This window comes from Streptomyces klenkii (assembly GCF_003626645.1).
Lineage (GTDB): Bacteria > Actinomycetota > Actinomycetes > Streptomycetales > Streptomycetaceae > Streptomyces > Streptomyces klenkii.
This window is the reverse complement of sequence record NZ_RBAM01000010.1, coordinates 170713-227904: the sequence shown is the minus strand read 5'-3', so window position 1 is coordinate 227904 and position 57192 is coordinate 170713. Positions and strand designations below refer to the sequence as shown.

Sequence of the window (57192 nt, the reverse complement as noted above, 5' to 3'; positions counted from 1 at the left end):
CCAGGTCTTTGAGGTACGTCCCGGGTAGGACTGCGGTCACTACGGGCAGGCGCGGTGCTGGCACCGGCGTCAGCCGGAACATCGGAACGAAAGGCGGCGCTAAGGATTTGTCGGTCCTGGTGGGAGGCTGACGGCGCGTCGGCCGCGGGACCGGCCACCGCCAGGCCGTATAGAAGAAGCGGCCCCGTCATCTGCGACACGGGGGAAGCGGTGCCGCCGGGAAGGCCCTACCCCCGGCTTGGGCGAAGCGGCTTACCGTGCCGGACTCCGAGGCCCCGGCCCGCTCGAAGACGGTGATCGACCGGCTGATCGCGCGGCGTGAGGTGCACCCGCGGGAGAAGGCACTGTGGTGGATGCTCGCACAAGGCCCGCCCTGGGCGGTGAGCCGGGCCCGGGCTGGGATCTGTATGAGTGGCGGCAGTCCGGCCCGACCCACCTCGGGACGCTCCTTCGTCGTACGGGGGTGTGGTTACAACTCATCTGCGCGCATGCGACGTTCGATGGCACACGCTGTCAGTGCGCCGCCGTCAACTCCACCGAACCATGGGTCAGTTCATGCGATCACTGGCTACGAAAATGCTGGAAGAGCCGAGTCACGTCGGTTACGTCGCAGGCGCAATCCGCTCAGGCGAACGAGCCGCCGACGAACTCCTCCAGACCAAGGCAAAGTTCGCGGAGCGGATAGAGCCGGATCGACTGAAGCCGCCGTGACGCCCGAGGGCCTGGCATGAGCCGGGGCAGCAGACCGCCAGGCCACCGCCTCTGCCGCCCCGGTGCGGTGGCCAGGCCCTGCCGAAACGGCGTAGGTGTAGCAGGCGTTCTCCGTGGACTTGGAGCGCCGGCCTTCGAGAGCGAAGCCGACCCGTTCCAGCAGGTGGGCCGAAAGCGTGTTGCGGGCGTCGCTTTCGGCACCGGTCCGGTGCAGCCCGCGGCCGAGGCGAGGGCGGGAGTCGTTTCGACGTGACCGTGTGACCGTGGCTGGGCTCAGTGGCCGGGCAGCGGGATACCGGCCAGCTTGCTCGGTGCCTTCGCGGCGGTCGCTCTGCGGAACTTTTCAGTCAGGGAGGTGGTGCGGAGAAGGTCGCCGGGGGTGACGAAGTCGGGCTGGGCCTCCATGGCGCTGATCTGGTCCAGGGCCTGCTCCGGCGGTAGACCGCCGTCGGGCACCTGGGGGTGGCGGGCCCGGTGCAAGGCGTTGCCGAAGGTGACCATCGAGGTCAGCAGTTCCTCGTCGCTGGGATCGGTGAGGACCGGCGGCGCCGGCGGGCGCAGTACCGTCGGCAGGGTGCTGGTCTTGCCGACGGCTGTGGCGTAGGCGGCGACCAGCGGCGCGAGTGCGCTCTCCGCGCTGCCGGGATCGAAGGTCCCGGCAAGCCCCGGAGCCAGGGCGGGCAGGGCCGGGTGGGTGCGGGCCCACCGCAGGAGCGTCGGTCCGTCCACCTGTCCGTCGCCGCCGATGGACAGGGCGTACGGCGGCTGCGGGTGCGCTTCGAGGTGGCAGCGGTAGACGAACTCTGAGCAGATCATGGGCTGCCGGCCGCGCTCGGCCATGGTATTGACCGCTGCCGCCGCCTGGTCCAGGACTGTGCGCACCATTCGCCGTCCGCCCGGTGGCATAGGAGCGCGGCGGGTCACGCACAAGACCGCGAGCAGCAGGATCTGCTGGTGGGCGTAGGAGGTCCCGCGTGCCAGATAGCCGCGTGCCACGTCCAGGACCGGAGCCATATCGGCCGGTGCCTGGGTCAGAGTGTGGCCGACGGCCAGGTCATGCTCGTCCAGGGCCTGCTCGAACGAGACGGTGCGCAGGCCCTCACCGACGGCCTCGGCGACGGTGTCACGGTCCAGAGCGAGAGAGGCGTGGCTGACCTCGCTGCCGTCCAGGAGACAGATCGCACGCGAGATCCACCCCGCACCGCGGGTCAGAAGGACGTCGCCAGGCTTGAGCGAGTCAGGAAGGGGCATGGGAGTCCTCTGTGCGACGGGGAGATGTTGACGCCATGTGCTGCCCAGGAGAACGGAGAAGTAAGCGGCTTCTGCCCGCCTTTCCGTCGAACGGGTGAAGCCAAGCGGCGCCACCTCGGGCGGCGTGCCGGCTGAAGCGGTCCCGAGTGCCGGCCGCCCCGGACGACTTGCCCGAAGCGCTGCTCCCGGGCAAGACGGCCGGTCTCGTGTTGTCAGCCCTGCGCCAGTGCCCCCGGCTCGGGCCCATCATCCTTCAGCAGAGCTTCGACAAGGGCCTGCGGTGAGGGTGGGCCGATAGCCGACGGCATTCGTTAGGACGTGGCGATCGTGCCCGGAGCCTTCCCGGAACAGGGAAATGCAGCACCGCCTCCGTGGAGCTTTCCGGAACCGCTTGCATCAGGTCTGCGAGGGCCACGCGGAGATCGGGACGGACGGCTGCCGTCCGGGCCCCGTCGTCGCCGCGCCGCATGACGCCGGCCCGTTCGGCCTGGTCGAGTGAGGCGTGCAGCAGGCGGCGGTAGACCGGGAGCGCTCCGGCGGCGATCAGGCTGTCGGGGGTGAACGAGGCGGCCGCGGGGGCTACGGTGCAGGCGGCGCGAAGGGTGAAGTGCGCGGCGAGCCGGTCGGCGAGCCGGATGGCCTCCGCGTACCGGGCGGCGTCCCAGGCGGGTCCGGTCACGGAGTGGCGGGCCGCGCGGGCCAGTTCGCGAGGCGCGGGGATGGCGGGCGCGGGCGCGGTGGGCGCCGGGTGGCGGGGTGCTGCGCGCAGAGTGGTAATCCGTTCATCCCAGGAAAGAGTGGCATGAGCACTGGGTGGGCCGGATCCGGGGAAGCCTCCTGTGTTGGAGCGGCGCGCAGTGGGGACCGAGAAGATTGAGGGCCACCGGACCGGCTCCTGGGGTAAGCAGGGCAGGCAGGGCAAGCGAGATGCAATTCGGACCGGATCGGATCGGGGAGAGGATGCGGTGAGAGGCGGAGCACTCGGCGACGGCCCCCTGTGGGAGTTGCCGGCCGGAGGAGGGTGGCCCGGTCCGGAGGCGGCCGTGCTGCTGCTCCCCGGAGTGGGCGGTGACGTCGGCGACTTCTCGCTCTGGCCGCGTCATCTCGCCCCGACGCTAAGGCCCTTGACGGCCCGGTACCCCGGCCGCGGGACCGGCCCGGGGGAGGAGCCGGCAGCCGGACCAGGTACTGCCCCCGCCGACCTTGCCGGCTTCGCTGCCGACCTCGCCGACGCCGTGCTCCTCCACACGACGGAGCCCTTGCTGATCCTCGGGCACAGCATGGGCGCACTCGTCGGGTACGAGGTCGCCTGGCACCTTCAGCAACGCCGACGCCCGGCCTTCGCCCTGCATGCGTTTGCCGCCTTCTCGCCTCCCGAATACGCGAGTTTCGATCTGCCGGGCAAGCTCTCCGAGCAGGGACGGCGCTTTGCCGCCGAGCTCGGGGACCGCCGCCGGGACACCGGCCCGGCAGCCGTATTCGTCTCCGATCTGCACCGGGCGGTGGAGACCGCACAGATCGCCTTCGCCGGTACGTCGATCCCCATCCACCAGGACCCGCGACTGCGCGAGTGCAACTATGGCGAGCTCAACGGCTGCCCGGTCACCGTCCTTGCGGCGGAGCGTGCACGCCACATCGACGTCCCTTTCCCCGGCGGGCAGAGCTACCGCGAGGTCATCGAAGCCACCAACGACTTCCTGCACGACCTGGGGACCGAATGGCAAGGCCGACGCGTCCTGGTGATCGCCCACTCGGCCAACAAATGGGCGCTCGACTACCTGCTGACCGGAGCCTCGATCGAAGACCTGGTCGATGCCCCCTTCAACTGGCAGGAAGGCTGGCACTACACGCTGCCCACCGGCCGGCCCGGTCGCGCGCCCGACCCTACCGTCGGCCAACCCGGTGTACCTTCGCGGTCGTAGCGCAGACATCTCGCGAACCAGGCTGAAGAGCCGGGCCCGGCGGGCGGTCGTTTACGAGCTCGATCAGGCCTACGGCTCACGCCCCTCCATGCGCCCCACCGCACGCCTCCGTGCGCCCCCACTGCCCCTGGCAGAACTGCCGGCCCCCTTGGCATCCCCACCCTCCTCCACTGAAATGCGGATGCCAACGCTCCACGCCGTACAGCGAGAAGGAGTGAGTCGCCGCGTGATTCACCTGACCGAGACCCTGGCCGTCCACACCATCGAGGGCTTCCTCACGCCCGACGAAACCTCCCAGCTGACGAAGCTGCTGGACGATCACCTCGTAGCGACAGGATGGGTCCCCGAGCGGCCCAGGGCGGGCATGGTGCCGCCCGAGGCCGCACAGGAAATCCTGATGGCCGGCATCGAACGGGCCATGCCCGCCATTCGGCGAGTCTTCCCATCCGTCGCCGGGGTCACCCCGTGGGACTATCACGACCTCGGTCCCGGTGACCGGATCGACCCGCACCTGCACGGTGTCCATGAACCGGACAAGCGGCCGCAGCGCGTCGCACGGGTGGCCTTCCACCTCCAGGAAGCGGAACGCGGCGGGCAGTTCTACGTCGACACCTGCTCCTCCGACGCCGTATGGACCGATCGCACCGCGGGCCCGGGCAGCGCCTTCCTGCCCGGCATGCGCTTCGCCCGCGACATCGCCGACGACGCCGGGCCGGAAGCCGCCTGGCTGAACGACGTCCCGCGCACCCGCTGGACCAGCGCGCCACCCGCCGGAACCGCCGTCGTCTACGGAGCCCAGCTCGTCCACGGCGTCGAAACGGTCGTCGAGGGACGGCTGCGCAAGCTCATCACCAACCTCCTGGACGCCCCTCCCCGCTGAGCATGAACGAGCCCGCCGCCGCCTGGTCAGGCCTTGCCGACCAGGCGGCCAAGGTCGAACGGACCCGCTCCGCACCTAGCCGAGTGCCGACGGGTGCTCGGCCGGACGGCGTCCCCAGGCCGAAATCAGCGGCGCGAGTGTCAGGTCGAGTTCGCCCGCGTGGATGGCGGCCAGGTGCGCGTCGATCTCGGCGTCGTCGGTCAGGCCGGCCGCGAGCAGCTCGCCGCGCACGTGCCGGATGGTCGCCGCCTCCAGCCGGTCGCAGGCCGGCCCACCAACCGGGAAAGCGCCCGCCGCGGCGACATCCACCAAGCCGGCCTCACGCAAGGCCCGCGGCAGTGTCCGGCCGTAGCGCAGGTCCGCGCCGCGGCGCGCCAGCAGCTCCCGGACCGCGTCACGCAGCCGGTTGGCCCGCCGCTGCGCTGGGCCGCTGTCGTCCAGGCATGCCAGTGGCTGCAGAGCGGTATCGGCGTCCTCGATCAGCAGCCAGCCGCCGGGCCGTAGCGCTGCCGCCATCGTGGCCAACGCCCGGGCCCGGTCGGGTACATGGACCAGCACGAGCCGGGCGTGCACCAGATCGAACGTCCCCGGCTCCGGGGGCGGGTCAGCGGCGACGTCGTGCCGTCGCACCTCGTACCCGTCGCCTGCCTTCAGCCACGACGGGTCGATGTCCGTGGCCAGCACGTGCCCGGTCGGACCGACGGCCGCCGCGAGCGCCTCCGGGATACCGGGGCCACCGGCCCCCACTTCCCAGCAGCGCGAGCCGGCTTTGACCCCCAGCCGATCGAAGTGCCCGCGCGTCACACCGTCGAACAGCTCGGCCAGCCAAACGAACCGCTCGCCCGCCTCGGCGCGCGCGTTGTCCAGCAGGTACCCGCGGGCGGGAGCGGACTCTCCACCGAGCGCGGCAGTCCCGTCTATCGGATCCGGTCGGCTACCGGCGTGCGGCGGGCGGGGCGAGGAGGTCATGACTACATGGTCAACCTTCCCGGGCCACCAGCGCCACGACGACGGGAGAGGCATGCCTCACACAGCCGGCGAACCCCGTACGTCCTACAGCAGGGTTCTGCCCCTTGACGCGCCGGAAGGGGGGCCATGTATTCGGCCCCCACAGCCGGCGCACCACGCACGAGACAGCACGCTGAACGGACTGTCGGCTACGGCCGGTTCGACCTCGTATCCTTCATGCTTTTCGGCCGGGGGGCTGAGGATGTTCACGAAGAGCCGTTGCGGCGAGGTCAGTGGCTCAGTGCGGCCATGGCTGCGTTGTGGCCGGGGATGCCGCTGACCAGGCCGCCGCGTGCCGCGCCCGAACCACATAGGAGGATGTTGGGGTGGGCGGTCTCCACACCCCACCGGGCCGCCGCCGAGAGTTCGTCACCGTTGTCCGTGTCGTCGTCCCTGTAGGGGAATTCGAGCGCGGAGTGGAAGATGTTGCCGCCCGGAAGACCCAGCTCCCGCTCCAGGTCCAGGGGGCTCTTGGCCTCGATGCACGGGCGGCCGTCGCTGTCGACGGCCAGGCAGTCGGCGAGCGGCTCGGCGAGGTGGGAGTCGAGCTGTTCCAGCGTGGCGCGGAGCAGCCGTTCCCGGGTGGCGTCGTGGTCGGTGGTGAACAGCCGGGCCGGTGTGTGGAGCCCGAAGAGGGTGAGGGTGTGGTACCCCTCGCGGGCCAGTGCGGGGCCGAGGACGGAGGGGTCCGTGAGGGAGTGGCAGTAGATCTCCGCGGGCGGGGCGGACGGGATCCGGCCGGTGGACGCCTGCCGGTAGGCGGTCTCCAGTTCCTCGTAACCTTCGCTGATATGGAAGGTCCCCGCGAAGGCGGTGTGTGGTTCGACGGCGGTGTCGCGTAGCCGGGGCAGGCGTCGCAGCAGCATGTTGACCTTGAGCTGGGAGCCCTCGGCCGGCGGCGGGGGCTGCTCGCCCAGGAGCCGGGCCAGTTCGTGCGGGGAGGCGTTGACCAGGACGTGCCGCGCCGCGAAGGTACCCCGCGTGGAGGCCACCTCGGCCGTCCGGCCGTCCGTGGCGATGTGCGTCGCTTCGCACTCCGTGAGGATGTGCGCGCCGGCGGAGCGGGCCGCGTCGGCGAGGGCGTCGGTCAGTGCCCCCATGCCGCCCACGGGGACGTTCCAGTCGCCGGTGCCGCCGCCGATGACGTGGTAGAGGAAGCAGCGGTTCTGGCGCAGCGTGGTGTCATGGGCGTGGGTGAAGGTGCCTACGAGAGCGTCGGTGAGCATCGTGCCGCGCACGAGGTCGTCGTCGAAAGCGGCCTCGATGGCCTCGCCGAGGGGTCGCTCGAAGAGGGTTTCCCAGGCGTACCGGTCGTCGATACGGGCGCGGAGCTCGGCTCGGGTGGGAAGCGGTTCGGTGAGGGTGGGGAAGACCCGCTCGGCCACGTGGCGGGTCATGCCGTGGAACCGCCGCCAGGAGTCGAATTCCTTGTCCGATCCCGTGAGCCGGGCGAACGACGCGCGGGTGCGGGACTGATCACGCTCCACCAGGAGGCCGGTGGGCCGCCCCGTACGCGCGGTGGGGGAGTAGGAGGAGACTGCGCGCCCGCGGACGGCGAAGCGCAGCCCGAGGTCCCTCACGATCTTCTGGGGCAGCAGGCCGACGAGATAGGCGTAGCGTGAGACCCGGGCGTCGAAGCCGGGGAAGAGGCGCGTGGAGACGGCCGCGCCGCCGGTTCGGCCGAGGCGTTCCAGGACGATCACACTGCGCCCGGCGCGGGCCAGATAGGCGGCGGCGACCAGACCGTTGTGACCACCGCCGACGATCACCGCGTCATACGCCCTGACAGCCGGCCCGGCCGGAGGATGGACCCCGACCCGGAGGGCGGCGTCCGCGATCGTCTCAGGAATGTCCCTTGATGTCGCCATGCCTCTTCGTAGCACGCGCCGATCGGCGCGGCCAGACCCCGGCGAAGCGAGGCCGGGTCATCCGGCGCCCCTGCTTACGGCCGCCGGCGCAACGCCTGCGATGCAGCCGGCCCGCTCATCCATCTCGGACTCAGGTGACCAGGAAACGGACATCATGCGACGAGACATGCGTCGGGTCAGGTCCAACCAGCGGTCTTGAGAATGGTGGAGGCAACGGCAGGGAGCGGTACGTGGGTGGTGTCGATGGCGAAGTCCGCGATGTCGGCCTGATCGAGGATCTGGTGGAGCTGGCCGGCGCGTTCCAGGTGCCAGGGCAGGGACTCGGGGTCGTTGTCGGCTTCATGGCGGCTCCTGAGCCGGCTGTGCACGACAGGCAGGTCCGCCGTCAGGCGGCACACCGTGAGCGGCATGCCGATAGCGGCCTGGTAGCCGTCGAGGTCGGCCGTGTTCTCGGCCACCCCGGCCAGGACGAGCCGGCGTACACCGGCGTCGAGGTAGTTGGCGGTCAGGGCGCGCAGGTTGCGCAGCAGCAGGCCGGCGTTGAACGGGTCGTCCTCAGGGGCGGGCCACGACTGGCAGAGGCGGTCCAGGTCCATGACCGCGTGCGGCACACCGGCGCCAGAGAGAAGATCGCCCAGCAGGTCGGCGGCCGAGGTCTTGCCGACGCCGACGGTGCCGGTGATCAGCAGCGCACGCGGCTCTGCCCTGCTCGCACGGTCGTGGTGGTTCATTGCTGCTCGCTCTGTGTCTTATGTCTTCGGCTGATCTGCGCATTATGGCCGGGGTGACGGATACGAGCACCAGGTTTTCCGTACGCCCATCCCGAGGAAGACTCGGCATCCGGACTCAGCGCAGGGGTGCTGTGGTGACAGTAGGTGACTGTTGGCAAGGCGGCTTCAATGGCGCCGGCCGCACCGAGGCTGTGGCCCAGTACGTCTTGGGGCGCGGTCACGGTGGGCTGGTGGGGGAGTACGCGGCTGATCATTGCGGCTTCCGCGGCATGGCGGTGGCAGGGAGGTGGACCTCCAGCACGACTGCGGTGCCGGCCACGGTCCGGTCCTCGTGCATGTTGATTCGCCGGCCGGTTTTGACGTGCGTCCAGTGAGAGGGGGTGAGGGGAATGAGGCGGACAGTAGCCCGGCCGCCCGGCTCCAGGAAGGGCATGTCCTCGACCCAGAGCCCGGCGATGCTCACCGAAGTTCCTCCGGTGGGTGACAGGTTCCCGATGTCCCACATGGGCCGCAGAACACCGTGACCGGAGAATGGTGTCTTACGTCGCGCCTCCGTGGCTGGACGGAGCGTGAGATCCGCCCGGATCATCCCGTTGCGGATCTCGGAGCACCGCCAGTGGCACCAAGCTGTGCTCCGCTCAAGGCGGAGTTCCTCAGCCGCCTTGGCAAGCTGCTCCCAGAACGTCAACGACAGCGGATGTCCGTCCCCGAGCTCCTCCAGCAGCCCCAGCGCCGTTTCCCACTCGTCGTGGGCGAGGTAGTCCCAGACATCTCGCACCGTGATGTCGTTTTCGGTAGCGATCTCTTCCGGGATCAGGAGGGAAGCCGATTCGAGCAGTTCGGTGACATCCATGTGGTCATTGTCGACCATGTTAGGTGTGGTGGCGCATGGCATGCCCTTGAGATAAATCTTGGGCTAGGCCTGCCGACCAACAGGTGGGTGATGACGTACCGGATCCACTTGTCGGTGGGGTGCAGGGCCGTGTACGGGGCGACGGTGATGGTGCCGGTCAGCGGCCGGCGGGCCTCGGCGAGGTGCTCGTGGATCTCCCCGGTCTCGCACTTGCGGAGTTTTACTGGTGAAGAGGCAGTGTTCCGACCCTTCACCATTCACTCATCAGAGAGCACTGTTTGTCGGCGGGGGTGACCTGCCAGGTGCCTCGGATCAGGTCGAGCGTCGCTGTGTAGTCGACATGCGCGGCCGGTTTTTGGCCGAGGTGCCACGGCTGCGGCATAGCAGACAGGTGGATGGTCACCAAGGTTCCTGACGTGGCCCCAACGGCTCCGATCCAGTGGGGGCTCTCGCGGATCAGCCGGTCCGTCGTTGCGATGTCCGGTTCAGGGATCATCACTGATGAGGTTTCATCGGCGCTGACGAGTGCAGAGCCGGCCAGCAGGGCCAGCAAACGACTCAGGATCAATGCGGGCATGGTGGGATCAGTTGACTCGACCGTCAGGTAGCAGTCGTCATGCCCGGAATACCAGAAGCGCGAGCCCTCGATGTGGGGTAGGACCGGCTCGTCGAAGGCGGCCGTTCCCATGGCCAATGCGATCTCGTCAAGCTGGTCCGGGGCCGGCACCATCGGCACGTCGACCAGGGACAGCTCGTAGGGCGACCAACTGCCATCCAGGAACCGGGGCAGACAGTCGCGGTGCATCACCAGGATCTCCTCACCGAGTCCCAGGGTGTCAGAAGCCCACGCCCCGAGCGAGTGAAGGGCGAAGTCGATCCCCTGTTCAGCAGCGATCAACGACGGCCGCCACTGCTGAAAGTCCTCGTCCAGGAAGCTGTTCGTCGCAAGGTCCACGACGAGGACCGTGTCGTTCGCCGAGCGCGAGAGCACATCGATCAACTCGCTGGCTCGGGCCGCCGAAGCACTGATCTGCCACGACCGGCCGGCTTCACAAACGCTGAAACTCAGCGGGAACGGCAAATGATCCATCCCGACGCTGTTGACGTTGAAGGCCCCATCGCGCCCAACCTCGACCATTTCCGCATCCCCCTATGGGCTCGCAGGCCCGCAGGCCGCTTTGACCTGCACAGATCATCATCTGCCGTCGGCCGGGGCAAGCCGCAGCGCACTGGTAAAGGGCAGTGCTCCGGCCCTGCACTACTCCTCGTCCTGGCAGGCGGCGAGGTAGGCCCGGCACCCGCACTACGGCCGCTTCCTGCGGCTGGATCCTGAACGGCTGGTCGAAATGACGTGGGCCACCGGCCGGGGAGGCACAGCAGGGGGCGGAGACGGTGGTTACCGTCGAACTCACCCCCGTACGCGGCAGGGACGCGACTGAGACTCACCCAGGCGGGGCTCTACGACGACACCGCCCGTGCAGGCGCCGAAGCGGCCTGGGAAGACCTGGTACTACCGCATCAGGACCAGATTCTCACCGATCACCGACCCGTCGGGCACCGCTAGGTCCGCTTGGACGGCTTCGGTGCCTCCCAGGCGGGCCCGACGGAGAGGTAGGTGGTGCGCTGGATGAGGTCCCCGGCCCGGAGCTTCTGCTTTCCCCAGGACAGGCCGTCGTTCCGCGCCGTGTCCACGGACTCCAGCACATGGAACGTCCCGGTGTCGATGATCAGTCGCAGGCGCCAGGTATCGGCGTCCAGGTCGACGGCCGTGCCGGAGCGCCCGGTGCTGTCCTTGACCCGTTCCGTCACCCGCGCCCCGGGAATCCCGGTGAGGATCTCGAACAGTGCGGCCCGCAGCCGCGGTTCGGCGGGTGACTGGGTGAGCAGGTCCTCGATGCCGTTGTAGAGATCCTCTGCGACCCCCTCCCCGGTGGCCTTTCCTACGAGCCGGGCTCGCAGCGCCGCCGGGTCGGTGGGCAGCTTCTTGAGGTCGTCCCACAAGACCGGTTTGCCGCAGATCACGTAGGCCGTCCCTCCCGTGTCCTCCCGGGAGTAGTCCTGGACCAGACCGTTGGCGGGCTGCTCGCGCGTGCCGCTCCGGCTCAGCCAGACGGTCTTGTACGCTCCGTCCGTCCGCTGGGTCTCGTCGCTGCTCCGCATCCACTCCAGGGTCCGCACCTTCCAGTACGGTGCCGTTTCCGTCCGCTCCGCCGCCGGAGAGCTCTGCACGTCCGAGGAGTCCGACCAGGGCTGGAACGCGATGCCCAGCGCAATCGCCACGACCGCCGCCGCCGAGACGAGCACGGGAAGGCGCCGCCGCCACGTCCGTACCGGGGCGACCGCGGTCACCGGATCCCGTTCGAGCTCCAGCTCGACGGTCGGCCCGTCCCCCTCCGCCCGGCCGGCCGCCGCCGACCGCACCGCGGCCAGCGCCGCGGCCACGGCGTCCGCCGAGGGCGGCGTGACCTTCCCCGCGGCCCTCAACCGCCCGGCACCGGGAAAGTCGAGGAGGTCCCCGTCGTTCATGTCCTGCTGCCCGGTCATGCGAGATCTCCTGTCAGGGAAAGCGGGGCGGAGGAGCCGAGCGCCGCGCGCAGCCGGGTGCGCGCCCGGTGCAGCCGGGACCTGGCCGTGCCCGCGGGAACACCGACGACGGCCGCGGCCTCGGTGGGGCTGAGCTGCTCCCACGCGATCAGGAGCAGCAGCTCCCGCTCCACGGCCGGCGGCTCCGCCAGGGTCCGGCGCATCAGCGGCGCGACCGCCGCCGCGTCCAGCCTCCGGTCGACGGCGTGCCACGGGTCGCTGCTCGCCTCGCCGGCGAGCGCGGCGGCGGCCGCGGGCCGTTCCTGCCCGCGCCAGTGCGCGGCCAGCACATTGCGGGCCACGCCGAAGAGCCACGCCCGGACCGGCCCGCGGGCCGCGTCGTAGGTGCCGCGCCCCGCGTAGGCCCGTAGCCACGCCTCGGCCAGCAGATCGTCCGCCGCGCCGGGCGCCCGGCGCGCGAAATATCCGTGCAACGCCCTCGAATGGCGCTCCACGAGCGGTTCGAAGGCCGACGCGTCGGTTCCCGAGCGCGCCAGCAGTTCCTCGTCCGTCGCCACGGACCTCCCCTTCCACGGGCCACGCCCTCCGCGGCCCCCTCCCCTTCTTGTAACCGTCCCGCAAAAGCGTTCGCGCCCCGGGAGCGGGACGCGGGCGGCCACGTGCGGTGGCATTGATGCGGTGCACCGATGAAGTTCAGCAATTCCATCAGGGTGTCGGCCGGGCCGGACGCCTCCTCCTCCGCCACCCTGCGCACCCTGACCGCCAACTACCTCGACGCTGGTGCACGGCGGCTCGTCCTGGCCAGGAGTGGTCGGGGCGGCCCGGGTGGCTGAAGACGCGGCCGACCGCGACGGTTACCGGGCCGCCATCGGCGTGCCGCTCAAGGTGTGTGTCGCCTGACAGCGGACCTTCCTGTCGCGCACAGGCGGCTCAGACGCCGTCACAGAGCTGACAGCGACCCCGACAACGCCCCCGAGTCTCTGCCCTGGCACCGGGAACGGGCCGGTCGGCTGGTCAGCTCCACCAGGCCTACACGTTTCCCCACCCCGCGCGTGAAGCCCGGCGTGAGGCGGCCGGCGGTCTTCTTGGCGCCGCCTTTGACCGCTTCGGGCCGGTCGGTGGTCTCTGGGCGTGGCGGCGCGGGGTTGGTCAGGTGCTGAGCAGGCGGTTGAAGAACGAGCGGTATCGCTGGAGCGCGACGCGCAGGTCCTCGGTTGCCACCTCCTCGCCGCGATGCCATTGGCCCTCAAGACCTCGTTTGTGATCGGAGAAGGTCGTGGCCAGCGCCTGCATCGTCTCGGCGACCAGCTGGTCAGCCGCGTTGACGGCGTCCTGGGGGTCGTCGACGAAGTTGCTCTGGATCTTCCGCCAGCGGGCGCGGAATTCCTCCTGTCCGTCTCCGAGCAGGGGCTCGTTCTCCTCGGCCAGTTCCGCTCCCCGGCGTTCACCGGTGGATGCCCGGCCGCCGTCTTCCTCCCGGGTCTCCCGGGTCTCCCGGGTCTCCCGGGCCTTCCCAGCCTCCCGGTCGATGGTGGTGGCCTCCCCGGGGAACTCCGGTGGGGCGCTCGGCGAGCCCGGCGCCTCGTCTCCGGTGCCCTGCCGGGTGGCGGCCAGGTCGTCCGTGGACAGAGTGCCCTCGTCCGGCCGGGGTGTCTCTTGGTTACGCATCTCTTCACTTCCGTCCGTCACGTGTTCCGGCCGGGTGCCGGCTGGGCCCGCTTGTCGCGCTCAAGTCGCTGGTGGCGGGCTCATCCCTGGTTCTCGCGCGGCCGGTCGCCGTTGTGGAGCAGTTCTTCGAACAGCGCGCGGTAGTGCACCATCGCGCCCCGCAGCTCCTCCGTGGTCGCCTGACGGCTGCTGCTGCGGCCGTTGACCGCGTGGGCGGCGCGGTAGTGCTCCAGAGTGCGCCCGTGATCGACCGAAAGGTCTTTGAGCTGCTGCTCGTACCCTTCGGTCGGATAACCGCGCTCGCCCATGAGAGTGGTCACGAGCCGGTCCGCCTCATGGACGGCCTCCTCGGGCCTGTCCACGAACCGCTCCTGCACCCGGGTCCACTCCTGGGCATAGTGGTCCCGGAGCGGTGCCGGCAGCGGTTTGATGTCCAGCGCGTCATGGCGTTCTTCGCGCTCGCGCAGCTCACGTTCCCCGGCCCGGCGGCTGTCCTTGCCTTCCACGGCCCGCTCGTACTCCGGGCCGAACCGCTCCCGCAGTTTCCGGCGGCGTGCCGTGACCATCCACGCTGCCACCGCACACGCGAGCAGCACCAGCACGACGGCAATGATGATGACGATGAGGGACATTGGGTCCTCCGCTCGTAGCCGAGTGGGCCCCCTGCACTTCGGCTGCCCCTGCCCACAGGTCCGAAACCGGGCGCACGAGGCAAGCCGGGCCTGGCCACAGGTTGCCGCCCGAGCCCACGCCTACCGAGAAGGATCCCGACAGTCCACCGTGAAGGGCGCGCTCTTTGCGCGTGGCCGAGGCATCGTTTCAGCGCCTCCTGCCGGTTCCTGTCCGCCCCTGAGCGTTCGTACCTCACCTGTGCCTGCCGAGCGGCGCCCACTCAAGTGGACACCACCCGGGGCGTAAGGGGTCAGTGCTTGAAGGCGTCCTTGGCCTTCTCGCCGGACTGCTTCAGGTTGCCTGCGACCTGGTCTGTTTTTCCTTCGGTCCGCAGGCGCTTGTTGCCGGTGGCTCGGCCAAGGTTTTGCTTGATCCTGCCGTGGAGGACCTGCTTCATGTCCCTGAACTTCTTCGCGAAGCTCATAGTGGGCCTTCTCTCATCGGTAGGGCTCGGCTCCCGGTAGAGCTCGGCTCCCGCGCGTGTGCTCTCTGTGCAGCCGGCTCTTCCCATAGGAGGGCGGGCCTGGTGTGGATTTACCGGCGGTTCCCGGCGTACCGGCGTCCGCTGCTGTTGCGGCCACGACGGTGGCGGGCAAAACCCAGGATCCAGACGATCAGCACCACGGCTGCGGCGATCCACAGCAGGTGCATGGCGAAGCCGAACCCGAGCAGAACCAGGGCCAGCAGGAGAAGGATGATCAAAATGATCATGGCCGGGCCTCCAGATGGGGCCAGGGAGGATTCCCTGAGCTCCGCGTGGTCCGGGCGAAGCTGGACGGGGGCGCCGCCCGGAGGATGCCGGAGCGTCGTAGCCCTACGCCGTGATGTTCAGTCAACGCCTGGTGCCACTGCCTGTCAACGAGTCGGCGATACTGGCGCGTTCCGGTTCCGGTTCCGGCTACGGGGCCGGGGCGGGGCCGGCGGGGTTCGTGAGGCCCCTTCGGCGGCAGTCTCCGACGGGTTGGCCGGTGGCAGGGCGTGGCCCTCCCACCAGGACATGCCCGTGGTGGTCGCGAGGAGGACCAAGGGGGCCAGCCGGCCTGATCCACCAGGGCGGCACCGAGGGACGCCTGATGGCTGGTGAGCAGCCGTAGAGCGGGCCGTCACAGCACACGGCCCGAGACAGCGGGCACCAGGGCATTCGCTCGTCCGACGGCCCCGTGCACGGGGGAAGGCTGTGACGCCGGGAGATTTCCGGTCAGGCGTTCCGGCAGGAGGGAACCCGCAGGGGCGGCCGGCGGGCCGAGGAGCAGAGGGCCGGTGCCGGTGAGGGCGAGGATCCGGGTCAGCGTGGGAGGCGGGTAGTGCAGGCGCAGGGACCCTCCGGCCGCGACGGTGTGGTGCAAGGCGCGGAGGAAGGCGTTGAGGCCGCTGCAGTCGCAGAAGGTGACGGGGGTGAGATCGACGTCGATGGTGTGGATCCCCTCGCGCAGGCACCGCTCGAGCGCCGCACTCACCAGAGGCGCCGAGACCTGGTCGATCTCACCGGCCAAGGTGATCAGCGCCTGATTCCTCCTGTCGTGCCGGTAGACGTTCAACATCTCAAGGGCGGGCATAGCGCCTCGGTTCAGGAGACAGGCCGGGGCAGCGCCAGGGGGCGGTGCCGGGCTTCGGCACTTCCTGCTGTGCTCCCGGTTCGTGAATTTCGGGTAAGCAGGCGAACCACTGGTCAAGCGGCCCGAGTTCCAGGGCCGAGGTCCCAGCACGGCCGCCGCGTCTGATTCCCTGCGGGATACCTTAAGTGAAGGGATGAACAGTCCCTTCACTACAGGCGCAGGCACCGTGTGGCAAGAAACAGCATGCCGTCGGGGTCCGGGACGTCCACCCAGCAGCATAGACCCGGTCCGGCGCCAGGAGACGGCCGCAAGCCGACGAATTTCTTACCCTTCGCCCCGTGGACTACGAGCCTTGCTGTGTGAGTGTGACCTTCCGGCCGGTCCGTGCCGCCTCTCGGATGTTTTCCAGCATCCTGTGCCGCCGGACCGCGTGCCGGAAGTCGGGAAAGCCGTCCGTGTCCGGCGCAAGGTCCCCGGTGATCCGGTCACGCAGAAGGGCGTACTCGTGGACGACGTTGTAGGCGGGCTCGGCGGATCGTTCGGTCCATTGCGGCAGCGACCGCTGGTAGGCGGCGGGAACCGGGAGCTCGGTCAAGACGCGGTCGTTGCCCCGTGCGCCGTACAGCCGCAGCCGCCCCGACCACCACTGAGCCTGGCCGGCCTTGACGACGAGATCACCGTCCGTGCCGTTGATCTCCCAGTGGAACGCGGTGGCGCGGGACTCGCCGCCACGCAAGTGCACAGCGGCCACGGCCCCTGATGCGAGCAGACCGGTGACGGCGATCTGGTCTTCGGCACCCTTGGCCGCGACCGCCCCGCTCGTGACGTGGGTGACCTGGGGACGCAGGTTTTCAATGTGCGCCGACACCTCGCGGAACTCCCCGAGCACCATGGCCAGCGCGTCGACCGAGTGCCCGAAGGGGATCGACAGCAGCGTGGCGCCGCTCGTGACGTCCAGCAAGTAGGCATGACTGTCGTCGTACGTGGCGCCCCAATAGCCACCCGAAGCGAGCATGCTGGTCGACAGCACCCGCCCGACATAGCCCTCGGCGATCAAGGCCCGCAGATACCGAAGCGGCGGAGACGACCGGGCCTGGAGGCCCACGGCCGTCAGCAACCCCCTGCGATGCGCGAGGTCCGCCAGTTCCTCGGCCTGCGCGAGGTCGGTAGCCAGCGGCCACTCGCTGAACACCCTCTTCCCCGCTTCGAGCGCAGGCCGGATGAGCTCCAGGTGCTGTGGAACCCTCACCGTCACCACCACGAGATCGACTTCCTCGCTGCGGGCCAGCTCCTCCGCACTGCTGAAGGTCAGCGGCACCGCATACTTCTCGCCTGCCGCACGCGCCGACTCGTCGCTGCTGGCGCTCAGCGCCCGCAACTCGTATCCGTCGAGCCCGGCCAGCGCCGGCACGTGGGCGGCGGCCGCCCACCCGCCGCTCGCGCTCAGACCTACGACACCGACGCGAATCGGTCCCTGGGGAGGGGAAAAGGACGTCATATGTACACCCCACGCGTTCGCGGCCGCCTGCTCTCCCGCCAACGATCAACAGCCATGCAGGACACGGTGTCAGCGCCGGGCCAGCGCCAGCACACTCAGACCGAACATCAGGACGCCGAGGGGGAGGTGGACCGAGGGGACGTGCGTGATGCCGAGTACGACCTGGACCGAGGCGAGTACGAGGAATGCAGACGCGTGCAGGACAGGCCGGGGCGAGCCCCCGCCCGGCTTCCAGGCCAGCACCGCCGCGAGTACGTACAGCATTGATGCCCCGTACATCACACGGGCTCCGACGCTGTGCAGCGGCTCTCCGTAGGACGAGCTCAGCAGCAGTCCGGCGGAGACCGCCTGAAGGAAGATGGTCAGGGTTTGCAGAGCGATCGCGATCCTCAGGAACGAGGAGCTGCGCTGTGCGTTCGCCGTCGTCGTCACCTGAGCGGTCACCTGAGTGGTCATGCCGCATCCTCTTTTCCGCCCTCGGGCAGTAGGTCGATAAGGTCTCACCAGACCGACGACGCGGGGCTGCGAAAGGTAAGGCGAGGGGGCGGCCGGAAGCATGGGGACTGTCGGGACCAGCGCGGATGAGATAGCCGCCGGCGAGCGACGCCGGCTGATCAATGTCGCTTACCGGTTGCTCGGTTCGGTGACCGAGGCCGAGGACGCCGTACAAGATGCCTACACACGCTGGTACGGGCTGCCGCGACGCCGGCGGGAGGAGATCGTGTCTCCCGGCGCCTGGCTGACGACGGTGACCAGCCGCATCTGCCTGGACCTGCTCGGCTCGGCGCGGGCCCGCCGTGAACGCTATGTCGGCGCGTGGCTGCCCGAGCCGCTGCCCGACCGCACCGAATGGAGCCATGCGGGTGCGGGCGGCGTCAACGTCACCGGCCGTGCCGACCCCGCCGCATCCGCCGACCCCGCCGACCCCGCCGACCAGATCGTTCTGGACGAGTCGGTGACCATGGCCTTCCTCGTCGTCCTGGAGTCGATGACGCCTGCCGAGCGGGTGGCGTTCGTCCTGCACGACGTCTTCCGGTACCCGTTCGCCGGGATCGCCGACGTTCTCGGACGCACCCCTGCGGCCTGCAAGCAACTGGCGGCCTCCGCCCGGCGGCGGGTGAGCGTCGCGCGCGCCCCGGTGCCGGCGACCGGCCGGGCGGACGTGGTGAGGCAGGTCAAAGAGGCGTGGGAGACCAAGGACATCGCAGCTCTCGTCGCTCTCCTCGACCCGGCTGCCGTGATGACGGCCGACGGCGGGGGCATGGTCGGCACCGTTCTGCACCCGCTCGAGGGCGGCGCGCGCATCGCCCAGTACATGGTCGCCATCGCCGATAGGGCTCCGGGGCTCGAACTCCTGGAGCGGTCGGTCAACGGTGCGCCGGGCCTGGTGGCCCGGCGTGCCGGCGTCGTCGCGACCGTGGCCGCGTTCGACGTCTCCGACGGGCGCGTCACCCGGATCTGGGCGGTCCGCAACCCGGAGAAGCTGAGGCCGTGGGAGCGGGAGGGCTGAAGAGGTGACGTACGAACCGCCGGGCGTCGTCGCGGCGGCCGGGGGGCGTGCAGCGCGTCCAGAACCGCCATGGGTCGGCGGGCGGTGCCGGTAGCCGGCCGGGCCGGGCACGAGCCGGCGGCTGCCTTCGACGCCCTGCCGCAGCCGGCCGATGCGGAAGGCGGAAGGTGGCGAAGCCGGTGCGGTGCAGGTGGCCGGCGGTTTCGGCGGGCGAGCCGGCCGAGGGCGGCCTCGCGCCGGGCGGGCGGGCTGGAGACCAGCTCGGCGCAGTCGAGCTGGGCCTCGGCAGCTGCGAACCTCACCGCTGCTCCCGGGGGCCGTCGGGAGCGGTGTCCGCCCAGGGCGCGAACTCCGGGGGCTCGCAGTCGGTGCGGAAGAGGAATGCGAAGAGCATCCGGGCGACACCGTCGCGGGCAAAAATCCCCTGACGCAAGGTCGCCTGATACTGCGCCATGCCCTGCGACCAGTCGGCCTTGTCGCCGATGCGTACGTTCACTCCGTCTTGAGCTTCGTAGGTAGAGAGGTGCCGATGACTCTTATCCCGCCGGCACTCAGCGCTTCTTCAGGACCTCGCGGGCAGTGGAGCGCAGGGCGTGTGCTGTGTCGATCGTGCTGGTACGCGCTCGATGTGCGATTTCCCGCACGGGACCGAGCGAGCGTCGTCCGGGGCCGAGACGGAGCAGGTCCTGGTAGAGACTCAGGTGTCGCTCCGCTATACGCGCGGGGTCGAAGCGGGTCGAGTTCTTCAGGGCTGCCTCGCCCATGCGCTGCCGTAGTTCCTCGTTACCCACCAGTTCGAGTAGGGCGGCTGCGATGTCGCCGGGGTCACCGGGACGGACGAGGCGTCCGTCGACTCGGTCCTTGATGATTTCGCGTGGTCCGGCGGGGCAATCCGTGGAGACGACGGGGAGACCGCTGCGCATCGCCTCGACGATGGTCATGCCGAAAGATTCATGGTCAGAGGTGGAAGCGGCGATGGAACCCTTCGCCCACTCCGCTTCCATCCGATTGGCTCTGCCCATGAGCCGGACGCTGCGGCTCAGCCCGAGTTCGCCGATCAGGGCGGACAGGTTGTCCTTCTCGTTGCCGGTGGCGTCGCCACCGCCGAAAATTCGCAGCTGCCAGTCCGGGTAGGCGGCGACGACCTCGGAGAAAGCCCGGATGAGCAGGTCGTATCGCTTCACCGAATTGAGCCGGCCTGCCGCCACGACCACCTTGCCGGCGCCGTCGGCCGGTTCGACCCGGGCGGCGGGGACACTGTTCGGTACGGCCTCCACCCTCACCCCCGGCAGACCGAGCTGCCGGTAGGCGCGCGCGTCGGCCTCGGTGACGGTGGTGAGGGCGTCCAGCAATTGATAGCGGTGGCGTATCTCGTGCCGCATACGAAAGCCATGGCCCGAAAGGGTCAGGTGCTCCTGCCCCACTCTGATGGCCGCACCGTGCGCTTGGCAGGCGATGTGGACGTTCAGTCCCGGTCTGGTCCCGACGATCACGTGGGCATCCAGCCTGGACAGGTACCGGCCGATGCGTTCGTCCGTGAGGCTGCTGTACTGCTTGTGCCGCCCGTCGGCGCGGGGGAAGACCCTGGCGGGCTGTGCGTGGCGGGGATCGTCACCGTCGTAGTCCGCGGAGCCTGTGCGCATGTCGACCAGAGGGGTCAGACGCACCTTGGGGGGTGCGCCCATGACCGGCACGTCACGGTGGCGGAGCACTGAGATGATCTCCACTTCGTTGTGCTCTGCCAGTGCCGCGGCCAGGTTGAACGTCGACCTGATCGTGCCGCCGATGCCGTAGGCGTTGTGGAGCAGGAAGGAAATGCGCATGTGGCGGCACGCCTTTCGGTAAGCAGGCCGAAGCACGGCCGCGCTGTTCGGCAACGGCCGCACGCTTGACAACGACCAGTGACGCCGCCGACAACGGTCAGTGACCTCGCGGGGCGGCCCCCACTATGCGCAGGTCACCCTTAACCGTTCCTGAAGCCCGCTGTGTGAGCTGCGGGGCAGGCGCTCCTGCGGTGCCATGCTGGCGTGGTGGACATTCTGGTGGTGGAGGACGATCCGTTGATCGCGACCGCTGTGCGGGACGGCTTGGAGGCCGAGGGGTACACCGTCACTCACACGGCGGACGGCGTGTCCGCGGTGGAGCTCGGTGGCACGGGCAGGTTCGCGGCCATCGTCCTGGACGTCATGCTGCCGTCGCTGAACGGTTTCGCCGTATGCACACGGCTCAGGGCCCGGGGTGTCGACACCCCGGTGCTGATGCTGACGGCCAAGGACGAAGAACTCGACGAGGCCCATGGACTGGACACCGGCGCGGACGACTATCTGACGAAGCCGTTCTCCCTGGTCGTCCTCACCGCGCACCTGCGGGCACTGATCCGCCGCAGTACCCGTACAGTCGCGGGCTCGGACGAGCAGGACGTGCTGCGCGCCGGTGACCTGTGGCTGGATGTGCAGGGGCGAACCTGCGGGCGTGGCGATGAGCGCATCGAGGTCACCGGCCAGGAGTTCGCGGTACTGGAGGTCCTGATGCGCGAGCCGGGCCGGGTGCTGTCGAAGGAGACCATCCTCGGCGAGGCCTGGGACATCGCCTACCGGGGCGGGACGAGCATCGTCGAGGTGTACATCAGCCTCCTGCGCCGCAAGATCGACCAGCCGTACGGCACCCGGAGCATCGTGACCGTCCGGGGACACGGCTACCGCCTGGACGCCTCGCATGCCTGACCCCGCTCTTCTCCGGATTCCCGGCCGGACGCTCCTGTGGTGGGCGCGGCTGCCCACCCGGGCCCGTACCGCTTGTGCCGCGGGCGCTGCCGCCTTGATCCTCGCCGGCGCCGGCGCGTGGTGGCTGCACCACGACGTCTACGCCACACAGATGACGGCTGCCCGCGGCCGCGCGTTGGCACAGTCCCGCGCGGTCTCGGCGGAGTTCGCCCGCATCCAGGCCAGGGACCCGGAAGCCACCAGCGACATCATCGACCTGTGGCCGGTGGTGATCATCGGCCCGAGCGGTCCATTTGCATCATGGCTTCCCGAGGCGTTCCCCGACGCGGCCAGAGCGCTCCCGCCCGCGCCCGCGTCGGCGCGACCGGGTTGGGGGACCTTCGTGCCGGTCCACTTCGGCACGCCGGCCTCTTCCTGCCGGCAAGCCCCCTCTCACACCCCGTCCGGGCAGCCCGTCACCGACTGTCTCTCCAAAGCCGCGGTCCTGGCCGGACAGAGCCTGGACATGGCCGGCACCAGCGTCGACATCCACACCCCCGACATCCACACCCCCGACATCCACACCCCCGACATCCCCAGCCCCTCGTCAGCCCCCGCCGGCCGTTACACCGTCTACGTCGCCGTCACCCGGACCGAGGCGGCCCAAGCAGCCGACGCGCTCATCCCGGCCCTGGCCGGCGCGGTCCCACTGGCCGCTCTGATCGTCGCCCTCAGCGCCTGGGTGGCAACCACCCGCGCCCTGCGCCCCATCGAAGCCATCCGCACCCGTCTGGCCACCGTCGACCAGCCGGGCGCAGGCACCCGCGTCCCCGTCCCCGCAGCCGAGGACGAGATCACCCGCCTGGCCCGCACCACCAACGACACCCTCGACATCCTCGATGCCCACGCCCACCGACAACGTCGTTTCATCGCGGATGCCGCCCACGAACTACGCAGCCCCGTCACCGGCCTACGCGCCACCCTCGAAGTCGCCCTCACCCACCCCCGACGGCCCGGCGCCCTCACCAACGCCCTTCAGGCCGCGACCAGACTGCAACACCTTGTCGAGGACCTCCTCACCCTCGCACGCCTCGACAACACCCCCTCGCCACCGACGACCGGGGCCAGGGCCAGGGCCAGGACCAGGGCACGGGTAAACCTCACCGACCTCGTCCAAGAACTCCTCCTCGAAATTCCCCACACCCAACCCGGAGCCGCCCCGCGCCTCACCCTCCGCGCTCCCGACGCCCCCCTCGATGTCCCCGGCGACCGCGACCAACTACGCCGCCTGCTGCGCAACCTCCTCGACAATGCGGCCCGCCACGCCGACACCCAGGTCACCGTCACCCTCGACTCCCGGCCTGGATGGGTGGAATGCGCCGTCCACAACGACGGCGACCCCATCCCTGAAGCGGACCGTGAACGCATCTTCGAGCGCTTCACCCGCCTCGACGAAGCACGCACCCGCGACACCGGCGGCAGCGGCCTCGGTCTCGCCATCGCCCGAGACATCACTCACCACCACCAAGGAACCCTGACTGCCACGCCGACCAGTCAAGGCGCGACCTTCCTCCTCCGACTCCCCAGCTAGGCCCGATGCCGAGCCTGGGCGGAGTGTGTCGGGCGTGCCTGAGCCAAATCTTCGGTGCGTCGTCGGGACAGGGGCGGGAGGACAAAGGGGGGAACGTTCTCTGTGGTGCGGGACGAGTCCGGTCGGCCAGGGCGGCTGACCAGAGACTGCGGCCGGCGCTGTTGCCGTGGTATGCCTCACCGCGCCGCGAGCGACTGCCCGTTCGCGCTCGTCGCCCTGCCGTGCGATGGGCGGGCCAGGGCCCAGGGTGAGGTCGGTGTCGACGCGGTAGCGGGTGGCGCGCGGGGAGGCGATGGCCTGACGGGGCCGATCCTGGAGCGGAGGGCGACGGAACTGGATGCTTCCAGCGTGGTCCCCGTCCTCACCAGCGGTGCGTTTACTGCCGCTGGATGACAGCCTGGACCTCGTACGCCCCGGTTTTGGCCTCGCGCTGGTCGTAGTCGGCGCGTGCGGCGGCGATCTTGTCCTGGTGGTCCTCGGTCCAGGTGACGAGCGCCTGGATGGTGTCGTGCAGCGTCGTGCCCATCGGGGTGAGCTGGTAGTCCACGCGCGGCGGGACGACCGGGTGCACCGTGCGGCGCACCAGCCCGTCGCGCTCCAGCTGGCGCAGTGTCACAGTCAGCATGCGCTGGCTGATCCCGTCGATCTCGCGCCGCAGTTCGGTGAAGCGCAGGGTGCGGCGGTCGAGCAGGGCGATGACGAGCAGCGACCACTTGTCGGCCACGCGGTCGAGGATCTGACGGACCTCGCAGCCCTCTCGGGTGTCCCACTGGCGGGCCTGGTCGTCCTCGGTTCCCGTGCAGTAACTCGGTGACTTCAAAGTGCCTTCTTCCATGGTCGTTCAGGGTGCACCAGGATCGAGGCGGTAACAAGAGGGAACTGACAGGTGATTTGGTAACCACCTGCGATGCCCTTCTTGTCTTCTCCCTCCTCTTGCTTGAAGGAGCCATCCTGTGTCCACGTCGTCCACGTCACCACCGCCGGAGCCCGGCGCCGCCCGTCTGGGCGGCCGCGCCTGGGGAGTGCTCTTCGTGCTGTGCGGAGCGATCTTCCTGGAGGGAATCGATGTGGCCATGCTCAATGTGGCCCTGCCGTCGATCCGTGCCGACCTGGGAATGTCCACCGGTGAGTTGCAGTGGGTGATGAGCGCCTACGTCGTGGGTTACGGCGGGTTCATGCTGCTGGGCGGAAGAGCGGCGGACCTCTTCGGCCGCCGGCAGGTATTTCTTTTCTGGCTCACCGTGTTCCTGCTCTTCTCCGGCCTGGGCGGCTTCGCCGACGATGGGCCGACGCTCATCGCCGCCCGCTTCGTGACGGGGGTCGCCGCCGCGTTCATGACTCCGGCCGGGCTGTCCATCATCACGACCGGCTTCGAGGAGGGGCCGCAGCGCGACAAGGCCCTTCTGGTCTACTCGGGCACCGCGGCCGGAGGTTTCTCCGTCGGCCTGGTCGTCGGAGGGCTGCTGACCTCGGCCGACTGGCGCTGGGTGTTCTTCGCGCCCGTAGTCCTGTCGTTCCTCATCCTGGTCGCCGCCCTCGCCCTCATTCCCAAGTCCGAGCGGCCCGACCGGGCCGGGCAGCGTGTCGATCTGCTCGGGGCGCTCACCGTGACCGGTGCGATCGTGCTCCTCGTCCTCGCCGTCGAACGCGCCGCCCACACCGGTGTGGTTCAGACACTGGGCACCCTCGCCACGGGCTTCGCGCTCCTCACCGTCTTCGTACTGGCCGAACGCCGGGCAGCCGCCCCGCTCGTGCGGCTGGGGGTCTTCCGCAGTGGTTCCCTGGTGCGCGCCAATCTCGTCGCGCTGCTCTTCTCCGCCGGCTTCTTCGGCTTCCAGTTCATCGCCGTGCTGTATCTGCGGGAGCTGCGCGGCTGGTCCACGGTCCAGACCAGCCTCGCGCTTCTGGTGATCGGCATCGACGCCGTACTCTCGCCCACCCTCACCCCCAAACTCGTCAACCGCTTCGGCAACGCCCGGGTCATCTTCGGCGGCCTGGTGCTGGCCGTGCTGTCGTACGCCCTGTTCCTGCCGGTCGGCGCCGACTGGACGTATGCGGCGATGTTCCCCAGCTTCATCACCCTCGGCCTGGCGTTCTCCCTGTCCTACGGCCCGCTCACCATCGTCGCCACCGAGGGCATCGACGAGGAGGAGCAGGGCCTCGCCGGAGGCCTCCTCTACACCTCCTTCCAGTTCGGCGCCGCCCTCGGACTGTCCACCGTCACCGCCGTCAACGTCGCGGCCACCGCTGACGGCGGATCCCCCAAGGCCCTAGTTGACGGCTACCACGCCGCCCTGCTCGTCCCGCTCATCGCGGCCGCCCTCGCTGCGCTCATCAGCGCCTTCGGCCTCCGCGGTCGCCCCCGTGCGACGGATGGTGATGACGCCCCGCGGGCCGCCGCCGAAAGTACCGAGACGGCAGGGGCGGCGCGATGAACCCCGCAGAGACGGACGTGGCGCCGTGGCGCTAGAGACGGAGGCCTAAGGGCAGCCCACCCGGGGTCGGCTACGACCCCCGCGGCTACTGGCGCGGCGGACCGACGGACCGGAGTACCACGTGCTGCCCATCGAGCCGTGGCGGGTACAGGTGCTGCGCGGAAGGGACTTGCGCAGCCGGATCTGGACTGCCGAAGGCGGGGCGTAGGGCCCCCTCAACGGCCCCCCAACGGGCCCTCAACGCGTCCCCCGGCCACGGCCGGGGGACGCACCCCGCGCGTTTCGACGCTGTCCGGCCTGTCCGGCGGATCGTGGCCGACTGCCCCTTGGCCGGTTCGTCGGCGGACCCTTTACGGCTCTTGAATGAGCTTGCTCGGCCAGAGGAACGTTCGTAAGAGCCCGGGTCAGCGCGCGCGTACGCCGCCGATGGCGATCGCGAGCAGGAGGCCGGCCTCGGCCGGGCCGTCGATGTCCTGCTCGGTGGCCAGTGCGATGGCGCCGTCGAGTTTCAGCAGCTGGATGATGGCGATCCCGGGCCGTACGGCGTCTGCTGCGCGGGCGCGTGCAAGGAGGGTGCGTCCCAGTTCGCCGCGTCCCTCGACGCCACGTGCACCGCAGGGCAGATCGCGTGAGCGCCTGCATCCGCGCCCACGGCCTCGGACGCGTCGGGCGCCTCGGGATCTGGGCGGGGGACTTCGGCCACCTCCCGCTCCCGAGGTCCGTAAGGCCGCTGCCGCAATCGAGGACCTCGGTTGCCCCAGCCTGGCCGAGGACATCCGAGGCCATCGCTTCGGCCCGCCCTTTCCCACCATGCGCTCCTACCTCGACGCGCTGGCCACTGCCACCGCCCCGTTCGGGCCTCCCGACACGGCCGCCTTGCCCCACTGCGTACGCTCACCCCCGCCGCTGAACGAGTCCGGGGCGCAACGGTGCTGGGCATGCCCACCGAGTACACGCGCACCGCCAGGACCGTCCTCGGAGACGACGGCCTGTTGGCCGTCACCCCAGATGTGCGTCCTCACCCCCAACCCGGCGGACGCCCCCAACCCGGCCCGTACCACTGCCGTGGCCGCCCTGGGGTCAGGTCAGTCGGAAGGGTGCTCGCCCTGGGCGATCTCGACGCCGCGGTGCAGAAAGACGGCTCCTGCCAGGGAAGAGGTGCCTGCCGCGGTGCACAGCAGGGCCATGGCCAGCAGCGCGGGGGCGAGACGGCGGGCGGGTGCCTGGGCGAGCAGGGCCTTGACCCGGGCGGGGACGGGTCCGGTGACGGCGCGGGCGGCAAGCGCTGACTGCTCCCGCTCGCGTCCGCGGGTGGCGGCCAGTGCCGCGTGCCCCACCGCTTGCGCGGTGAGTGTCCGGTCGCCCACGGCCCGGGCCGCGCGTTCGTCCGCGGCGCGTTCGGCGGCGAACGATACCTGGGGGGCGACGGCGGCCAGTGCCGGGTGGCACCAGGCGGCGAGCTGGGCTGCGGCGAGGAAGAGGTGGTGGTGCCCGGCGAGGTGGGCGCGCTCGTGGGCGAGTAGGGCCTCGCGCTCGCGCGGGCCCAGGGAGCGCAGCATGCCGGTGGTCACCACGATCCGCCCTGGGCGGCGTGGGCCGGGTGGCAAGGCGTAGGCGTCCGGCCGGGGATCGTCCAGGACGCACAAGCCCCCGGCGTGCGGAAGGCCGGAGACATCTCTGTGCGCGGTGCGCAGGCGCCTCGCCTCCGACGTGGCGTGTCGCGCCACCGTGACGACGGTGACCGCCAGGAGTCCGGCGGCCAGCGCGGAGACCCCGAGGACCGCGAGTCGTGGACCGGCCTGGAGCGGTTGGATCAGCTCCGCGAGAGCGGCGAGCGGGGGAACCGTCAGGGCGAGCGGAAGAAGCAGGGCCCCCAGACATGCCACGACCCCGACCGCCAGCGCGGCAGTGGCGGTGGTCACCGTCCACAGCGCGATCTCGGGCCGCACCCGCTCGACCGCCCGCCGCGCGAGGGGCGGCAGCATCCACGGCAGCACGAGGGGGAGGAGCAGCAGGGCGATCACTGACCGCCTCCCTCCAGCAGGCGCCTGAGCTCCGCCTCGTCCTCGGGGCTGAGCCCGTCGACGAACCGGGCCAGCACGATGCCCCGGTCGTCGTCCTGGTCCAGCTCGCGGTGCATCCGGCGGGCGGTCAGGCCGTGGGAGTCCTCCATCGGGAAGTAGACGAACCCCCGGCCGCCCGGGCGGCGACCGACCGCCCCCTTCTCGTAAAGGCGTGCCAGCAGCGTCGCCACCGTAGTGCGGGCCAGCGGCTGCGGTATCGCCGCCCTGACCTCGGCCGCCGACTGCGGTCTGCCCGCCGCCCACAACGCCGCCAGAACACTGGCCTCCAGCTCGCCCGCAGGCCTGCGCTCGCCGTCAGTCCGCGCCATGGAACCATCCTCCCGCCCAAGACCGTCTACAGTGAAGTAGACGGACTACCGTCCTGTAGACACAGGGTATGCGGTGCGGTCCGCGCATCCGATGCTGCCCGGCACCCTGTCGTGCCCGCGGCGGTGAGCTCCCCCATCGAAAGGGATATCCGCGCCGATGATCCTCACGCAGCTCGCTGCACCACCGCCGGTGAACCTCGCGGTGAACCCGCTCGACGCGCAGTCCCTGCTCGCCGCGTTCGGGACGATCGGGATCGCAGTGATCCTGTTCGCCGAGACCGGTCTGCTCATCGGGTTCTTCCTGCCCGGCGACTCGCTGCTGTTCACCGCCGGACTGCTGTGCGCCGGCTCGGCAGCCTCCCCCGGGCGCCTGTCACTGCCCTGGGTGCTGCTCGCCGCGGCGGTGGGCGCCCTGGCCGGCGCCCAGACCGGCTACCTGGTCGGCCGACGGGCAGGCCCGGCGTTCCTGGCCCGTACGAAGTCCCGCAAGATCAGCGACGGCGCCGCCCGCGCGGCGGAGATCCTCCAGAAGTACGGGTACGCGAAGGCGATCGTGCTGGCCCGGTTCCTGCCGATCGTACGGACCGTGCTGAATCCGCTCGCGGGCATCCTCGACGTCCCGGTACGCGCCTTCACCCTCTGGCAGATCCTGGGCGGCCTGGTGTGGACGATCGGTCTGGTCCTGGCCGGATACACCCTCGGTGCCTCCATCCCCGACATCGACCGCTACCTCCTGCCGATCATCGCCCTCATCGTCGTCATCTCACTCGTCCCGGTCGCATTCGAGCTTCTGCGCTCCCGGCGAGCACACCGGAACTCCCGGCGAGCACACCGGAAGGGAAGCGCCTGATGACGCATGGCATGACAGCGGAGCCGGCCGCTCAGGCGAACGGAACCTTCGACGGATCAGGTATCGACGGTCCGGCCTACCTCGACGTGGTCCACTCCGCACAGCAGGCACCGGCCTGGATCAACCACCTCATCAACGACTACTCGGCCTACGGGCTGGCCCTTTTCGCCGTCCTCATGCTGCTGGGCTGGTGGCGAGCCCGAAACCGCCATCCCGAGCAGGCGGCGCAGGCTCTGACTGTGCCGGTGATCACGGTTGGCGCGTTCGCCATCAGCAGCCTGCTCAAACTGGTGGTCCGCGAAGCCCGCCCCTGCCAGTCGCTGCACGTGGTCACGCTGGAAGCCTGCCCGGCCCCCGGCGACTGGTCCTTCCCCAGCAACCACGCCACCCTCGCCGCCGCGGCGGCTGTCGCCCTATGGTTCGTCTCGACCCGCCTCGGCGCGATTGCCGCCGCCTTCGCGCTGGCCATGGCGGCCTCCCGCGTCTGGGTCGGCGCCCACTACCCGCACGACATCGCCGCCGGCCTGGCCGTCGGCGCCCTCGTCGCTGCCGCGCTCTCGGTCCTCGTCCGCTCCCAGGCCCCCGTGCTGTCCCGGATCCTCGGCCGAGGTCCATTGCGCTCCCTCATCGCCTCATGAGTGACGACCGGCATTCCGTCGACCCGGTGTGAGTGACGACCGGCACTCCGCCGCCTCCGGCGCCCGCCGGGTGGGGACGCCGGTCGCCGTGGCTACCGGCCTGCCGGCCATCGCCCTCCTCGCCGCACGGCCGCGCGCGTGGCGACCGGCGCCCCCGTAGCCGAGCGGGCCGTTCTCCGCGCGGATGCGCTTGCCCAGCCGCGCCGAGCCTGCCGCCCCAGGGCCGGTGCGACGCTGTCGTGGCAGCCCGTGGTCCGGTCGGCCTGAGTGTCCCCGATCACTCCACTCCCTTGAACTGGCCGACGACTCCACTCCGTTGAGCCGGTGGTCGACCGTTCCGGAGGGTCGGCGTGCCCGCCCGCCGGGGCTGTCGGAGGGCTCGTTGCCGCGCCTGTCGGCAGAGCGAGCTCGCCTCCGTAGTTCCGCCCCTCCGTTCCGCGTGTCAGTGATCAGGCGGGCGCGGCCGGGAGCACGGCCGCGGGCCGATGCGCATGGCATCAACCGTGGGCGCGTTCGCGTACGACTCGGCCGGCGGCGAGCTTCTGGAGCAGGCCGTAGGCGAGGACAGGCAGGAGGAGGTGGGGTTTGTCGGGAAGCGTGGTGGTGATGAGGACGGCGCTCGCGCTGCTGTTGTTCATGCCGCAGGCGAGCGTGAGGGACGACCCCGTGGACGGCTCCAGGCGCAGCAGCCGGGCGGTGACGCGGCCCAGGGTGAAGGAGAGCGCACATACTGCCGACGCCACGGTCAGCGCTGCGATGAGCAGGAGGGGGCGGGGCTGGTGGAAGAAGGAGCCGAGTGCGCCACTGGCGTTGACGTATGTCAGGAGCAGGGACCCCCAAAGCGCCGCCAGGGGTGTCGCGCGCAGCAGCGGTCGTAGCGGACGGCTGGGGAGGAGCAGCCTGCACACGATGCCGGCGCCGCAGGGCAGGAGGACGGAGGTGAGTGCGAACCCGGGGCCGAAGGTGTGGGCCGCCTGGTCCAGTGTTCCCGCGTAGCCGCCGCCGAGCAGGGGGGACAGGGCGGTCAGGGTCAGCGGGATCGTGAAGGGGCTGAGCAGGGTGGAGGCGAGGACGAGCCCGACCATGACGGGCTGGTCGGCGTTGCCTTTGCCGGTCCAGACGGTGGCGCCGGCCGCCACGGGCATCGCGACGATCGTGATCATTGCGGCGATGAGTCCGCTGCCGCCGTCGCTGTCGGGCGAGGTGTGCAGGGCGATCGCGACGGCAGGGATGACCAGCAGCGGGGTGATCAGGTGGAGGACGAGGCCGACGAGGAGGGCCAGGGGCCGCCGCAGCAGTCGGCCCAGGTCGCGGAGTGGTACTTGGAGGCCGGCTGAGAACAGCACCAGGGCCAGCAGTGCAGAGGGGACGCTCAGAGGGAGGTGTCCGGTCGGCAGGGGCAGGGGCAGGGTGCGGGTGTGGCGGAGCCAAAGTCCGGGCCCGGGCAGGGTGACGGCGGTGAGGTAGACGGCGGTGACGGCCCATCCCAGCCGTCGGCGCAGCCACGCCGTCAGGCGGGCCGCTGGGGAGTGGGCGGGCGGCTGGAGGCTGTCGCTGTCGGGGCTCATGGCCATGATGTTCCGGCTCGGGGGTGGCTCGGGGCGGAGGATGCGGGAACGTGGTCAGGATGCGTTCAGGTTGGCGGTGGCATGGTCTGCGCCATGACCCCTGAGATCTCCGAAACCGCCGAAGCGCGGGAAGCGGCCGATGTCCGGGCCACGGCCGTCGGTCGTCGTCCGCCCTGGAACAAGGTCCCCGAGGTCACCCTGTACTTCTGGGTGATCAAGGTGTTGTGCACGACGGTCGGCGAGACCGCCGCCGACCTGCTCAACGGCAGGCTCGGCCTGGGCCTGACCGGTGTGTCGTTGCTGATGAGCGCGCTGCTGGCGGCGGCGCTGGTGGCGCAGTTCCGGGCCCGGGCCTACCGTCCCGGGCTCTACTGGCTCGTCGTGGCCCTCGTCAGCGTCGTCGGCACGCTGATCACCGACAACCTGACCGACAACCTGGGCGTGCCGCTCCAGGTCAGCACCGGGGTGTTCGCCGTCGCGCTCGTCGGAGTGTTCGCCGTGTGGCACCGCAGTGAGCGGACCTTGTCCATCCACCATGTCGACAGCGTTCGTCGGGAGGGCTTCTACTGGACGGCGGTGTTGTTCACCTTCGCCTTGGGCACCGCGGCCGGTGACCTGGTCGCGGAGCGCATGGATCTGGGCTACTGGCTCTCGGCCGCGCTGTTCGCCTCGGCGATCGCGGCTGTCGCGGTGGCGCACTTCGCCTTGGGCCTGGACGCGGTGTGGAGCTTTTGGATCGCGTACGTCCTGACCCGGCCCCTGGGTGCCTCGGTCGGCGACTATCTGTCCCAGCCGGCCGCCGACGGCGGCCTGGGGCTGGGCACGGTGGTCACCAGCGGGCTGTTTTTGGCGGTCATCGCCGGCCTGGTGGTGTTTTTGACGGTGACGCGCCGGGACGTGACCGAGCGGGATCACCTCACGCCGCGGGAAGGCTGACCACGAAGGCGGCGCCCGGCGTGTGCCGGGCGTCGTGACGCACGTCGCCGTCGGCGGAGCGGGCAAGGCGTCGCGCGAGGGGCAGCCCGAGGCCCGCTCCGCCGTGCCCGTCGCCGGGGTCGGCGCGGCGGCCCGGCTGGAACAGCCCGCCGGTGAAGGAGTCCGGGACGCCCGGGCCGTCGTCGGCGACTTTGATGCGCACGCTGCCGTCGGGCTGTTGCCGGGCACTGATGAGGACGCGGGAGCGGGCGTAGCGCAGCGCGTTGTCGAGGAGAGGGCTGACGATCCGTTCCAGCAGCACGGCGGGAACCCCCGTTGTCAGCGTCTCCGGGCAGATGACCGTCACTGCCGCCGTCACCGTGGTCGTGCCGTGGACAGGGGCTCCGGCCGTGAGATTCCGCAGGACGGGCAGGACGCTCGCGGTGCCGGGGACGGTCCGGGTGCTGTCCCGTGCGTCGTCGAGGAGGGTGTCGCAGATCGTCCGCATGCACTGGGCGGCGTCCGTGAGCCTGGCGTGCATGGCCCGGGTTTCCTCGGCCGACCGAGGCCGGGCGCGCCACCAGTCCAGCTCGGTGGTGATGCGCGTGAGCGGGGTGCGCAGTTCGTGCGACAGCTCCCCGGTGAGCAGTTGTTCGTGTCGCAGCACGGCGCGGATGCGGTCCAGCAGCCCGTCCAGGGAGGCGCCCAGTTGCGCGAGCTCGGCGGGGCGGGCGGTGGAGCCGAAACGTTCGTCGGAGGCGGCGGCGCTCCACCGGGTGGCTTGGCCGGTCATGACCTGCACCGGGTGCAGGGCCCGTCCGACCGCGAGGCGGGTGAGGACGTAGGTGCAGGCGAGGACCGCCGTACCCAGGGCGAGGGAGGCGAGGAGCATGGTGTCCGCCGAGGCCCGGTAGGGGGCCAGGTCCAGGGCGGTGACCACGACGGCGCCGGGTGCGGTTCGGGGAGGGGTGGCCTCGCCGACGGGCCGGGAGCACAGGCGGACAGGGCTGTTGTCGGCGCCTTCGCCGACGCCTTCGCCTTGGCCTTCGAAGGTGGTGCACCGCGAGGTCACGCGCGCGGCGAGTCCGGCGGCCACTGTGGTGAGGGTGCCGTCGGCCGGGGCCGAGACGGGGTGTTCGAGCAGCCGCGGGCCGGCATAGATCCACACGTTCGTGTCGAGCAGTGCGTCGTCCGCCGTCTCGCGCACCCGCACCGGGTCGCTTCTCGTGTCTACGGTCGTGGCCACGGCCTCGGCGCGGGTGCGCAGTTCGTCGTCGGCCTGCTGTTGCAGGTGGTCGCGGACGACGGCGTTGAACACCACGGTGAGGACCACCATCACCAGGGTGGCCGTTGCCAGTGCCACTAATGACAGGCGGCCGCGCAATGAGAGGCGGCTGCGCAATGAGAAGCGGCCGCGCAAGGTACAAGGCCACATGGCCTGCCGGATCGCCTTCATGCCAGCCGGTGCCCGACTCCCTTGGCGGTACGAACCGTCAGATCGCTGCCCGCCTGCCGTAGCTTGCGCCGCAGCCGGCTGAGGTACTGGTCGAGGGTGTTCTCGCTGACGTGGGCGCCCTCGGGCCAGCCCGCCCGGATCAGTCCGCGCCTTGGCACGATGTCACCGCAAGAGGCCATCAGGGCGGCCAGGAGCCGGAACTCCGTAGGGGTGAGGGCGATGGCGCGGCCGCGTACGGTCACCGTGTACCGCGCCGGGTCGAGCGTCAGGTCGAGCGCCGGGTCCCCGGCCGGGGCCGGGACTGATACCGCCCGCCCTGCCCGCTTGAGCGTGGCCCGTAGCCGGGCGGTCAGTTCCGCGAGGTGGAACGGCTTGGTCAGGTAGTCGTCGCCGCCGGCGGAGAACCCGCTGAGGCGGTCCGTCAGCCGGTGGCGGGCGGTCAGGAAGATGACGGGGTCGGCAAATCCGTTGGCCCGCATCGCCTGGCACACGTCGCGCCCGTCCGCGTCCGGCAGCCCGACGTCCAGGACCACAGCGTCGACGGTGTCACCGGCCAGCCGCAGGGCGCCGGCACCGTCCTGGGCCGCCACGGTGGCGAAGCCCTCGTCGTGCAGGCCGCGTAGCAGCACGTCCCGCAGGGCATGGTCGTCCTCCACGACCAGGATGGTGTGCACGCCGGCTCCTTTTCATGGGTTCGGGCGGGGAGCCGCATCGTTCCCCGGGTACGGATCGTCCTTGTGCGCGGGGGCGATGAGCATGGGGAGCCACCGGGCGGCCACCACCGCGCACGCCCCGTACCAGGCGAGGGCGAAGAGCCAGCCGCCGATGACGTCGCTGAACCAGTGGACCCCGAGGTAGACGCGCGTCAGCCCGACCGCGGCGCCCCAGCAGCCGACGAGCGCGACGGCGAGGAAGCGGCCAGGGGGTGAGCGCAGGAGTACGGCCGTGATGAGCAGTGCCGCTGTGAGGGCCGCTGTGGTGGCGTGGCCGGAGGGAAACGACAACCCTGACGCGTGCGTCGCCCACTCGCCGGCCGGCGGCCGCGCCCGGCCGATCAGGTTCAGCACCGCCCGTCGCAGGAGCTGCCCCACGCCCAGGCAGAGCAGGCTCGCGGCGGCCGCGAGGACCTTCTGGCGTTTCGTGCGCCCCGCGATGACACCCGCCGTGGCGGCCAGTACGTAGGGGATCGCGCCCGTCCCCGTGTCGGTCAGCCTCCGTATCGCGGTCACCGCCGTGGCCGGGCGGTGACCGACGGCCCACGAGAGCAGCGTGCTGTCCACAGGGAGCGGGGAACCGTTCCGTGCGGTGACGATCCCGGCCAGCAGGGCGAAGCCGGCCAGAGCCGCCAGGCTCGCCACGGCCGCTGTGCGACGCCGGGTCACGCGCACGCCCCGCTTCGCCGCCCGGCCACGGCACGGTGGGAGCGCAGGACCTCGGCCAGGAGCGGCAAGAGCGGCAGGAGCGACAGCCGTCGGTACACCCAGGGCGCCGGCCATGGGATTGAGCACCGTGCGGACCACGGCACGAACCGGGCCGGGACGATCGCTGCGGCGAACCCGTACCGGCCCAGCGGGCCCGTCTCGGCGAACAGCACGAGGCCGACCCCGAGCACACCGAAAACCCCGATGAGCGACTGGGCGTCCAGGACGTTGACGGCAAGCGGCGACGCCGTCGCGAGCAAGGGTGCGGCCATCCTCGCGGGCCCTTTCGTCATTGAGGGAAGCGGGCGGCCTGCGCGGCACCCCGACTGACTACAAGCATATAGACGGTCTACTGCACTGTAGACGACATTGGGGTGAGGGACGTTCCCGTGACGAATGCGAGGGGACGAACGCAGGCCGGCGGGCGAGCTGGAGGCCGGGGTCCTGGCCGTCCGCGGACAGGTCAGCCTGTCGTAGAGGAACCTGCGGATTGTGAGCCCGACCAGCACTCGCCGGGCCCCCAATGGGCGCTCGGCGAGGCGCCGTTGGTGGGATCTGTGCACCCGTTCCGCCCGGCGCCGGCAGTTCGGGCGGCGACCAGGCCGCCCCAGGGGCGCCACCCCCACCACAAGCTCATCGGGTGAGGACCGGACGTCTCCTACCTCCACATCGACCCCGGGGAACGGGACTTCCTCGGAGACCTCGAACACCTCGAACGCTTCGATCGCCATGGAGCAGGAGACCCAGGCGAAACGATCTCGCGTTCCCATCGCTGACCCGAGGTCTCACGGAATCGCGGCCAGAACCGGTCGCTTTCCTGGGTGATGGTGGCGCGGGCCGCAGCCCATGTCGGTGAACAGGTGGTGGTTAATACGGCCGTAGTGTGCCGAGCCCAGCTGCCGGCAATACAGCACCCTGGCCCAGATGATGGGGCCGGCGTTGCCGGCGCCGCGGCGGGCGCCCCGAGGGCGGCGGTGCTGCCGCGGCCGGGGTCCTGGCACGAGTGGTGGTCGCGGCGATGGCCGCCGCTCACCGCTTCGTGTGCGTCTCTCGCGTCCAGGCTTCTTTCCTCATTCCTGTTTCTCCGCCGAAGGCGGATCCGGCTCGCTCCTGTCCTCCGCGAGTCGTAGCGTGCGCCGCGCCGTGGTGCGCAGGTGGGCGAGCACTTCGGGGTCGGCCTCGAGGGCCGTGGTGTCACCGAGTGCGGTGAGGAGTTGGGCGATGCGGGCGAGGTGGTCCCCGGAGAGGTCGACCGTGCAGGTGTCGGCCGTGAGGGGGGTGACGCGTTCGGGGAGGCCCTGGGTGCGGGCGAGGACGGCTTCCGCGGGGGCGGCGACGGTGGCGACGGCCCGGTAGCGGGCCGGTGCGGTGGCGATCTTCGCGGCGACGTAGGCGGCGGGGCCGGGGGCGGGCAGCTCGCGTGGCGGGACGCGGCGGCCGGTGGTGGCGACCGAAGCGATGCGGTCGAGGCGGTAGGTGCGCCAGTCGTCCTGCTGGACGTCGTAGGCGACGAGATACCAGCGGCCCGCGGCCGGGACGAGGGCGTGGGGCTCGACGCGTCGCGGGCCGGGAGTGCCGTGGCGGGTGGTGTAGCCGAAGGTGACGATCTCGTGGTCGCGGCAGGCCGCGGCCAGCAGGGCCAGCACCGCCGGATCGGCCTGGGCGCGTTCACCACTTCCGTAGGCGACGGGTGCGGTGGTGGCCTGCTGGACGGCCGCCACCTGGGTGCGCAGGCGGGCCGGGAGGACCTGTTCGAGCTTGACGAGGGCACGCAGGGCGGTTTCCCCGATGCCGGTGACGTCGGTGGTGGCGGTGCGCAGGGCGACAGCGATGGCGATGGCCTCGTCGTCGTCCAGGAGCAGGGGCGGCATGGCGGTGCCGGCGGCGAGGCGGTACCCGCCGCAGCGGCCGGTGGTGCCCTCGACGGGATAGCCGAGCTCGCGCAGGCGGTCGATGTCGCGGCGGAGGGTGCGGGTGGTGACGCCGAGCCGGTCGGCGAGCTCGGTGCCGGCCCATTCGCGGCGGGTCTGGAGGAGCGAGAGCAGGCGGAGCATCCGGGCGGGCATGTCGGTCGTCATGCCTCCACTGTGACTCCATATGCGGACGAGTTGTGTCCTAAAAGGCTCCTAGCGTGGGATTTACCCGAGGGAGCGAACCAGATCATTCCCTCGCATAGCGCTTATCGCTGAGGAGATGTGTCGCCATGAAGATCGGACTGCTGGGAACCGGATTCGCCGTCGCCCACGCCGGCGTCTACGCCGCCCGCCCGGACACCGAGGTGGTCGTCTACGGGCGCAGGCCAGAGAAGCTCGCCATGTTCGCCCAGAACTTCGGTTTCGCCACGACTACGAACATGGACGCGATCTACGACGACCCGGACGTCGACCTGGTGGACGTCTGCCTGCCGACGGCCCTGCACAAGGAGCACGTCCTGCGGGCGCTGGCGGCCGGCAAGCACGCGCTGTGCGAGCTGCCCATCGCCCCCACCATCGCCGAGGCCGAGGAGATCACCCGCGCCGCCGAAGCGAGCGACAAGCACGTGTTTATCGACATGTTCATGCGGGTGCACCCGGCCGTCCGGCACCTGCACCAAGTGATCCGCGACGGCTCGCTCGGCGGGCTGCGGACCCTGCGCTCGTACCGCAAGGCGGGCCCGATCTGGGGGCCGGTGGACCTGGGCCTGGACCGGCTCGCGCTGGAGGTGATGCTCTCCGACCTGGACTACACCGTCGCCGCCCTCGGCCTGCCGCGGGAGATCCACGCCACCGGGGTCGCCGCCGGCGACGGGCGGGCCGCGGCCGAGACGGTGCTGCGCTACGACGACGTGATCGTGGAGTACACCGCCTCGTCCATGGTTCCGGTCTCCTACGGCGTCTCCCACGGCTTCGAGGCCACGTTCACCGACGGCGTCCTCGAACTGCACGAGCGGCCCTTCGAGCGGACCGGCCCGGTCATGAGCCTGACCGAGTACACCGCTGCCGGTTCCCGCGAGATCGCTCTCGCCCCTGCTGACAACTACGCCACGGCGATCAACCACGTCCTGGACTGCGTCACGAAGGGCGCCGAGGACGCTCTCCTCACCCCGCGCGCGGCCACCGAGACGCTGCGCCTGGCGCTCGGCATCGACCAGGCCCTCGCCCGGTCCTGATCCCGTCCCTTTCCGCACCTTCCCGAACCTTCCCGGACCTTCCGGGGCCTTTCCGAACCTTCCCGGGCCGGTGCCGCCCGGGAAGGCCCGGGACCGCACCGCCTGCCAGGAGTACCGCCATGAGCAATCATCCCCGTCGTGACGAGCACGGCATCGTCATCACCCGTGCCCGCGCGCACAACCTCAAGGACGTCTGCCTGACCATCCCGAAAGGGGTGATCACGGTGTTCACCGGCGTGTCCGGGTCGGGCAAGTCGTCGGTGGTCTTCGACACCATCGCCGTGGAGTCCCAGCGCCAGCTCAACGAGACCTTCCCGGCGTTCGTCCGCAACCGCCTCCCCAAGTACGAGAAGCCCGAGGCCGACGGCATCCACCACCTGTCGCCCGCGATCGTGGTGGACCAGAGGCCCCTCGGCGGCGGGGCCCGTTCCACGGTGGGCACGATGACGGACATCGCCTCGCTGATCCGCCTGCTGTTCTCCCGCGCGGGCGAGCCGTCGGCGGGCATGTCGACGGCGTACTCCTTCAACGACCCGTCCGGCGCGTGCCCCACCTGTCAGGGGCTGGGCCGTACCGTCCAGCTCGACCTGGACCGCTTCTTCGACAGGAACAAGTCCCTCAACACCGGGGCCCTGCTCTTCCCGCTGTTCAACGTCGGGGGTGTGCAGTGGACGTTGTTCACCCGCTCCGGGCTGTTCGACAACGACAAGCCACTGCGTTCGTACACGAAGCGGGAGTGGCAGACCCTGCTGCACGGCGGCCCGGACGGCGAGGTGAGGATCGAGCTCGTCACCCGCAAGGGCACCCAGAACGTCACCTACGAAGGCATCGTCGACCGGTTCGACCGCCTCTATCTCAACCGGGACCTGTCCACGCTCTCGAAGCGGACCCGGGACGCGGTGGAGGAGTTCACCACCGACGCCGGCTGCCCCGGCTGTCACGGCTCCCGGCTGAACGAGGCCGCCCTGCGGACCAGGATCGACGGGCTGAACATCGCCGACCACATGGCCATGGAGATCACCGACCTGATCGGCGTCCTGGACGGGGTCGACCATCCGCTGGGCACCCCGATCGCGCAGGCGGCCGTCGAGGGCCTGCGGCGGATCGACGCCATCGGGCTGGGATATCTGCACCTGGGCCGCGAGACGGCCTCCCTGTCCGGCGGCGAGGGGCAGCGGCTGAAGATCGTACGCAACCTGGGCTCCAGCCTCACCGGCATGACGTACATCTTCGACGAGCCTTCCACCGGCCTGCACCCGCGTGACGTGAACCGGGTGGGGCGGCTGCTGACGCAGCTACGGGACCAGGGCAACACGCTGCTGATCGTCGAGCACGACCGGGACGTCATCGCGCTGGCCGACCACGTCGTCGACATGGGGCCGGGCGCCGGTACCCACGGCGGGCAGGTGGTCTTCGAGGGGAGCGCGGCCCGGTTGCGCAGGGCCGGTACGCTCACCGGCCGGCACCTGGGCCGCACACTGCCGCTGAAGACCGAGGTCCGCAGCCCCACCGGGCACCTGTCCGTCGCCCACGCCAGTCGGCACAACCTCGAGGACGTCTCCGTGGACATCCCCACCGGCGTGCTGGTCGCGGTGACGGGTGTGGCGGGCTCCGGCAAGTCCACCCTCATATCCGAGGTGTTCACCGAACAGCACCCCGACGCTGCCGTCGTCATCGACCAGAGCGCCATCGGCGCCAACTCCCGTTCCACGCCGGCCACCTGGCTGGGGATCATGGATACGGTGCGCAAGCTCTTCGCCGACGCGGGCGGCGTGCCCGCCGGACTGTTCAGCTTCAATTCGACCGGCGCGTGCTCCGCGTGCGGCGGGAAGGGCAGCATCACGGCGGACATGGCCTTCGCCGACCCGGTCACCACGGTGTGCGAGACCTGCCGCGGCCTGCGCTACAGCGCCGAGGCCCTCGCCCACACCCTGCGGGGCAGGACGATCACCGACGTCCTCGCGCTGACCGCCGAGGAAGCCTGCGCGTTCTTCACCGGGCCGGGAGAGAAGGGCGTACGAGCGGCGCTGGGGACGCTCGTGGAGGTCGGGCTCGGCTACCTCACGCTCGGGCAGCCCTTGTCGACCCTGTCCGGAGGCGAACGCCAGCGCCTGAAGCTCGCCGGACATCTCGGCAGCCGCAGCGGCATCTACGTCATGGACGAGCTCACCACCGGCCTGCACATGGCGGACATCGAAACCCTCCAGCGGCTGCTGGACCGGCTTGTCGACGACGGCAACACCGTCATCGTCATCGAGCACAACCTCGATGTCGTGAAGCGTGCCGACTGGGTCATCGACATGGGACCGGAGGGTGGCCGGCACGGTGGGCGGGTCCTGTTCACCGGTACCCCGGCCCAGTTGTTGAAACACCGCGCGTCCCATACCGCGGCGGCACTTCGGCAGGACCTGGCCGGCTGACAGGGAGCGGGTAGGAAGCCACGCCTGCCCACCCCCTGCCGGTTCGGTCAGCCGGTGCAGCAGTTCATCTCCCAGATCACGCCGAAGCGGTCCTGGACGATGCCGTAGGACGCGCCCCACGGCTTGGGCTCCAGGGCCTCGTGCACGGTGCCGCCCTCGGCGAGCTTGCCGAACGCCGCCTTCTGCTCGGCGAGGTCGGTGTGCTGGAGGCCGATGTGGAGGTTGTTGCCGGTGACGGCGCCGTGCTTGGCGGTGGGGTCACCGAAGCGGTCGGCGACGTTGAGGCCGCTGCCGTCGGGGAAGCGCAGCGCGGAGTAGACGACGGTACGGTCCATGCCCGGCACGTCCGCCAGGCCGGGGAGGTGCGCGGCCAGCATGCGGCGGTCGGTGAGCTCTTCGGCGCCGAGGGCGTCCGTGTAGAGCGCGAGGGCGGCGAGGGCGTTGTCGCAGTAGATCATCGGGGTGGTGAACAGGGTCTGTTCGGCCATGGCGGGCTCCAGATGGTGTGGGGGAATCCGTATGGATTCGGATGAATTCGAGTGGATCCCCGGGAGTCGGTACGGGCGCCCGGGGGCTTCTTCAGGGGGTATGCAACGACCATAGGAAGCCAATAGGTCAATTCATGGCCTATTAGGCAAAACGGCTGCTCGGCGGCCCGCGTCCTGCTTTCGTCGTGGTTTTAGGCCAGAAAATGTCCTATTGCGGTGGGATGCTCCCGGGCATGAGTGACACTCCCGGCCGCCTGCTGCGGCTGCTCTCCCTGTTGCAGTCCCCGCGCGAGTGGCCCGGCCACGAGCTCGCCGAGCGCCTGGGCGTCAGTCCGCGCACCATCCGCCGCGACATCGACCGGCTGCGTGAGCTCGGCTATCCCGTGCACGCCACTCAGGGCAACACCGGTGGCTACCGGCTTACTGCCGGCACCGCCATACCGCCTCTCCTCCTGGACGACGACGAGGCCGTCGCCATCGCGATCGGTCTGCGCACGGCCGCCGCGGGCTCGGTCACCGGCATCGAGGAGACCTCCGTACGCGCCCTGGCCAAGCTGGAGCAGGTCCTGCCCTCGCGCCTGCGCCGCCGCGTGACCGTCCTCCAGGAGGCCGCGGTCGCCGTCCCGCAGGGCGGGCCGAGCGCCGACGCCGAACACCTCGCCCTCCTCGCCGCCGCCTGCGTCACCCACGAGAAGGTCCGCTTCACCTACCGCGCCGCCAACGGGCAGGAGACCCGCCGCCTGGCCGAGCCCCACAGCCTCGTCGCCGCCGGACGCCGCTGGTACCTCGTCGCCCACGACTGCGACCGCGCCGACTGGCGCACCTTCCGCCTCGACCGCCTCACCGACCCGCTGCGCACCGGCGCCCGTGTCCCGGCCCGTGAACTGCCCGGCAGCGTGGACGCCGCCACCTGGGTCTCGACCACCCTCAGCGGAACCGCCGGCCACCGCGCCCTGCTCCTCGTCCACGCCCCCGCCGAGCAGGTTGCCGACCGCGTCCCCGCCACCCTCGGCGTCGTCGAACCCGTCGACGACCACACCTGCCGACTCCTCACCGGTGCCGACTCCCTGGAATACCTCGCCTACCGCATCGCCGTCCTCGGCTTCGACTTCGACGTCCTCGACCCGCCCGAACTCGGCCCGCACCTGCGGACGCTGGGAGAGCGCGTCCTGCGCGCCGCGCACACCGCCGAGCAGTCAGGGGACGCCCGGTGAACAGCCGGCAGGGGCTCTTCGAGGCCGCGCTGGTGGCACCGCCGCCCGCACCCGCGCCCGGCTTCCGGGACATCACCTTCCACGAACAACGCGCCCGCACCCTGCTCAACAAGATCCCCGGAGCCCGCCCCGGCGGCATGGCCTGGACCCTCAACCCCTACCGGGGTTGCACCCACGCCTGCACCTACTGCTTCGCCCGCGACGGCCACACCCGCCTCGGCTTCGACACCGGAGAAGGATTCAACACCCAGGTCGTCGTCAAGACCAACGCCGCCGAGGTCCTGCGCCGCGAACTGCGTGGCGGCAAGACCGGCGACGACTGGGTGATGGTCGGCACCTCCACCGACTGCTACCAACGGGCCGAAGGCCACTACCGCCTCATGCCCGGCATCCTCCGTACCCTCGCCGACCACCGCGTCAACTTCACCACCACGACCAAGAGCGCCCTGCTCCGCCGGGACCTCGGCCTCTTCGCCGAAGCCGCCCGCGTAGCGAACGTCCTGGTCATGACCTCGCTCGGCTCGCTCGACGAGCGCGTGTGGCGCGCCTTCGAACCCGGCGCCGCACCCCCGCGCGCCCGCCTCGCCACCATCGCCGCCCTCCGAGCGGCCGGTGTCCCCGCGGGCGTCCTCGTCGCCCCGGTCATCCCCCACGCCGGCGACCGCCCCGCCGCCCTCGACGCGCTCGTCGACGCCTGTGCCGAGGCCGGGGCCGTCACCGTCTACCCCGACATCATGCGCATCAGCCCCGGCGCCCGCGACTGGTTCCTCAACCAGTCCGCCGTCCACCTGCCGCCCCACCTGCACCAGCGCCTGGCCGCCTCCTACGCCGACAGTCGCGCCATGCCCGCCTCATACGTCCGCGAGGTCACCGCCCACCTCCACGCCCGGGCCGCCCACCATGGCCTGCCACGCTGGGAGGACTGCATACGCGGCGTCGGCCGCCGCACCTCGGACAGCGAAAACCCCCGCCTCCGGAACCGCTGAACGGTTCCGGAGGCGGGGGCATCAGCTGATCAGCCCTGCTTCAGATAGCAGTTGGACTCCCAGATCACGCCGTAGCGGTCCTGGACGATGCCGAAGACGGTGCCCCAGAACTTCTCCTCCAGCGGCTCCATGACCGTCCCGCCTTCGGCGAGCCTGTCGAACTCCGCCTTCTGGACGGCCGTGTCGGTGTGCTGGAGCCCGACGTGAATGTTGTTGCCGACGACCGCGCCGCCGTCCTTCGCGTAGACGCCCTCGTCGGACAGCTCGGCCACGTTCAGGCCACTACCGTCGGCGAACTGGAGCTTGGAGTAGACCACCACGTGCTCCGCACCCGGCACCTGCTCCATGCCCGGAACCTGCGACAGCAGCATGGTGCGCTCGGCGATCTCCTCGACGCCGAAGACCTCCTGGTAGAACGCGACAGCCTCGTAGCTGCTCTTGACGTACAGCATCGGGGTGAACCGCTGCATCGTTTCCTTCTGGGCCATGACTGGCTCCCTTCCTTTACCGGCAAAGCCGTTGATGACGGGATGAGCGGAGAGGATTCTCTGCGACGTGACCCACGCTAGATGTCCAATAGGTCGGTAAATGTCCTATTGGTTGGATGGATCTGTCAGAGCCGGCCGTTGGCGCGGGCGTAGGCCTCTTCGGTCTCCGGCCCGAGGGAACCCTGGAGGTCACTGGGGACCCTGAAGTTCACTGGGACCCCTGGATGTCACAGGGATCCTGAAGGTCACGGCGCCAGGTAGGAGTGGAAGACATTCTCCGGGTCCCATGCGGCCTTGAGTTCCTGCAAGCGGTCCCAGTCGGCGGGTGCGTACGAGCGGCGGGCCCGGGAGGTGTCGGCTTCCAGGTCCGTTTCGGCGATGTAGTGTCCGCCGTGGCCCGACGGATCGGCCGAGGTCATGGCCTCCCGCAGCCACTGCGCGTTGGTGCCGTCCGCGGCGGGGTCGTCCCAGATCGCGTAGCACACGAGGTAGGACGCGCCGAGCGGGGAGAAGGCCATGTTCCGGAGCAGAGCCGGGTCTTCGGAGACGGGCAGTACCGGCGCGAGGACGAGAGACCTGCCGGAGGGGGCGCGGGATATCGCGGTGGCCGTACGGTTCAGCTGTGTCTCGTAGGTCTCCTCCGACCACAGCGTGTCCGCCGCGTACCGGTGCGCCGAGGGCCATACCGCGTCGGCGCCCTGGTGCAGCCGGGCGAACGAGGTCGGTTCGGGTGCCTGGAGGGTGACGGCGCTGCCGGCGAGGGGACAGGACTCCGCGGGCGAGAGAGCGGCGAGTGCTTCCTCGTGTGTCCTGGCGAACGCGGTCATGCCGACGAGGATCCGCGGACCGGGCGGGGAGGCGGCGGTCGGTTCGCCGGAAGCCGTGAGGATCAGGGCCGTCTCGACGTTCGGCGGGAGTTCGCGTGCGACCCCTTCCGCCCAGGCCGCCACGGGGCCGGCGGCGGCCAGTGGGAAGGCGAGGGTGGTGGTCACGATGGCCCCGGGGTGGGGGTGCAGGCGGAGCCGGAAACGGGTGACGACGGCGAAGAAGCCGGGCCCCGCGCCGCGGGCGGCCCAGAAGAGGCCGGCGTTCTCGGTCTCGCTGCACGTGACCGTCCGGCCGTCGGCGGTGACGGCCCGGATCTCCAGGACGTCGGCGCATGACGGTCCCCACGCGCGGGAGTTCCACCCGAGTCCACCGCTGAGCAGGAATCCGCCGACCGCGACGGAGGGGCAGTGGCCCACGGGAAAGGCGAGGTCGTGCGGGGCCAGTGCCCGGACCAGGTCCCCTCCGGTGGCGGCGGGTCCTACGGTGGCCGTCATCGACCCCGGGTCGATGCTGCACTGCCGGAGTCCGCTGAGGTCGATGAGCAGGCTCGCGTCGCGGAGCTGGGAGCCGGACCAGTTGTGTCCACCGGAACGCGTCGAGACGCGGAAACCCTCGGAGCGTGCATAGGAGAGGGCCTCCGGTACGTCCTGCTCGGAGGCTGCCCGCACGATGGCCTCGGGGAAGCGCTCCGGCTTGAGCCCGTTCCACACCGCGGCGGCCCTGGCGGTGTCGTACGCGGGGTCGCCCCGCCGGAGCAGGGCTCCTTCGAAGCGTGCTGCGGGAGAACGCCCGGGCATCATGACCTCCTCCTCGATGGGCCGGTTGCGCCAGGGGGCGGGACCGGGGTCGGGGCCAGGGGCCGGAGTCGGGGCCGGGGCCCGGGACAGGGTCAGCGGGTTATCAGGCCGAAGATCGCGATGAACAGGAGATAACAGATCACCACGGCCGCGGCACCCGCCACATGGACGCGCAGGCTGCGCGCGCGGCCGGGCGCGAGCCAGAACGCCAGGACCTTGTTCACCAGAGGCATCAGCAGCCACGTCAGCGTGCTGACGCTCAGCACGTTGCCGATGAACAGGCCCACGTATCCCGGAACGCCGAGCCGGCCGAGCTCGGAACCCACGGTCAGATTCAGCACCATGACGGTGGGATAGAGCGCCAGGATCACGGACATGGCCTGCTTCCAGTTCGGCGGAGCGGCGTCCTGTGCGCCCTTGCCGAAACGGAACCAGCCGCTGAACGCGGAGCCGACCTTGCGTACGTCGTAGGAGGCGAAGTAGGTGCGCCCCTCCTCGAGCAGCTTGCTGCGGGCATCGGACCCGAGCCATTCCTCAAGGTGCTCGCGGGAGTCGAACCGGAAGACGGCGACCCAGCGGTCCTCCACCCCCTCGACCGGTCTGAACAACTCGGACCCCATGAATCCGGGAGACTTCTCCTGCGCTTTGAGGATCTTCTCCTGCCAGCACAGAAAGCCCTCTTCGCGTCCGGGCTTCACGTCGTGGGAGATGACGGCGGTGACGGTCTCGGGGGCCTGTTCGGCCGGGGAGCCGCCTCGGAGCACCTCTTGCGTCGGAGCCTCTTCGAAGAATCTCCGTCCTTCGGCGAGCAGTTCCCGCCGGCGGTCCGACTCCAGCCAGGCGGTCAGGTAGTCGATCCCGGAAAACCGGAAGACCGTCACCCATTCGTTCTCGGAACCGGCACCGGGCGGGTACACCTCGGAGCCCTCGAACCCGTCGAATTCGCGGGCCGCCTCGTTCGTCCGGTTCTGCCAGCGCTGATACTCGTCGGCGTGGCCCGGTCGCACTTTCTGCGAGGTCACAACGGTGGCGCTGTCGGCCGCGGAGTCACGGCTTGCACGTGGACTCACGTGGAGTAGCCTAGTTCATATAGTATTTATACGGCAAACCAGGCATTTGATTGCCTGCTCCGCGAGTCCCTCCGCAGCGGGAAATCGACGCCGATGGGAGACTCCGTGATGGAACACAAAGAACTCATCACCGAGGCGGTGCGCCTTGCCACCGAGTCCGTGGAGAACGGCTGGGGCGGCCCCTTCGGTGCAGTGATAGCCCGCGACGGGGAGATCATCGCGCGCGGACAGAACCGGGTCCTCCTGACCGGCGACCCCACGGCACACGCAGAAGTCGAAACCATCCGCAAGGCCGTGCAATACCTCAACCCCGAGGCTCCGTCGATCGCCGAGGAACACCAGAACGAGAGCACCCTGGAATACGTCCCCCGCCCTGAAGGCTCACCGGACCCCGTGCCCGAGCGAGCACGCATGCTCCAGGGCTGCTCCATCTACATCAGCGGCGCTCCGTGCCCGATGTGCATGAGCGCCATCTACTGGTCCCGGATCGATGCCGTCTACTTCAGCTGCGCCCTGGACGACACCCGGCGCATCGGTTTCGATGATTCGTTCCAGTACGAGGACTTCGGGAAGCCGCTCGACGAGCGCAGGATCAAGATCGAGCAGATGCATCCCGAAATCGGCGCCCACGCCTACGACGCGTGGACGAACAAGCCGAACAAGCACCCGTACTGAGGGTGCGCCGGCGCTTGGCGCCGGATCCCACCCCCGCCCGCCCGACGCCAAGCAGGGGGATGAGGAACAGGCCGGTCACGGCCCATGCGCCGACCGAGTTCCACGGCTCGGCCGGCCTAAAGGGCTGTTTTCCCGAGGCCGAGAGCTGAGGGTCCCGGTGTCCGGTCGGTGCACCCGTCCGCGGGGGAACGAGTTCCGGCCGGAGTGGGCGAATCGCGTGATGAGGGCGCTGCGCTTGTTTCATGCTGCCGAGCACCCTTGTCGGATCTCGGCCCCGGCCTTTGGAAGCACTGGAGTTCGCCGATGCGCCCGCGCTCGTGCACCCTGGTCACCCTCGCTCTCCTCCTCGCCGTCGCCGCCGCTGCTATCTGCGTTCAGCCGACGGCCGCCGCCCCACCTCGACGGACGGTGGCCTCCCTGAACTACGGCTCTGACCGCGCCGGCAACGGCTACGACGACGTGCTCGATCTGCGGGGCGCCCCGACGGCGGCGCTGCCCGGACACGAGAAGGACGACAAACACGAGAAGGACAACAACCCGATCAACGTCTTCGCCGACCGGGGGGCTTGGCATGCCTACGCCCTGCCGGCGGCGGACGCCCCGAGCGGCTACGGCGGATTCACCGGCCCCCTCTACATCGCGCAGGAGTACCCCTGGTGGTTGAGCGCCTCCTTCAGCCGCATCCGGCTGAGCGAGGACGGCCGCGCGCTCGACCTTGCCGGCGGCGGCCCGCCGCGCTTCACCTCTCGGCCAGGGGCCCTGGTCCAGGCCTACGATGTCGGCGGCGGCCTCCGGCTCACCCTTGAGCTTCGGTACGCCACGCACCGCACTGCGCTGGTGGGGGCCGTGGTGCGCAACACCGGCCGCACCCCGCGCACCCTCGGCGCCGGCTGGACCGGAAGCCTGCTGCGGCCCGCCGAGGCGCCCATGAGGCAGGCGCCCTCACTGGCCGTCGCACCCCGGGGCGTCGCCGTCGACTTCGCCCGGGTGCGTGCGGCAGACGATTTCCTCACCGACGGCACCGAACGGTTCGAGGTCCGGCACCGGGACCCGGTGCGTACGACCGTGTCGGGGGACGGGGACTCCTACCGTACGGAACTGGCCGCGCCCTTCACCCTCGCGCCCGGCGCGGCACGCTCCCTGGACTGGACCGAGAGCTACACCTTCACGCAGGCCGAGCGCACCGCGGAAGCCGGTGAGGTACGCCGGGTGCTCGCCGACACGGCGCGGACCGTCCGGGCGGCCGACGCCCGCTGGCGAGGGTACGTCGACGGCGTGACCGCCGGGGTGCCGGCCGGTCGGCGGCGGCTCGCCGTCAAGGCGCTGGAGACGCTGGTGACCAACTGGCGCAGCGCCGCCGGGAGTCTCGCACACGACGGGATCACGCCGTCCCTCTCGTACAAGTGGTTCGCGGGCGGTTTCTGGGCCTGGGACACCTGGAAGCAGGCGGTCGGCACGGCGCGCTTCGACGCGGGGCTTGCCGAGGCGCAGATCCGCTCGGTGCTCGACCACCAGATACGGTCCGGCTCCACGGCCCGCCCGCAGGACGCGGGGATGATCCCGGACGCCGTCTTCTACAACGACCCGCAGCGGGGCGGGACCAACTGGAACGAGAGGAACAGCAAGCCGCCGCTGGGCGCCTGGTCAGTGTGGCAGGTCTACGAGCGGAGCGGGAACAAGGATTTCCTGCGGGAGGTGTACCCGAAGCTGGCCGCGTACCAGGAGTGGTGGTACCGCAACCGGGACCACGACTACAACGGGCTCGCGGAGTACGGCGCGACCGTGGACCTCGCCAACGGGTCGCCCGCGCAGCAGCGGCTGGCCGCGGCCTGGGAGAGCGGCATGGACAACGCGCCCCGGTTCGACGCCGCGCCGGGCACGTCGGTCGTGCCGAACCGGGACGGCTCGGGGCAGGTGATCGGCTACTCGCTGACCCAGGAGTCCGTGGACCTCAATGCCTATCTCGCCGTCGACCAGGAGCATCTGGGCCGGATCGCCGCGGAGCTGGGGAAACGGACGGCCGCCGACGGCTGGCGGGCCAGGGCGGCCGCCACCGGCAAGGCCGTACGGGAGAGGATGTACGACCCGGCGACCGGCTGGTTCTACGACACCGGGCTCGGCTCCGGCACTCGGCTGACGGACCGGGGCAGAGGGATCGAGGGCGTGATCCCGCTGTGGAGCGGCGTCGCGACCCGGACACAGGCCGCCGCTGCACGCGAGCGTCTCCTGGACCCCTCGGAGTTTGCCACCGCGATGCCGCTGCCGACGGTCTCCAGGAGCTCGCCGTACTTCGCCGCGCGGCAGTACTGGCGCGGCCCCGTCTGGCTCGACCAGGCGTACTTCGCGATCGCCGGGATGCGCCGTTACGGATTCGGCCGCGAGGCGGACGCGCTGGCCGCGGGGCTGACCGAGAGAGCGGCCGGTCTGACCGGCAACGGTCCGATCATGGAGAATTACGACCCGCTGAGCGGAGCCGCCCTGAGCTCGCCCAATTTCAGCTGGTCCGCGGCGCTGCTGCTGCCGCTGATCGCGGGGCGATAGCCGGAACGAGACCGGCAGGGCGTGGATAGCGGATATAGGACACGAATAGACCTATATCCGTGCCAACCTCTCGGTGCGGCTTCTCCCAGGCAACAGAAAGGGCCATCGCCATGACCAGCAACACCGTTCACGCGGACGCCGAAAAGCTCGCTCACGAGTGGCTGAGCGCCTACAACGACCAGGACTTCGACCGGTTCGGGACGCTGTACACCGACGACGTCACCTACACCATCAGCGCCTACCAGTTCGCCTTCCACGGCCGGGATGCCTTCGTGGGCCACATCCGCGAGTACGCGGCCGCCGTGCCCGACCGCAAGCTGGCCATCAAGCGGATCATCACCGACGGGGACACCCTCGCCCTCGAAACCGACTTCACGGGCACCAGCTCCGGGGCCGTGCCGGCGCTGCCCCCGGCCGGGGAACCGGTCAACGCCCGCTTCTGCACCATTCTGGAGTTGCGCGACGGGAAGATCGCCTCACAGGCCGACTACGTCGGCTAGCAGCGGTCTCCCTCTGAAGGCGGACAGGCAGCCCCCGGCACCCTCGGCTCTCCCCACACTATGGGCAGCTCCCGCGCCCCGCGGGCTGCCTAGCACCACCTGACATCTCCGCACCACCTGACACCTTCTGGAACCCCGCACGATGACCGCTCCGCGCCGTATCACTCCCGCCGAACGCCGCGCCCGGCTCGCCGAACGGCACCTGTTCATCCCCGCCCGCCGGGTGTCCCGGCCGCAGGAGGTGGCTGACGCTCTCATCGGTCTGCACGCCACTGACCCCGCCACGGTGTTCCTCTCGGCCGCCGCCCGCATGACCGCTCCCACTGCCGCGGCCATCAACCACGCCCTCTACGACGCCACCCCTCCACTGGCCCGTATCCGGTGCATGCGCCGCACCATGTTCGTGACACCCGACCACCTCGCGCCCGCGCTCCACGCCGCCACCGTCAAGGACGCCCACCGAAACCGCGGCAACACCACCGAGCACTTGCGTACCACGCTGGGCTGGTCACCGGCCCGCTATGCGGCCGTGGAGAAGGCCACCCTCGCTGCCCTGACGGCCCGCGGCCGAGCCACTGCCGTCGAACTCGCCGCCGATGTCCCGGACTTGCGCGAACAGTACGCCGTCAATGCCGGCAAGTCGTACGAGACCCGTCAGCGCGTGACCACCCCGGTCCTGGGCACCCTCGCCGCCGAAGGCCGCATCCGCCGCACCCGGCCCGCCGGCTCGTGGACCTCCGCCCAGTTCCGCTGGGAGCCGGCCGAACCCTTCCCCGCCCTCCCCGCAGCCGAGGCCAAGACCGTGCTGGCCCGGCACTACCTGGCCGCGTTCGGGCCCGTCACGGCCGCGGACCTGAAGTGGTGGACCGGCTGGACGCTGACCGACACCCGCAAGGCCATCGCCACCACCGGCGCCGAAGCCGTCGAACTCGACGAAGGCACCGGCTACCTCCTCCCCGAGGACAATCAGCCCCTCGCCGAGACCGGCCACGAACCCTGGGTGGCACTGCTCCCCGGCCTCGACCCCACCTCCATGGGCTGGCGCCACCGCGACTTCTACCTCGACCCCGCCCACACCGCGGCCCTGTTCGACCGCAACGGCAACATCGGCCCCACCATCTGGGCCGACGGCCGCATCATCGGCGCCTGGGCCCAACACCCCGACGGCCGCATCAACCACCACCTCCTGACCGACCCCGGCCGCCACACCCGCGCCCTGATCAACAACGCCATCCAGCGCCTGGCCATTTTCCTCGACGGCACCCGCGTCACCCCCTGCTACCGCACCCCCCTCGAACGCGAACTCGCGACCACGGCCGCTCCCGCCGGACGCCCCGGCTGAGGAACCGCAGGCCTTCCGAGCACGGTGCCCCCGCACCTGACCTGCTCTGATCCACCGCCGCGCCCCACGCACGTCCCACCCCCGCCCTGCCGCGCTGCCCCTTCCTCGGGGCGGCGCCGGAAGTGAGCAAAGCACCGCCATGACCTTCACCTCCCCCCACCGCACCCCACCGCTCACATCCGGCCCCTCTGCCGGCCGCTCCCACGGAAGCGCCGCGGTCCGGGCGACTGCGTGGGCGCCGCCGATCGTCGGGCTCGGTCTCGGGCTGTGGGGGATCACAGGCCCCTCCGCGTGGACCGACGAGATCGTCACCATGGACGTGGCACAGCGGTCCGGGCCGCAGCTGGTCCAGTTGCTGGGCCGCGTCGACGCGGTGCACGGCCTGCACTACGTGCTGATGTACCTGGTCGGGCAGGCCGCAGGGGTCGGCGAGTTCACCATGCGACTGCCCTCCGCAGTGTCGGTGGCTGTCGCCGCAGCCGGCCTGTCCTGGCTGGGGCGGCTGCTCGGCGGTCCGCGCCTCGGCCTCTACGCGGGGCTGCTGCTCGCCGTGTTGCCCACCGCGTCGCGGTACGCGCAGGAAGCCCGCTCGTTCGCCTTCGTCATGGCCGTGGCAGTACTGGCCACAGGTGCCCTGATCAAGGCCTTCTCCGGGCATGTACGGTGGCCGGCCGTCTACGCCGTGCTGATTGCCCTGCTGGGCTGGTTCAACGTGATGGGACTCCTGCTGGTGGCCGCACACGCGGTCACGGTGGCCCTGCGGCGTCCCGGCCGCCGCGTGGTCATACGCCTGCTGGTGGCCCAGGCCGCAGGCATCGCCGCCGTCGTCCCCCTGCTGATACTCGGCGTGTCCCAACGCTCGGCCGTGGGCGAGGCCGCACCCGTCACTACCGGAACCCCGTACAACTACTTCACCTGGCTACTCACCCCCGGCCAGGACACCCTCCCCACCGCCCTGAAACTCCTGCTCACCCTCAGCGCCCTCGCCTCCGTAGCCCTCTTCATCGCCCGTCGGCACAAGACCCCGCCCCTGATCCTCGCCGTCGGCCTGCCCTGGCTGACCGTGCCCCCACTCCTTCTCCTGGCCCTCTCTCTGGGCCAGCCTCTCTTCGCCTACCGCTATCTGCTGTTCTGTCTGCCTGCCCTGGCACTGTTGCTCGCCGCCGCGGCCACCTCCCTCCCGCTGCCCCGGCGATTGCTGCTGGCTCTCCTGCTGGCCGCCCCGATCACCGTGTCCCACCTGGCCATACGTCAGCAGGACAGCCGCCCCTGGGACACCACCGCCGTCATCACCACACTGCAAAACCGCGCCGCCCCCGGGGACGGCGTCCTCTTCAGCGGCGGCCGGTGTCACCTGATCGCCTCCGCCTACCCGGAGGTCTTCGCCCACCTCCCCGACCTGGGCACAACCGAGAGCGCAGCCGAACGCGGCACCCTCGACAACCAGCCCGCCGACCCGGCCCTCCTGCACCAGCGCCTGGCCCGCACGCCCCGCGTCTGGCGCATCACCTGCCGCCACCTCTCCACCGGCGCCCGCCCAGCCGCCGCCCGCCGGGCAGAGTCCCAGGAGCAGGCCCTCACCCGCGCGGGCCTGTCCCCGGCCTACCACCACAGCGCCCGCGGCCTGGAGATCACCCTCTACCAACGCCGGCCTCCCGCCGGGTAGCCGCCGACGGACCCACTCGCCGGCATCCCACCGCATACAACGTCGGACCCAGCCGGGCCGCAACACAACAGTGCCCAGCGGAGGCGGTCATCCGGCCCGCGCGGCTACAGGCGCGGGCCGGGGCAGTTCCTGAGGCCGCCGTTGCGAGGGTGTGCTACCTGCAAGTAGCGCATACCGCGAGCCGTAGTTGAGATGCCTCGGAGCAGCGCAGAGGCCTGGTTGCCGGTCATCCAGCCAGCTTTGCTTAAGAACACGCCATTGGTGAGGGTTCATGGCGGTGGTCCGCGCCGGCTGGGGTGGGATGACACGCGGCCGTGCGCTTGCGGACTGTTGTCCGTGGCGCACGGTCCGCGACGGGCCGACGCCATCGAGGGGACGACGACATGCCGGTCAAGGTGGTGTTCTTCAATGTGGGGCAGGGCGACTGCACCCTGATGATCTTTCACAAGCCGGGGGCGAGCAAAGGGCACGCGGCTGTTCTGCTGGACTGCGGTTCCACCAAGGCGGTCGCTCCCCGGCCGGCGGCCGGAGCGCCGGCGCCGGTGGGCACTGCCAAGGACCGCATGGTCAGCCATCTCAAGCAGAAGATCGACGGGTATCTCCAGAACCTGGAGACCCCGGGAGTCCTGGACTACCTGCTGATCACTCACCCCGACCAGGACCACTTCAACCTCCTGGAAAGCGTCCTGCTCGACGACACCACCAAGAAGCTGCGCTACACCGTCAACAACATCTGGTACGGGATGGCCCGCACCGACTACAAAGAGGGCAACAGGTCCTTCGTCGAGACCCTGCTGGGCAATCCGGCCGCGCTCACCAGTACCACGGGCCACCGCGTGGTCAACCCCCCGCTGGAGAAACCGACCCAGGCCGACCCCGAGCCGCTGTTCCCGGAGGATACGGCCGCGCCGAACCTGTTCCTCCTGGGCGGTGGGATGTTCGTCCCCACCGCCCGCCGCGGCGCCGCCTGGTTCCAGAGCGCGCCGAAGGAGACCATCGCCAACCTGGGCAGCCTGGTGTTCTCCCTCGTGGGGGTGCGCGACAGCAAGGGGCTCAGGCAGAAGGTGCTGTTCATGGCCGACGCGTTCGTGGAGAACGAGCAGGTCCTCATCGGCATGGACAGTTCCCCCAGCGCCCCGCAACGCTGGTGCCGGCGTGAGAAGAACCTGTGGCTCAAGGTGGGGCACCACGGCAGCAAGACGTCGACCAGCCGGGAGTGGCTCGAACACACCACCCCTGACGGCCTGTTCCTGAGCACCGGCCCCCTCCCCTTCGGCGGCCAGTCCGCGACGTGCACCGAGAGCAACGTCAACCGGCGCATGCTCGTCGAGTGGGAGGCTGTCCGTACCGCACAGGGCATACCCGTGCCCAAGGTCACCGGCCAAAAGCAGTGGGGCTACGGCTATCAGGACGACGTGCCCCCGAACGTGCTGCCCTGGCCGTTCCGCTTCCGCGACGCGAGCGGAGGCGGCGTCTTCAGCACCCTCGCCGGGGAACCGACCCCCGCCAGCGGCGGGGAGTGGACCGGGGTGGACTGGCACATGTGGATCGATCGCGCGGGCGCCGGCACGTACGACCTCTGGTACGAGTAGCCCTCTGGTACGAGTAGGAGACCTGCGATGGCGCTGTCCGTCGACACGCTGCGCGCGACCCTTCGGGCCGCGCAGGAGCAGCGGGAGCTCACCGTCACACCCGAATACCTCGAACTCCCCCCGGCTGCCGATCTGTTCACCGAGCACCTGGCGGACGGTGTGCTGCACGTGCGCGAGGCCGACATCGACGCGGCCCGGCTCACGGCCGCCGGCACGGTCGGGCTGGCGAGCGGCACCGATGCCCGTACGGCCGTGCACTTCCTCGCCGACGACGCCGGGACGACGGTCGTCGGAGTGCGGATCGACGCGGCCCTGCCGCCAGGATCCCAGGACCTGCCCAAGCAGTTGCGCGACGCACTGGTCCCGCTGGAGCGGTTCGGGCTCGGCACGCTCCATCTGGTGCTCGGTGCCGAGCCCGGGCTGAACGACGAGCCCGAGGCCCTCACCGGTGTGGGCGCCGAGCTCGACTTCCCCGACGCGCAGGCCGCCCTCAAGCCGTACGTGTGGGGTTATCCGCCGCAGACCGGCGCGATCTGGCGGCTCGGGGCGCGCTTCGCGCCCGTACCGCTCACCGGGCTGGACGCGCTGAGGTCGTTCGCGGCGGTCGGCACGGGCGGCTTCGACCTGCCCCCCGACGTCGCGCCGGACAGCGGTCTCGCGCTGACCGGAGTGGCGATCGCCTACGCCGCGGGCAATGGTTCCGCGCTCGCGACCAGCGGGTCCGGGCTCGCGACCAGCGGTTCAGGGCTCGCGGCCGGCGCGGACGACGGCATGCTGTCCGTCTCGCTCAGCGTCGACCTCGGCCGTTCCTGGGAGCCGCTGGAGGGCGTCACCGTCGGCGGCCTGTACGCCGACTTCACCGTGCAGCGTCCCTTCTCCGGCCCCCGGCTCCTCGCCACCCTCGGCGGCCACGTCCAACTGGCCGACGACATCGGCGTCGACATCGAGGTCTGCCTCCCCGACCGCGCCCTGACCGGAACCCTCTCCGCCCCCGTCGACGCCGGCCGGCTCCTCCAGGACCGCTTCCCCGGCCTGCCCCTCCCCACCACCCTCACGGTCAGCGAACTCACCCTCTGGGCCGAACTCGCCTCCGCCGCGGAAAACCGGGGCTACGGACTCGGCCTCGCCCTCACCGACGTCTGGCAAGTCGTCCCCGGCATCGGACTCGACCAGGTCGTGCTCACCGTCTCGCACCAGGCCGGGCTCACCCTCGCCGGGCTCGCGGCGCGGTGGACGCTCGACGAGGGCGTGCTGGACGTCGCCGGAACCTGGTCCTCGGCCGACGGGTGGGCCTTCACCGCACACGCGGTCGCCTTGCAGCCGGCCGCCGTCATGAGCCACTTAGGCATCGACGTTCCCGAAGCCCTGCGCGACCTCACCATCGAGGAACTCGCCGTAGCCTTCGACACCCGGGGCCGCTTCACCTTCGCCTGCACCACCACCCTCACCGTCGGCGAGACCCCGCTCGCCCTCACGGTGACCGTCGTCACCGACCGCGACGGCGGCAGCACCCAGGTCTCCGGAATCCTGCGCCTCACGGTCCCGCTCGACGACGAGACCGAGCGCGTCCTCGAATTCGCCGTCGACTACACCGGCGACCCCGCCGGACGGACCCTCACCGCCCGCTGGACCGGCACCCCCGGCATCACCTCCCGCGAAATCGCCGCCGCGCTCGGGCTGCCGGTCCCGGCCGGGGTCCCTGCCGGACTCCTGCCCACCTTGACCTCCGTCGGCCTGCGCTACGAGACGAGGGCCGGGCGACTGCTGCTGGCCGCCACCACCGAAGCGGGCGGCGGCATCGTCGTCGCGTCCGTGCCCGGCACCCCGCGCGCCCTCGTGCTGCTCGTCGCCGCGAACCTCTCCGACCTCACGCCCACCAAGCTGTCCCAGCTCCCGCTGGTCGGCGGTCAAATCCCGGAAAGCGCCGACGTCGGCCTCACCGGCATCCAGTTCCTCGTCACGGGCAACGCGCTGACCACCACCCAGGTACAGCAGGTCAACGCCGACCTGGAGGCCGTCGGCTGGACCGGCGGCAAGCTGCCGGACACCGGCTCCGGGTTGCCCAAGGGCGCGGTACTCACCCTCCCGTACGAGATCGCGGGCCAGGCCCAGGACCCCCTCGCCGTCTCCTTCGGCGGAGACGGCCAGAAGCAGCTCGCGGTAGGGAACGCAAGCGCAAGCGGCCAGAAACAGTTGGCGGTAAGGAACGCCAGCGCAGGCGGCCCGGAATCCGCCTCCTGGGTCGATATCGGCCGCTCCTTCGGGCCGCTGCACCTGCAACGCATCGGAGCGGGATTCGACTCCGGCAAGGCGCTGGTGATGTTCGACGCGAGCATGGGCGCCGCCGGGTTCACCCTCGGGGTGATCGGCCTCGGCATCGCCCTCGACCTCGACACCATGAGTGCCGAACCCCGCCTCCAAGGGCTCTCCGTCGACCTGCGCCGCAACCCGCTGCACATCGCCGGCACGCTCGCCAACCGGCAGCCCCCGCCCGAGCACTACAAGGTCCTCGTCGAAGGGATGCTCGTCGTCGAGATGCCCACGTTCGGGGCACTCGCACTCGGCGCGTACCAGCGCCGCGACGACGGCATGACCTCGTTCTTCGCCTTCGGCAGGCTCACGGGGACGTTCGGCGGCCCGCCACCGTTCCGCGTCACCGCCTTCGCCCTCGGCTTCGGCTACAACAGCAGCGTCCGCGTACCCGAGCAGGCCGAGATCTCCGCCTTCCCGCTCGTCTCCGGGCTGGACGGGGACCTGCCCGACGACCCGCTCAAGGCACTGCCCCTGCTCACCGGCG

51 protein-coding genes and 2 pseudogenes (1 of these 53 only partly in view) are annotated in these 57192 nt (G+C 70.5%); 22 read left to right on the top strand and 31 right to left on the bottom strand.

The annotated features are described in order from the left end of the window. Window positions 1-233 precede the first annotated feature (233 nt). Window positions 234-360 (top strand): annotated as a pseudogene (locus D7231_RS37765) (site-specific integrase); the annotation flags it as partial. A 624-nt stretch (window positions 361-984) separates the two neighbouring features. Here D7231_RS37765 and D7231_RS24470 read toward each other — a convergent pair. After that, the gene (locus D7231_RS24470) at window positions 985-1962 is read right to left on the bottom strand and encodes a C40 family peptidase (RefSeq protein WP_120757685.1); all 978 of its coding nucleotides are present in this window, start codon (window positions 1960-1962) and stop codon (window positions 985-987) included. 1043 nt (window positions 1963-3005) lie between these two features. Here D7231_RS24470 and D7231_RS24465 point away from each other — a divergent pair. Continuing rightward, window positions 3006-3884, top strand: coding sequence for a histidine phosphatase family protein (locus D7231_RS24465; protein ID WP_241999896.1), 879 nt, complete (start codon window positions 3006-3008; stop codon window positions 3882-3884). 226 nt (window positions 3885-4110) lie between these two features. Continuing rightward, entirely contained in the window at window positions 4111-4764 is a 654-nt protein-coding gene (locus D7231_RS24460; protein WP_120757684.1) for a hypothetical protein, read from the top strand. A gap of 75 nt (window positions 4765-4839) precedes the next feature. Here the strand turns inward: D7231_RS24460 and D7231_RS24455 are convergent, their stop codons facing one another. The 7 genes from D7231_RS24455 to D7231_RS24410 all read right to left on the bottom strand — a co-directional run bounded on the left by D7231_RS24455 (window position 4840) and on the right by D7231_RS24410 (window position 12325). Then, the gene (locus D7231_RS24455; RefSeq protein WP_120757683.1) at window positions 4840-5733 is read right to left on the bottom strand and encodes a methyltransferase domain-containing protein; all 894 of its coding nucleotides are present in this window, start codon (window positions 5731-5733) and stop codon (window positions 4840-4842) included. Window positions 5734-6002: 269 nt separating this feature from the next. Next, window positions 6003-7640, bottom strand: a complete 1638-nt coding sequence (locus D7231_RS24450) for a phytoene desaturase family protein (RefSeq protein WP_120757682.1) — start codon at window positions 7638-7640, stop codon at window positions 6003-6005. Window positions 7641-7816: 176 nt separating this feature from the next. Continuing rightward, on the bottom strand, window positions 7817-8371 hold the full coding sequence (locus D7231_RS24445) for a DEAD/DEAH box helicase family protein (RefSeq protein ID WP_120757681.1): 555 nt from the start codon (window positions 8369-8371) through the stop codon (window positions 7817-7819). Window positions 8372-8621: 250 nt separating this feature from the next. Continuing rightward, complete coding sequence (locus D7231_RS24435) at window positions 8622-9224, bottom strand: hypothetical protein (protein ID WP_120757680.1); 603 nt, start codon at window positions 9222-9224, stop codon at window positions 8622-8624. A 250-nt stretch (window positions 9225-9474) separates the two neighbouring features. After that, a complete protein-coding gene (locus D7231_RS24425; protein ID WP_120757678.1) occupies window positions 9475-10362 on the bottom strand; it encodes a hypothetical protein in 888 nt (295 codons plus the stop codon). Window positions 10363-10784: 422 nt separating this feature from the next. Continuing rightward, window positions 10785-11768 (bottom strand): hypothetical protein, encoded by a 984-nt coding sequence (locus D7231_RS24415; RefSeq protein WP_120757677.1) that lies wholly within the window; start codon window positions 11766-11768, stop codon window positions 10785-10787. Then, on the bottom strand, window positions 11765-12325 hold the full coding sequence (locus D7231_RS24410) for an RNA polymerase sigma factor (protein ID WP_120757676.1): 561 nt from the start codon (window positions 12323-12325) through the stop codon (window positions 11765-11767). The genes D7231_RS24415 and D7231_RS24410 overlap by 4 nt, the downstream gene beginning before the upstream one ends. A gap of 129 nt (window positions 12326-12454) precedes the next feature. On the opposite strand from D7231_RS24410, the gene D7231_RS36590 reads away from it, so the two are divergent. Next, entirely contained in the window at window positions 12455-12601 is a 147-nt protein-coding gene (locus D7231_RS36590) for a hypothetical protein (protein WP_158673815.1), read from the top strand. Window positions 12602-12917: 316 nt separating this feature from the next. Here the strand turns inward: D7231_RS36590 and D7231_RS24405 are convergent, their stop codons facing one another. The 7 genes from D7231_RS24405 to D7231_RS24375 all read right to left on the bottom strand — a co-directional run bounded on the left by D7231_RS24405 (window position 12918) and on the right by D7231_RS24375 (window position 17618). Further along, window positions 12918-13436: a hypothetical protein gene (locus D7231_RS24405; RefSeq protein WP_120757675.1), complete on the bottom strand. Its 519-nt coding sequence runs from the start codon at window positions 13434-13436 to the stop codon at window positions 12918-12920. 80 nt (window positions 13437-13516) lie between these two features. Continuing rightward, complete coding sequence (locus D7231_RS24400) at window positions 13517-14068, bottom strand: hypothetical protein (RefSeq protein ID WP_120757674.1); 552 nt, start codon at window positions 14066-14068, stop codon at window positions 13517-13519. 290 nt (window positions 14069-14358) lie between these two features. Then, window positions 14359-14532, bottom strand: a complete 174-nt coding sequence (locus tag D7231_RS24395; RefSeq protein WP_120757673.1) for a CsbD family protein — start codon at window positions 14530-14532, stop codon at window positions 14359-14361. Between the two features lie 110 nt (window positions 14533-14642). After that, on the bottom strand, window positions 14643-14819 hold the full coding sequence (locus tag D7231_RS24390) for a hydrophobic protein (RefSeq protein WP_194961017.1): 177 nt from the start codon (window positions 14817-14819) through the stop codon (window positions 14643-14645). Window positions 14820-15211: 392 nt separating this feature from the next. Beyond that, window positions 15212-15664, bottom strand: coding sequence for an STAS domain-containing protein (locus tag D7231_RS24385; RefSeq protein ID WP_120757672.1), 453 nt, complete (start codon window positions 15662-15664; stop codon window positions 15212-15214). Window positions 15665-16007: 343 nt separating this feature from the next. Then, the gene (locus D7231_RS24380) at window positions 16008-17162 is read right to left on the bottom strand and encodes a Gfo/Idh/MocA family protein (RefSeq protein WP_120757671.1); all 1155 of its coding nucleotides are present in this window, start codon (window positions 17160-17162) and stop codon (window positions 16008-16010) included. 69 nt (window positions 17163-17231) lie between these two features. After that, window positions 17232-17618, bottom strand: a complete 387-nt coding sequence (locus tag D7231_RS24375; RefSeq protein ID WP_120757670.1) for a hypothetical protein — start codon at window positions 17616-17618, stop codon at window positions 17232-17234. A 100-nt stretch (window positions 17619-17718) separates the two neighbouring features. On the opposite strand from D7231_RS24375, the gene sigJ reads away from it, so the two are divergent. Beyond that, entirely contained in the window at window positions 17719-18672 is a 954-nt protein-coding gene (gene sigJ / locus D7231_RS24370) for an RNA polymerase sigma factor SigJ (RefSeq protein WP_120757669.1), read from the top strand. Between the two features lie 298 nt (window positions 18673-18970). Here the strand turns inward: sigJ and D7231_RS24365 are convergent, their stop codons facing one another. Both D7231_RS24365 and D7231_RS24360 read right to left on the bottom strand, forming a co-directional pair. Beyond that, entirely contained in the window at window positions 18971-19168 is a 198-nt protein-coding gene (locus tag D7231_RS24365) for a hypothetical protein (RefSeq protein WP_120757668.1), read from the bottom strand. Between the two features lie 55 nt (window positions 19169-19223). Further along, entirely contained in the window at window positions 19224-20495 is a 1272-nt protein-coding gene (locus D7231_RS24360; RefSeq protein ID WP_120757667.1) for a glycosyltransferase family 4 protein, read from the bottom strand. A 207-nt stretch (window positions 20496-20702) separates the two neighbouring features. Between D7231_RS24360 and D7231_RS24355 the strand changes: the two genes are divergently transcribed. Further along, window positions 20703-21395, top strand: a complete 693-nt coding sequence (locus D7231_RS24355) for a response regulator transcription factor (protein WP_120757734.1) — start codon at window positions 20703-20705, stop codon at window positions 21393-21395. Continuing rightward, entirely contained in the window at window positions 21388-22965 is a 1578-nt protein-coding gene (locus D7231_RS24350; RefSeq protein ID WP_120757666.1) for a sensor histidine kinase, read from the top strand. The genes D7231_RS24355 and D7231_RS24350 overlap by 8 nt, the downstream gene beginning before the upstream one ends. 376 nt (window positions 22966-23341) lie before the next feature. Here D7231_RS24350 and D7231_RS24345 read toward each other — a convergent pair whose 3' ends face one another. Then, entirely contained in the window at window positions 23342-23800 is a 459-nt protein-coding gene (locus D7231_RS24345; protein ID WP_120757665.1) for a winged helix-turn-helix transcriptional regulator, read from the bottom strand. 166 nt (window positions 23801-23966) lie between these two features. Here D7231_RS24345 and D7231_RS24340 point away from each other — a divergent pair, with 166 nt between their 5' ends. Continuing rightward, window positions 23967-25400 carry an MFS transporter gene (locus D7231_RS24340; protein ID WP_241999907.1) on the top strand — a complete coding sequence of 478 codons (1434 nt, stop codon included), beginning with the start codon at window positions 23967-23969 and terminating at the stop codon, window positions 25398-25400. A 404-nt stretch (window positions 25401-25804) separates the two neighbouring features. On the opposite strand, the gene D7231_RS38375 is transcribed toward D7231_RS24340, so the two are convergent. The 3 genes from D7231_RS38375 to D7231_RS24325 form a co-directional block, all read right to left on the bottom strand. Further along, window positions 25805-26176: an SbtR family transcriptional regulator gene (locus D7231_RS38375; RefSeq protein WP_338419883.1), complete on the bottom strand. Its 372-nt coding sequence runs from the start codon at window positions 26174-26176 to the stop codon at window positions 25805-25807. A 309-nt stretch (window positions 26177-26485) separates the two neighbouring features. Continuing rightward, a complete protein-coding gene (locus tag D7231_RS24330) occupies window positions 26486-27424 on the bottom strand; it encodes a M48 family metalloprotease (RefSeq protein WP_241999895.1) in 939 nt (312 codons plus the stop codon). Beyond that, a complete protein-coding gene (locus D7231_RS24325) occupies window positions 27421-27792 on the bottom strand; it encodes a BlaI/MecI/CopY family transcriptional regulator (protein ID WP_120757663.1) in 372 nt (123 codons plus the stop codon). Before D7231_RS24325 ends, D7231_RS24330 begins: the two co-directional genes overlap by 4 nt. Window positions 27793-27949: 157 nt before the next feature. Here D7231_RS24325 and D7231_RS24320 point away from each other — a divergent pair, with 157 nt between their 5' ends. Continuing rightward, window positions 27950-28642, top strand: a complete 693-nt coding sequence (locus tag D7231_RS24320; RefSeq protein ID WP_120757662.1) for a DedA family protein — start codon at window positions 27950-27952, stop codon at window positions 28640-28642. Between the two features lie 11 nt (window positions 28643-28653). After that, a complete protein-coding gene (locus tag D7231_RS24315) occupies window positions 28654-29280 on the top strand; it encodes a phosphatase PAP2 family protein (protein ID WP_120757732.1) in 627 nt (208 codons plus the stop codon). Window positions 29281-29777: 497 nt separating this feature from the next. Here D7231_RS24315 and D7231_RS24310 read toward each other — a convergent pair whose 3' ends face one another. After that, on the bottom strand, window positions 29778-30848 hold the full coding sequence (locus D7231_RS24310; RefSeq protein ID WP_120757661.1) for a bile acid:sodium symporter family protein: 1071 nt from the start codon (window positions 30846-30848) through the stop codon (window positions 29778-29780). A 93-nt stretch (window positions 30849-30941) separates the two neighbouring features. On the opposite strand from D7231_RS24310, the gene D7231_RS24305 reads away from it, so the two are divergent. Continuing rightward, window positions 30942-31784, top strand: coding sequence for a COG4705 family protein (locus tag D7231_RS24305; RefSeq protein WP_120757731.1), 843 nt, complete (start codon window positions 30942-30944; stop codon window positions 31782-31784). Here D7231_RS24305 and D7231_RS24300 read toward each other — a convergent pair. The 5 genes and pseudogenes from D7231_RS24300 to D7231_RS24280 all read right to left on the bottom strand — a co-directional run bounded on the left by D7231_RS24300 (window position 31765) and on the right by D7231_RS24280 (window position 36718). Beyond that, complete coding sequence (locus D7231_RS24300; protein WP_338419882.1) at window positions 31765-33126, bottom strand: sensor histidine kinase; 1362 nt, start codon at window positions 33124-33126, stop codon at window positions 31765-31767. The two genes, D7231_RS24305 and D7231_RS24300, sit on opposite strands and share 20 nt — an antisense overlap. A gap of 89 nt (window positions 33127-33215) precedes the next feature. After that, window positions 33216-33893 (bottom strand): response regulator transcription factor, encoded by a 678-nt coding sequence (locus D7231_RS24295; RefSeq protein ID WP_120757659.1) that lies wholly within the window; start codon window positions 33891-33893, stop codon window positions 33216-33218. 12 nt (window positions 33894-33905) lie between these two features. Then, complete coding sequence (locus tag D7231_RS24290; RefSeq protein WP_120757730.1) at window positions 33906-34601, bottom strand: phosphatase PAP2 family protein; 696 nt, start codon at window positions 34599-34601, stop codon at window positions 33906-33908. 90 nt (window positions 34602-34691) lie between these two features. Beyond that, window positions 34692-34912 (bottom strand): annotated as a pseudogene (locus tag D7231_RS24285) (hypothetical protein); the annotation flags it as partial. A gap of 798 nt (window positions 34913-35710) precedes the next feature. Continuing rightward, complete coding sequence (locus tag D7231_RS24280) at window positions 35711-36718, bottom strand: helix-turn-helix transcriptional regulator (RefSeq protein WP_120757658.1); 1008 nt, start codon at window positions 36716-36718, stop codon at window positions 35711-35713. A 125-nt stretch (window positions 36719-36843) separates the two neighbouring features. Here D7231_RS24280 and D7231_RS24275 point away from each other — a divergent pair, with 125 nt between their 5' ends. Further along, a complete protein-coding gene (locus D7231_RS24275; protein WP_120757657.1) occupies window positions 36844-37788 on the top strand; it encodes a Gfo/Idh/MocA family protein in 945 nt (314 codons plus the stop codon). Window positions 37789-37907: 119 nt separating this feature from the next. Beyond that, the gene (locus D7231_RS24270; RefSeq protein ID WP_120757656.1) at window positions 37908-40208 is read left to right on the top strand and encodes an excinuclease ABC subunit UvrA; all 2301 of its coding nucleotides are present in this window, start codon (window positions 37908-37910) and stop codon (window positions 40206-40208) included. Window positions 40209-40255: 47 nt separating this feature from the next. On the opposite strand, the gene D7231_RS24265 is transcribed toward D7231_RS24270, so the two are convergent. Then, a complete protein-coding gene (locus tag D7231_RS24265) occupies window positions 40256-40696 on the bottom strand; it encodes a VOC family protein (protein WP_120757655.1) in 441 nt (146 codons plus the stop codon). Window positions 40697-40929: 233 nt separating this feature from the next. On the opposite strand from D7231_RS24265, the gene D7231_RS24260 reads away from it, so the two are divergent. Together D7231_RS24260 and D7231_RS24255 are read left to right on the top strand one after the other, a co-directional pair. Then, complete coding sequence (locus D7231_RS24260; protein ID WP_120757729.1) at window positions 40930-41910, top strand: helix-turn-helix transcriptional regulator; 981 nt, start codon at window positions 40930-40932, stop codon at window positions 41908-41910. Beyond that, window positions 41907-42896, top strand: coding sequence for a radical SAM protein (locus D7231_RS24255; RefSeq protein ID WP_120757654.1), 990 nt, complete (start codon window positions 41907-41909; stop codon window positions 42894-42896). The genes D7231_RS24260 and D7231_RS24255 overlap by 4 nt, the downstream gene beginning before the upstream one ends. Window positions 42897-42925: 29 nt before the next feature. Here the strand turns inward: D7231_RS24255 and D7231_RS24250 are convergent, their stop codons facing one another. The 3 genes from D7231_RS24250 to D7231_RS24240 all read right to left on the bottom strand — a co-directional run bounded on the left by D7231_RS24250 (window position 42926) and on the right by D7231_RS24240 (window position 46079). Then, complete coding sequence (locus D7231_RS24250; protein WP_120757653.1) at window positions 42926-43384, bottom strand: VOC family protein; 459 nt, start codon at window positions 43382-43384, stop codon at window positions 42926-42928. Window positions 43385-43629: 245 nt separating this feature from the next. Next, on the bottom strand, window positions 43630-45012 hold the full coding sequence (locus tag D7231_RS24245; RefSeq protein WP_120757652.1) for an FAD-binding oxidoreductase: 1383 nt from the start codon (window positions 45010-45012) through the stop codon (window positions 43630-43632). Window positions 45013-45101: 89 nt separating this feature from the next. Then, window positions 45102-46079: an antibiotic biosynthesis monooxygenase gene (locus D7231_RS24240; protein ID WP_241999893.1), complete on the bottom strand. Its 978-nt coding sequence runs from the start codon at window positions 46077-46079 to the stop codon at window positions 45102-45104. A gap of 108 nt (window positions 46080-46187) precedes the next feature. On the opposite strand from D7231_RS24240, the gene D7231_RS24235 reads away from it, so the two are divergent. The 7 genes from D7231_RS24235 to D7231_RS24205 all read left to right on the top strand — a co-directional run. Then, entirely contained in the window at window positions 46188-46754 is a 567-nt protein-coding gene (locus D7231_RS24235) for a nucleoside deaminase (RefSeq protein ID WP_120757728.1), read from the top strand. 303 nt (window positions 46755-47057) lie between these two features. Next, window positions 47058-49295, top strand: a complete 2238-nt coding sequence (locus D7231_RS24230; RefSeq protein ID WP_120757650.1) for an MGH1-like glycoside hydrolase domain-containing protein — start codon at window positions 47058-47060, stop codon at window positions 49293-49295. A 110-nt stretch (window positions 49296-49405) separates the two neighbouring features. Next, window positions 49406-49795, top strand: coding sequence for a nuclear transport factor 2 family protein (locus D7231_RS24225; protein ID WP_120757649.1), 390 nt, complete (start codon window positions 49406-49408; stop codon window positions 49793-49795). Window positions 49796-49937: 142 nt separating this feature from the next. Next, window positions 49938-51137 carry a winged helix DNA-binding domain-containing protein gene (locus D7231_RS24220; protein ID WP_120757648.1) on the top strand — a complete coding sequence of 400 codons (1200 nt, stop codon included), beginning with the start codon at window positions 49938-49940 and terminating at the stop codon, window positions 51135-51137. Window positions 51138-51276: 139 nt separating this feature from the next. Continuing rightward, window positions 51277-52803 (top strand): glycosyltransferase family 39 protein, encoded by a 1527-nt coding sequence (locus D7231_RS24215; protein WP_120757647.1) that lies wholly within the window; start codon window positions 51277-51279, stop codon window positions 52801-52803. A gap of 383 nt (window positions 52804-53186) precedes the next feature. Continuing rightward, on the top strand, window positions 53187-54395 hold the full coding sequence (locus tag D7231_RS24210; protein ID WP_120757646.1) for a ComEC/Rec2 family competence protein: 1209 nt from the start codon (window positions 53187-53189) through the stop codon (window positions 54393-54395). 27 nt (window positions 54396-54422) lie between these two features. Further along, window positions 54423-57192, top strand: the 5' portion of a protein-coding gene (locus D7231_RS24205; protein ID WP_120757645.1) for a DUF6603 domain-containing protein. Its footprint extends 2699 nt past the window's final position; the window shows 2770 of its 5469 coding nt (coding positions 1-2770); its start codon is at window positions 54423-54425; its stop codon lies beyond the right edge, outside the window.

Coding starts and splice junctions, on each gene's coding strand:
- D7231_RS24470 (WP_120757685.1), bottom strand. CDS start 1,962: ATGCCCCTTCCTGACTCGCTCAAGCCTGGCGACGTCCTTCTGACCCGC.
- D7231_RS24455 (WP_120757683.1), bottom strand. CDS start 5,733: ATGACCTCCTCGCCCCGCCCGCCGCACGCCGGTAGCCGACCGGATCCG.
- D7231_RS24450 (WP_120757682.1), bottom strand. CDS start 7,640: ATGGCGACATCAAGGGACATTCCTGAGACGATCGCGGACGCCGCCCTC.
- D7231_RS24445 (WP_120757681.1), bottom strand. CDS start 8,371: ATGAACCACCACGACCGTGCGAGCAGGGCAGAGCCGCGTGCGCTGCTG.
- D7231_RS24435 (WP_120757680.1), bottom strand. CDS start 9,224: ATGGATGTCACCGAACTGCTCGAATCGGCTTCCCTCCTGATCCCGGAA.
- D7231_RS24425 (WP_120757678.1), bottom strand. CDS start 10,362: ATGGTCGAGGTTGGGCGCGATGGGGCCTTCAACGTCAACAGCGTCGGG.
- D7231_RS24415 (WP_120757677.1), bottom strand. CDS start 11,768: ATGACCGGGCAGCAGGACATGAACGACGGGGACCTCCTCGACTTTCCC.
- D7231_RS36590 (WP_158673815.1), top strand. CDS start 12,455: ATGAAGTTCAGCAATTCCATCAGGGTGTCGGCCGGGCCGGACGCCTCC.
- D7231_RS24405 (WP_120757675.1), bottom strand. CDS start 13,436: ATGCGTAACCAAGAGACACCCCGGCCGGACGAGGGCACTCTGTCCACG.
- D7231_RS24400 (WP_120757674.1), bottom strand. CDS start 14,068: ATGTCCCTCATCGTCATCATCATTGCCGTCGTGCTGGTGCTGCTCGCG.
- D7231_RS24395 (WP_120757673.1), bottom strand. CDS start 14,532: ATGAGCTTCGCGAAGAAGTTCAGGGACATGAAGCAGGTCCTCCACGGC.
- D7231_RS24390 (WP_194961017.1), bottom strand. CDS start 14,819: ATGATCATTTTGATCATCCTTCTCCTGCTGGCCCTGGTTCTGCTCGGG.
- D7231_RS24385 (WP_120757672.1), bottom strand. CDS start 15,664: ATGCCCGCCCTTGAGATGTTGAACGTCTACCGGCACGACAGGAGGAAT.
- D7231_RS24380 (WP_120757671.1), bottom strand. CDS start 17,162: ATGACGTCCTTTTCCCCTCCCCAGGGACCGATTCGCGTCGGTGTCGTA.
- D7231_RS24375 (WP_120757670.1), bottom strand. CDS start 17,618: ATGACCACTCAGGTGACCGCTCAGGTGACGACGACGGCGAACGCACAG.
- sigJ (WP_120757669.1), top strand. CDS start 17,719: ATGGGGACTGTCGGGACCAGCGCGGATGAGATAGCCGCCGGCGAGCGA.
- D7231_RS24360 (WP_120757667.1), bottom strand. CDS start 20,495: ATGCGCATTTCCTTCCTGCTCCACAACGCCTACGGCATCGGCGGCACG.
- D7231_RS24350 (WP_120757666.1), top strand. CDS start 21,388: ATGCCTGACCCCGCTCTTCTCCGGATTCCCGGCCGGACGCTCCTGTGG.
- D7231_RS24345 (WP_120757665.1), bottom strand. CDS start 23,800: ATGGAAGAAGGCACTTTGAAGTCACCGAGTTACTGCACGGGAACCGAG.
- D7231_RS38375 (WP_338419883.1), bottom strand. CDS start 26,176: ATGTCCTCGGCCAGGCTGGGGCAACCGAGGTCCTCGATTGCGGCAGCG.
- D7231_RS24325 (WP_120757663.1), bottom strand. CDS start 27,792: ATGGCGCGGACTGACGGCGAGCGCAGGCCTGCGGGCGAGCTGGAGGCC.
- D7231_RS24320 (WP_120757662.1), top strand. CDS start 27,950: ATGATCCTCACGCAGCTCGCTGCACCACCGCCGGTGAACCTCGCGGTG.
- D7231_RS24315 (WP_120757732.1), top strand. CDS start 28,654: ATGACAGCGGAGCCGGCCGCTCAGGCGAACGGAACCTTCGACGGATCA.
- D7231_RS24310 (WP_120757661.1), bottom strand. CDS start 30,848: ATGAGCCCCGACAGCGACAGCCTCCAGCCGCCCGCCCACTCCCCAGCG.
- D7231_RS24305 (WP_120757731.1), top strand. CDS start 30,942: ATGACCCCTGAGATCTCCGAAACCGCCGAAGCGCGGGAAGCGGCCGAT.
- D7231_RS24280 (WP_120757658.1), bottom strand. CDS start 36,718: ATGACGACCGACATGCCCGCCCGGATGCTCCGCCTGCTCTCGCTCCTC.
- D7231_RS24275 (WP_120757657.1), top strand. CDS start 36,844: ATGAAGATCGGACTGCTGGGAACCGGATTCGCCGTCGCCCACGCCGGC.
- D7231_RS24270 (WP_120757656.1), top strand. CDS start 37,908: ATGAGCAATCATCCCCGTCGTGACGAGCACGGCATCGTCATCACCCGT.
- D7231_RS24265 (WP_120757655.1), bottom strand. CDS start 40,696: ATGGCCGAACAGACCCTGTTCACCACCCCGATGATCTACTGCGACAAC.
- D7231_RS24260 (WP_120757729.1), top strand. CDS start 40,930: ATGAGTGACACTCCCGGCCGCCTGCTGCGGCTGCTCTCCCTGTTGCAG.
- D7231_RS24250 (WP_120757653.1), bottom strand. CDS start 43,384: ATGGCCCAGAAGGAAACGATGCAGCGGTTCACCCCGATGCTGTACGTC.
- D7231_RS24245 (WP_120757652.1), bottom strand. CDS start 45,012: ATGATGCCCGGGCGTTCTCCCGCAGCACGCTTCGAAGGAGCCCTGCTC.
- D7231_RS24235 (WP_120757728.1), top strand. CDS start 46,188: ATGGAACACAAAGAACTCATCACCGAGGCGGTGCGCCTTGCCACCGAG.
- D7231_RS24230 (WP_120757650.1), top strand. CDS start 47,058: ATGCGCCCGCGCTCGTGCACCCTGGTCACCCTCGCTCTCCTCCTCGCC.
- D7231_RS24225 (WP_120757649.1), top strand. CDS start 49,406: ATGACCAGCAACACCGTTCACGCGGACGCCGAAAAGCTCGCTCACGAG.
- D7231_RS24220 (WP_120757648.1), top strand. CDS start 49,938: ATGACCGCTCCGCGCCGTATCACTCCCGCCGAACGCCGCGCCCGGCTC.
- D7231_RS24215 (WP_120757647.1), top strand. CDS start 51,277: ATGACCTTCACCTCCCCCCACCGCACCCCACCGCTCACATCCGGCCCC.
- D7231_RS24210 (WP_120757646.1), top strand. CDS start 53,187: ATGCCGGTCAAGGTGGTGTTCTTCAATGTGGGGCAGGGCGACTGCACC.